We start from the raw sequence: 55,402 nt of genomic DNA on the forward strand, positions 1-55,402 counted from the left end.
TCCGCCGCCGGCTCGCTGACCCGCATTCCGCCGGCCACGTTCAGGTAGACGTCGAGCCCCGCAAACGGGATGCCGCAGCGCGATTCCAGCACCGCCAGGATCATCGCCAGCCGCCCGCTGTCCCAACCGACGACCGTGCGCCGGGCCTGCGAATGCGGGCTCGGGGCGACCAGCGCCTGGAATTCCACCAGCACCGGCCGGGTGCCCTCGATGCCTGCGAACACCACCGCGCCCGGCGCGCGGGATTCGCGATCCGACAGGAACAGCGCCGAGGGGTTGGTGACCTCGCGCAATCCGGCCCCCGTCATCTCGAAGACGCCGATCTCGTCTGCCGGACCGAAGCGGTTCTTGACCGCGCGCAAGATCCGGAACTGGTGGCCGCGCTCGCCCTCGAAATAGAGCACCGTGTCGACCATGTGCTCGACCACCCGAGGGCCCGCGATCTGGCCCTCCTTGGTGACGTGGCCCACGAGGATCACCGCCGTGCCGCGCCGCTTGGCGAAGGTCACCAGCTCGTGGGCGGCCGAGCGCACCTGGCTGACCGAGCCGGGCGCGGCCTCCACGTTGTCGGCCCACATGGTCTGAATCGAATCGATGATGGCGAGGTCCGGGCGCTCCGCGTCGAGCGTTGTCAGGATATCACGCAGGTTGGTTTCGGCCGCCAGCCGCACAGGCGCCTTGTCGAGCCCCAGCCGCTGCGCCCGCATCCGGACCTGGGCACTCGCCTCCTCGCCCGAGACATAGACACAGGAGAGCCCGGCTTCGGCGAATTTCGCCGTTGCCTGCAGCAGCAGCGTCGACTTGCCGATCCCCGGATCGCCGCCCACCAGCAGCGCCGAGGCCGGCACCAGCCCGCCGCCGAGCACCCGGTCAAGCTCTTCCATGCCCGATCCTGTGCGCGCCGGCGGCGCCTCCTCTGTCGCGAGATCCATCAGCGTCACCGCCCGGCCCTTGGCACCGCCGAGCGTCTTCTTCGCCGGCCCGGTCGTCAGCGGCGCCTCTTCCTGGATGGAGTTCCACGCGCCGCAGGCGTCGCATCGCCCCGACCAGCGGGGATGGGCGGCGCCGCATTCGGCACAGACGAAGGACGGGGCTTTGGCCATGCCTCAGGGATGCCCTACTGCTCGGCCCGCGGCAAGCGGGCGCGGCGCTCGGTCAGGTAGCCGATCACCAGCGAGGCAACGATGCAGGCGGTAAACAGATACAGCCCCCACGCCGTCTCCACCCGCCCGAGCCCCATGCCCTTGGCGATCACGATGTAGAGCGCGATCAGGAACACGTCGGCCATTGCCAGTCGCCCCAGCACCTCCAGCGCCGGCAGCAGCCGCCGCCGCGCGATCCGGAAATGCACCAGCGCCAACCCGATCGTCTTCAGATAAGGCGCGAAAAGCGCGAAGAGCGTGACCAGGAGCGCCAGCGCCACGTCGCTTTGCCACAAGGCCTGCAGCCCCGAGATCACCGAGATCTCGCTCATCCCGAAGAGCGGCAGCAAGCCGGCCCGCATCAGCGGAGCGAACCAGGCGACCGGGTAGAGCAGGAGGAGGGAGAGATTGGCGTATTTCAGGGCGTTCATGGCTTTCGCCATATACGGGTTCAGGGTCTGATTGACAGCCCTGAAGCCATCGCCCCCGCGCATTTCCGGATCCTGCCCCGGCACTACAACGTCGCGTTGATCGCCCCGCCATCGAGCAGGATGTTCTGCCCGACGATGAAGCCGGCGTGCTGCGAACACAGGAAAGCGCACATGGCTCCGAACTCCTCGGCGGTGCCGTAACGACGAGCCGGAATACTCGCCTCGCGCTGCGCCCTCGCCTCTTCGAGCGTGATTCCGGTTTGCTTGGCCACCCCTGTATCGAGGCTCACCGCGCGATCGGTGGCGTGGATGCCCGGCAGCATGTTGTTGATCGTGACCCCGTGCTGGGCGACCTGGCGCGACGTGCCGGCGACATAGCCGGTCAGGCCGGCCCGTGCCGAATTGGACAGGCCCAGCACCGGGATCGGCGCCTTGACCGAGCCGGACGTGATATTGACAACCCTGCCCCATCCGGCTTCGATCATCCCCGGGAGCTGCGCCTTCATGAGCGCGATCGGCGCCAGCATGTTGGCGTCGAGCGCCTTGATGAAGTCCTCGCGGTCCCAATCTGACCACATGCCCGGCGGCGGCCCGCCGGCGTTGGTCACCAGAATGTCGACCTGGCCCGCCGCCTCGAGCACGGCTGCGCGCCCGTCGCTCCGCGCGACATCCGCAGCGACGGCCTTGACCGACACGCCATGCGCCGCGCGGATCGCCTCCGCCGTCTCCTCCAGCGCCTCGGCGCCCCTCGCATTCAGCACCAGGTCCACGCCCGCCGCCGCCAGCGCCTCGGCGCAGCCGCGCCCGAGCCCCTTCGACGAAGCCGTCACCAAAGCCCTTTTCCCCCTGATACCCAGATCCATGCCGCTCTCCCTTGAAATCTGTCCTGCGCATGCGGCCGGCCACGCCGGTTCCGCCCGCCGAAACCTGCCCTGTGGCCGCCGCCGCCGCAAGCCCGCCCGCACCGGCGCGGGAGAGCCGGGCCGATTGACGCCTTGCGGCCCCGGCGGTATCGCAGGACACGCCCCTCACTCCGGACAGCGCGCCGATGACACCGAGCCTTGATCCCGATTACGCCTGCCACGTCCTTCCCGGCGCGTCCTTCCGGGTCATCGCCGGAGCAAACCTCGGCGATACGCTGCTGGGAACCGAGGACCTCTGCCCCGGCGACGTCTACCGCCTCGACACCGATGCGCAGGCCCTTCAACTCGCCATCTCGGACCGGCAGAGCGCCGGCGGGCGGGTTCTTTCCAGCGACATCGACGGCCAGCGTGTCGCGTCCGGCACCGAGGTCGCGCGGCCCGGCGCCGCGCTCCGGCTGGCGGCGCGGCTGACCTTTCTGGGCCGCGAAGGCCACAAGGTCGACCTGCTGCTGATCGAACTGACCGACGGCGCCGGCACAGACTGGGTCGCCCTGCCACTCGATCCGGTGGAACCGGGCCAGGGCCACACGCTGATCGGCGTCGACACCGCCCCCGCCCCGGTGCGTCTCGCCGACATCACCGCTGTCGCCTTTGGCCAGGGCACCCGGATCACTCTAGCGGACGGCCGGCAGGCCGCGGTGGAAACGCTCCGACCCGGCGACCGGCTGCTGACCCGCGATCACGGCCCCCAGCCCCTGCGCAGCGTCCTGCGGCGCACCGTGCGCACGGTCGGCCCGCATGCCCCGGTCGTGATCCCCGCCGGCACGCTCGGCAACGCGGGCGACCTGATCCTCGGCCAGCAGCAGCGGATCTTCGTCTACCAGCGCGGCGAGGACCGGCTGACGGAAACGGCGGAAATGCTGGTCAAGGCGCATTACCTCGTCGATGGCGAACGGATCTTCCTGCGGCCCGGCGGGTTCGGCGATTTCTTCGCACTGGTGCTGGACCGGCACGAGGTGATCTATGCCGAATGCATCCCGGTCGAGAGCCTCGAGATCAGCAACCGCAGCCTCGCCGCCTTGCCCGAGGATATCGCGCGCGAGGTCGGCGACGAACTGCCGGGGCTCGACCACCGCCCTCATGTCGGCACCGAGGCCAACCGCCGCGCGGCGGAACTGGCGCGCGAGAGACTGCTTCGCGAACGGCAAAACCGGCGGTGAACAAGCTTAACTTCAATAGGTTACGACGACCTCTTCGGGTGGCGTGTCAACCCGTGGTGAGTGACTGGATAACCGGATCCCACTGCGCGCGCATCGGCCGGTACGCCGCCTGCGGCTTGTCGAAGATCGAGAGCCCCTCCTCGGCCAGATCGCCATAGGCCACCCGCTCCGAGATTCGCGCCAGGGGCACCTGTCCGAGCTTTTTGAAGAACCGGTCGAGCTGATCGTTGGCGCGCCCGCGGCTCCGGACCCGGTTCGCCAGCAACTCGATCCGCACCTTGCCCTTGCGGACCCGCTTGATGTCCTGAAGATCGCGCAGGAACCGCTTTGTGCTGTCGGCGTCGAAGAACGAGGGCATCACCGGGCATATCACCGCCTTGGCTTCCGCGACCAGTTGCTCGCTGCCCTCGTCGCGCAATGCGCCCGGCGCGTCGATCACGACCCAGTCGAGTCCCTTCGGCGCCTCGCCGAGGGCCCGCGACGAGGTCCAGTCGAGATGGGTGATCTCCGTGGCGTCCTTTGGACGGCGCCTCAGCCAACGCGTAGTGGATTTCTGCAGGTCGGCATCGGCCAGCGCCACCTTCCAGCCTCCGTCCGCCAGAGCGGTCGCGAGCGTGATAGCGGCGGTCGTCTTGCCGCATCCGCCCTTTCGGTTGGCTATCAGGATGGCCTTCACTTGCTCGTCCTCCGGTACGGGGTGTCGTTCGTTTGCGGGAGTTCTCCCTACTTCCTGCACGCGCCGACATCTGACCGGCCACACGGCAGCTCCGAGGGCTGCAGGGGCACGTTTATACGAATTGACCGGGGGAACAACCGAAGGCCATGGAAAACGGGTCATTTGACCGGTTCGGGGGAGCAGACCCTATAACCCGGGTGTGAGATCCATCAACGCAAGAGGGGATTGGCCGGCTTTCAACCTGCGTTGGATGGTCGGACCGCAAAACCGGCGGCATTTGGGAACCGCGACGGCACCCCTGCCGGACGCCGAACAGACCCAGCGAAAACAGGATCGACACCATGTTGAAACAGACCGCCGCCCTCGCCCTATCCGCAGTTCTTCTGCTTCCAGTGGCCGCCGTAGCCTCCTCCGAGGTTGCGCTCTCCGACGAGATGCAGACCAGGATCACCACCATGCTGACCGAACAGGGCTACGAGGTGGGCAAGATCAAGATCGAGGACGGAATGTACGAGGCCTATGCCAAGAAAGACGGCCAGAAGCTCGAGATCTTTCTGAACGGCGATCTGGAAATCGTGAAGATCGAAAACGACTGATCGCCGACAGGGGGCGGCGTCCCCGGGCCGCCCCCGCCCTTTCCCACCGACAAATCACAGGTCAATCTCCATGACACGCCTAAAGATCTGGGACCCTTTCATCCGAATCTTTCACTGGTCGCTCGTGGTCCTGTTTGCCGCCAATGCTCTGGTCGTCGACGATGACGGGAAGCTGCATCAATGGATCGGATATGCCATTCTGGCATTGCTTGGCCTGCGCATCCTTTGGGGCGTCGCGGGCTCCGGGTATGCACGGTTCTCCAGCTTCCCACCCAGCCTCTCCGCCGCGATCGGCCAGCTTACCGACATCGCATTGCACAGAACGCCCCTGCACAGGGGACATACCCCGCTGGGCGCCTGGATGATCTACAACCTGATCCTGACGTTGCTGGTGATCTGCGTCTCGGGCTACCTGATGACCACGGACATGTTCTGGGGCGTGGAATGGCCCGAAAGCCTTCACGAGGCAGCGGTGTCCTGGGCCGAACTTTCGGTGCTTCTGCACATCGCAGCAGTGCTGTTCGAAAGCTGGCGGACGCGGATCAACCTTCCGTCGGCGATGATCACCGGATACAAGAAAATTCCGTCAGACATCGATTGAGCCCCCGTGACACGCGGACCGACCAACAGCCAACGAATGCCGTACCTGATGCTGGCATTGATCGCGACGCAGGTCTTCTGCGCCGCCTTCTTCGTGAGCGATGTCATCTCGGATCTGTCCACCCGCGAAACCGGCGGCGATCCGTCATGGCATCTGGGTGTAGAGGCGCTCGCCGCTTTCACGCTGTGCCTCGCAATACTGCTGGAGGCGCGCTACATCGGCTGGTTGCTGCGACGAAAGGCACACCTGGAGCGGAGCGCCTCGCTGGCCTCGGCTGCCATGCATGACGTGATCGAGGCGCATTTCGACGCCTGGAGGCTTACGCCCGCGGAGCGCGACGTCGCCATGCTGACCGTGAAGGGGCTGAGCAATATCGAGATCGCCGAGGTCCGCGGAAGTGCCGAGGGCACGATCAAGTCGCAGCTCAATGCGGTCTACCGCAAGTCCGGCACGACCGGGCGCGGCGAACTGTTGAGCCTGATCATCGACGGGATGATGGGGTGAAACGGTTCCAGGGCCCGGTGGCCATCGGCCGGGGTCCGGAACGACAAAGGGCAGGCGCGGATGCCTGCCCTTCAGTTGCGTGCGGTGGTCTTTCGTCCCTGCGGCGCGGGGATCGCGCCGGATACAGCGGGCATTCGGCTCACGCGCCGTAGACGGCGTTGCGGGCGATCGTGTGGGCGTTGTCACGGTCGATGCAGAGGTCGCGGGCCATCGTGTTGGACATCGTGCGCAGCTCGCGGAGGGTGCGGGCGTAGCGGGCGCGTTTGCCGAGCATCGTGCGGAAATTCTGGAACAGGGTCATCGTTGTCTCCTTGCGTCCTGATCTGTGTTTCGTCGCTTTCGACACCCCCGATATGCGCCTCTTGTTAGCGCTAAACAACGGACAGTTCAGAGACCCCGCCATGCGAATTCTGCAAGAATTGCAAGGGGGGAAGAGCCCTATGCGCAGGGTGCATGCAGGGCCTCGCGCGCTCTGCCGAAATCGTCGGAACGGCGGCGCGCCGGGTGGCCGCATCCGCCCTGGCGAAAAGGGCCGCCCGGATCGGGCGGCCCTCCCGCGATGCGGTGCCGGATGGCAATCAGACGTAGATCCCCAGATCCGCGAGATCGAGCGCGATCACGTAGGAATGGGACGCGCCGCCGAAATCGAGGTCCTCGCCATCACAGGCGCCCCAGGCGCTCGCCGTGACGAGCTCGAGTCCGCCGTCCCCATCGGGCTGCCAGGTCTCGACGTCGGTATGGACCGCGACGGCGATGATGCCATCGTCATCCGTATCGGCCGCGGCCAGCTCGCTCAGCGTGAAGTCGAACACGAGGTCGTCCGTGGCCTGCGCTTCCTTGAAGTCGAACTTGCCGACCTTCGGGTTGCCACCCTTGTTGACCGGGAAGCCGCTGACGTCACCGGTCGCGGTGTCGATATCGCCGAGGTGCAGCTTGGCCTCCGCGATGGTCCAGCCGTCCTGCCCGGTGACCGCGATCCGCAGCCCATCCGGCGTGTTGGAGAAGGTCACGTCGCCCGCGTCACCGACGAAGTCCTTGTCCCGGAACAGGTCGCAGACCACGTCGTCGGACACGTCGAACACCGCCAGCCCGCCCTGGTCACCATCGAACTGCGCCGTGACATAGGCGAAGCCGTTCTCGACCTGGACCCATCCACCGCGCGATGGGAGGAAGGCGTCCGGGAAGGCGAACTCGGTGTCGACGTTGGGATCGATCACCAGTTGCGGATCTGCCGGGTTGGTCAGGTCATAGACGTAAAGACCCGTGCAGGAGGCCATGTAGAGTTGATCTCCCACGATATCGAGACCCGGGCCACCTCCACCACCCGGAAGGCCGTAGCTTCCGGCATCCGGAATGCTGTCGAAGTCGGCGATCACAGGGTTTGCCCCGTCACTGACGTCGACCGTCAACAGCCCGCCCACGATGTTTGCCGGCGGGTAGGCTCCCCTCGCCCAGTAGGCATAGTCGCCAGAGACCTCGATCACTCCCTGCCAGTCACCATAGACGTTGGTCGGCGTGAGAAGCGACGAGACTCCAACCGGTGCCGTGGGGTCGGAGACATCGACGATCTCGAGGAACGCTCCGACATAGTTCTGGACGATCCCCACATACATGAGGTCGCCCACCACATCGACGCTGCTGCCGTGGACCACCTGTTTCGGGTTTGTGTAGTCCCCGTCACCATAGCCGGCATAGCTTGCGACCGGTCCACTCGGGAAGGTGCCGAGATCATAGACCTGCACCTCAGGCGCGGTACCGTATTGGTACCCATAGGTCACAAAGCCGAACACGCCGTCATCGGTGTCGAAGCTGCCAGCATAGGAGCCATCCTTGCTGGCACCCACGAAGGTCGGGTTCAGCGGGTCGCTGATGTCGACCTTCACAAGTCCGAAGGCGTCATAGGAGATATAGAGATCGTCTCCGAGCACATCGACGTCCACGATCTCGTTGTTGTAGCCCGCCGGATACCGGAATGTCGCCACCACGGTCGGAGCCGTGGGGTCACTTAGGTCGAAGATGTGGAGCACACCTCTCAAGTCACCGACGAATGCGTATCCGTCCGAGAGTGCAATCGGGCTTGGATAACCCGGTGCCACCGGGGTCCAGCCAATCAGTCCGAAGCTTGTCATGATTTCCCCTCCTGTTTTTGCTCCGTCGCTCCACGGCCGAATGGGCCGAAGATCGGGATCCGACACCAGGAGGCCGGAACTGGAACAGTGTTACCGAAAACGGAGGATTGATGCGTTGATTGCGATCAATTCAGGTGACGTTAGGGAAACTTTTCCGAAGCCCGGCATTCACTTCTTTCGGAGAGCCTCACGCCAGATGATCAGGATGCCCGCGGCCACGACCAGCGCGGCGCCGAGCAGCGTGAACAGCGTCGGAAGCTCGCCGAAGACGAAGAAGCCGATCAGCAGGGCGAGCAGCATGGAGGAATAGTCGAAGGGCGCGACCAGCGAGGCGTCGCCGAAACGGTAGGCCGAGGTCAGCATCCCCTGCCCGATCCCGCCCGCGATGCCGGCCATGATCAGCAGCGCCGCCTCGCGCGGTTCGGGCCAGACCCAGCCGAAGGGGATGGTCAGCAGCGACAGGAGCGTCGAGTAGACGGTGAAATAGAAGACAATGGTCGCCGGGCGCTCGGTCGATACCAGCTTGCGGATCAGGATCTGCGCCGTGGCGGCCAGAAAGGCCCCGCAGAGCGCGAGAATCGCGCCGAGCGTTTCGGCCTGCATCGCCGTCACGTCTGACAGCGCGGTCAGGCGCGGCGCAAGGATGATGAGCACCCCGACCATGCCGACCGCCACCGCCGCGATCCGGACCGGGCCGACCTTCTCGCCGAGGAACAGGATCGCGAGCGGCACCACGAAGAGCGGCGCGGAATAGTTGATCGCGGTGACCTCGGGCAGCGGCAACAGGCCGAGCGCCGCAAAACTCAGCCCCATCGCGGAGGTTCCGACCAGCCCGCGCAGCAGGTGGCCGAAGGGGTGACGCGTGCGGATGCCGTCGGCCAGCCGCCCCTCGGCCTGCAGCCAGATCAGGATGACCGGCAGGGCAAAGGCCGACCGGAAGAACACGGCCTGGCCGGGCGGCACGTGGTCCGAGGTCGCCTTGATGAAGCTCTGCATCGCAACGAAAACCGCGACGGAGCCGATCTTGAGAAGGATTGCGCGCGTGGGGTGCATGCGCGGCTGATGCGCTTCGCGGCGGGGGAATGCAAGGCGGATGCCTGCCAAATCCGCGCCCGCCGCGACAGTGCCCGCGCAGCGCCCGCCGGGAATACCTGGCAGGCTTCGGCGCGGGGCCCCTGGGACGCTGCTACTCCAGCGCTTTCGCGAAGGTCGCGGTCAGCCGCTCGTTCAGGGCATGGTGGGGTTTGGCGGAGGTCCCGTAGTGCAGCGTCGCGAGGGCCGCGATGTCATTGTAGATCACCCGCAGCGCGCCCTCGGGCCCCTCGTAGACGAGGATCTTCTGGCAGAAGGCATCCAGGCCGATTGCGGGAAAGTCCTTCATCGCGACGCCGCCGGGCGCCGGCCCTCCAAAGAGCAGGAGCGTGGCGCGCGGCAGCGTGACGCCAAGGGCCGCGGCATCGGCCGTGAAGTCGACGATGCCGAACCAGACCGTGTCGTCCTGCGCCACGATCGCCGAGCGAAGCCGCTCGATGGTCGCGTCGAAGCCGTGAGCGGAGGCGAGTTCGAGGACGCCGAAGTCGCGGGCCAGCCCCTCGACCGGCGCCGCCGACGCCTCCACATTGGCCGCCGCCAGCACTTCCGCGAGGCGCGCATCGAAGGCGGCTCCGGCATCGCTCTCTTCGAGGCCGTGACGCGCGGCGAGAAAGGCGAAGTTGGTGTAGATGACGCGGGCTGTTCCGGCGTCATCGAAGGAGAGCACGCGGAACGGCAGATCGACGCCGGCGCGGATCTCGGACTCGAGAATCGGCGTGGAAATCGCCGGATCGGAGAGGATCAGAACGCGCGACGGCCCCATCTCCGCGCCTGCACCTGCGGCGAGCCGGGCATGATCGATCTTAACGACCTCTGCCAGCCCGCCGGCGGTCGCCGCTCCCTGAACCGCCTCGAGCGCGGCATCGACGCTCGCCTGCGTGCTCTCCTGTGCGGCCACCGGCCATGCCAGCGCCAGCGTGACCAGAAGGCCGGCGAGTGGTGTTCCAATCTGCATCTCTGTCTCCTCCCGTGGGCCGCTTCACGAATGCCGCCTTGCCTGCACGGATATGCCGCGGGCAATGTGGCGCGCGCTCTCCCTGTCTTCTCTGCGAAAAAGTCTAGCGCGGAGTAATCGCCACTCAACGGGTCTGACGACGTGGCAAACGGCCTGGGTCCGCCCTGCGCCCTCCGGCCAGCCCGTCATGACGACGTATCGAGGCCCAAGCCTTGCGGAACCAATTGCCCCCCGCGCACCCCTCGCCTATATGCGCGGTCATGTTGGACACGCGCACAAACCGCCCCGAACTGCCGCCCGAGATTGCCCGCCGCCGGACATTCGCGATCATCTCGCATCCCGACGCCGGCAAGACCACGCTGACGGAAAAGTTCCTCCTGTATGGCGGCGCCATCCAGATGGCGGGACAGGTGCGCGCCAAGGGCGAGGCGCGACGGACGCGGTCGGACTTCATGCAGATGGAGAAGGACCGCGGGATCTCGGTCAGCGCCTCGGCGATGTCGTTCGATTTCAAGACGTTCCGCTTCAACCTGGTGGACACGCCGGGCCACTCGGACTTCTCCGAGGACACCTATCGCACGCTGACGGCGGTGGACGCGGCGATCATGGTGATCGACGGGGCCAAGGGCGTGGAGAGCCAGACGCAGAAGCTCTTCGAGGTCTGCCGGCTGCGCGACCTGCCGATCCTGACCTTCTGCAACAAGATGGACCGCGAGAGCCGCGACACTTTCGAGATCATCGACGAGATCCAGGAGATGCTGGCGATCGACGTGACGCCGGCTTCCTGGCCCATCGGCAAGGGGCAGGACTTCATCGGCTGCTACGACATCCTGCGCGACCGGCTGGAGCTGATGGACCGCGCCGACCGCAACAAGGTGGCCGAGAGCGTGGCCATCGAAGGGCTGAACGATCCGAAGCTGGCCGAGCTGGTGCCGGCGCACCTGCTGGAGGTGTTCCTGGAAGAACTGGAGATGGCGAAGGAGCTTCTGCCGGAGCTCGATCCGCAATCCGTTCTCGAAGGGCACATGACGCCGATCTGGTTCGGCTCCGCGATCAACTCCTTCGGGGTGAAGGAGCTGATGGAAGGCATCGGCACCTACGGCCCCGAGCCGCAGGTGCAGCGCGCCGAGCCCCGCCAGATCGCGCCCGAGGAAACCAAGGTCGCGGGCTTCGTGTTCAAGGTGCAGGCCAACATGGACCCCAAGCACCGCGACCGCGTGGCCTTTGTCCGCATGGCATCGGGCCATTTCAAGCGCGGCATGAAGCTGACCCACGTCCGCACCAAGAAGCCGATGGCGGTGAGCAACCCGGTGCTGTTCCTCGCCTCCGACCGGGAACTGGCCGAGGAGGCCTGGGCCGGCGACATCATCGGCATTCCGAACCACGGCCAGCTCCGGATCGGCGACACGCTGACCGAGGGCGAGGCGCTCAAGGTCACGGGCATCCCGAGCTTTGCGCCGGAGCTGCTGCAGAGCTGCCGGGCGGGCGACCCGATGAAGGCCAAGCACCTCGACAAGGCGCTGATGCAGTTCGCCGAGGAAGGCGCCGCCAAGGTCTTCAAGCCGTCGATTGGCTCGGGTTTCATCGTAGGCGTCGTCGGCGCGCTGCAGTTCGAGGTGCTGGCGAGCCGGATCGAGCTCGAATACGGCCTGCCGGTGCGCTTCGAGCCCTCGCAGTTCACCTCCGCCCGCTGGGTCACGGGGCCGAAGGACAAGGTCGACGCCTTCGCCAATGCCAACAAGGGTCACCTGGCCCATGACAACGACGGCGACCTCGTCTACCTGACCCGCCTGCAATGGGACATCGATCGGATCGTGCGGGATTACCCGGACGTGAAACTCTCCGCGACCAAGGAGATGATGGTCTGATACCCTGACAGCGGGACCTCCCCCCGCGGAGCCTTGCATGAGATCGCCGACGAGTCTCTCCTTGGTAAAATTCGCTTTTTGGAATACGATTATCCTGCGTAGAACGATGCCAATCAGGCATCGAGAACAGGAGGTTGTTGGCTGCTTTTGAAGAGAGGAGCCAGGGTAATCGCGGGGGATCTGTCATGGCGGAAAAGGGCGGCGGCTTTCAAAAGGGATTGCGGCTGCTTGGTCGCTGTATTCCAGGGACGAACCCGAAGACCTGGGTCTACCTCAATGTCGTGTACACGCCGCGGCGGTTTCTGAGGAACCTGTCATCCGGTTTCTAAAGAATGGACCACATCTACGAAGTGCTCCGCGCGTTCCGAGACGACTACGAGGGCAGCTTTTCTGTTCTGGAATTCGGCGTCGCGGATGGTTACGCATTCACCAAGAAACTCCATGCCGCCAGATACCTGAAGATGGAAAGCCGTGTGATGTTCCACGGCTTCGACACATTCGAGGGCCTGCCGGATATCGACCAGGGCGCAGACGGTGCGCTCATTGAAGGCGACGACTGGGTGGCCGGGACCTACAAGGGGCGATACGACGAGCTTCAAAGCTACTGCGGCGCGAAGTACGGAAACTTCGAACTCCACAAGGGGCTGTTCGAAGACACGCTGACGAAAGACTTCCTGGCAACGCTGGAGGAATACCGCCCCGCGCTCATCTGGATCGACTGCGACCTCTACTCAAGCACGATTTCGGTGTTCAAACGACTGATCCCCTGGATTCCGACTGGGACAGTCATCTATTTCGACGACATCTACTATAATTTCAGTTCGCGCTTTACCGGCGAGATGCGGGCCGTTCACGAGATCAATCGCGGCGACTTCGGCAGCGGGATCGAACTCGTCCCAGACCGGTATTTAAGCTGGAATTCCAACAGACTGTACCGCTTCATCAATCTGGATGCGAAGTTCCAACACAAGCTGAAGGAGACCCGGCGCGATGACCTGCGGCTGCGTGGCGATGACTCTCCCTTCCCCTGAGATGCCGGCAATAGCAGCCTTCCGGTTCTGGCACCGCACCGCCAGCAATTAGGCGGGGCGCTCAGGCTATGGTAGAGTTGTCTCAGTGCAAGTTCACTCATGGGGAGGAATGCGATATGGCCGAGATTCACAAGGGACAGTGTTTCTGCGGAGCTGTCGAGGTCGAGGTCAGTGGCGACCCGGCGGGAATGGGCTATTGCCATTGCGATAGCTGTCGCCACTGGTCGGCGGGCCCCGGTCAATGCTTTCACTCTCTGGGATCCGAACGCGGTTAAGGTCGTGAAAGGCGAAGAGCACATCCGGCAGTACAACAAGACAGAGAACAGTGACCGCAAGTGGTGCAACCTCTTTGGCGGGCACATCATGGCTGGGCACCCCGGGCTGAACCTGATCGACATTTACGCGGCGATCCTGCCGAGCGTCGACTTCCAGCCCGGTGTGCACGTGAACTATGCCGACACTGTCCTGCCGATGCGGGACGGCCTGCCGAAGTTCAGGGATTTCCCGGCCGATTTCGGCGGCTCGGGCGAGGTCATGGCCGAATAGCCGGGGTCGCCACGGGAGAGGTCCCCCGCCGCATCATGCAGACAGCCAGCCCGACCGGGCACCGCCCACGCCAGAACCGCGTCCTGCCGACCGGCGAGATTGTCGCCATCCCGGAGCGCGGACTGCTGATGGGCAACCGGGGAATCCTGCATGACGCGGACGGTCGGTTGGGCGTCAGCCGCTGGAAACATCCGCACTGGATCTGCTGCGTTCTGTCGTTCAAGGAGCGACGGCGCGAGGTGATGGCGCCTGGGCGGTATACCGAGCTGTTCTTTTTGGACGAGGCGGTGGCGCTGGCGGCCGGGCACCGGCCCTGCGCCGAATGCCGGCGGCAGAATTACGTGCGATTTGGCGATGCCTGGGAGCGGGCCTTCGGACGGCGAGAGCGAGCGGCTGGGATCGACCGCAGGCTGCACTCCGACCGGGTCGGCCAGGATAGAGGGCAGCGCCGGCACGCGGCGGCGCTCCATGACCTGCCCGATGGCGCAATGGTGTCGGATCGGGGCGCGGCTGCGCTTGTTCTGCAGGGGGCGCTGCGGCAGTTCTCGCCGGGCGGCTACGGCTCGCCGCAGACGAGACCGCCCGAGACCCGCGTCGAGGTTCTGACTCCGCGCGCGACGGTGGAGGTGCTCCGCGCCGGATACTACCCGCAGCTGCATCCCTCTGCATCGGTCTGAGTGTTTCCTCCCGGGCCACGGAGGAGTAGCGTTTGCCTGCCCGCTTTCCAGTGACCATTGCCGCAGTGACCCGAGAGTAATGACCGACCCTTCCGCGCCACGCCCTCAGGCCACGCCGCCGCCGCTGGAGGCGATGTTGGAGGACATTGCCGCGAGCGTCGGCAATCGCCAGGCGGTCCTGTTCGGCGAGATGCTGGACACGCTCGGGCGGCGGGGCTTCGGGCCGGTGCTGACGCTGGCTTCGGGCCTGACCCTGCTTCCGACGGGCATGGTCCCCATGGTGCCCGCGATCATGGGCGCGATCATGCTGACAACCTGCATCCAGATGCTGCGCGGGCGGCGCGAGATCTGGCTCCCGCCCTGGTTCTATCGCCGCCAGATCCCCGGACCGGTGATCCTGCATGCGCTCGACCGGGCCCGGCCGACCGCGATGCGGCTCGACCGGATGATCCGCCCGCACCTGGTGTGGCTTGCCCGGTCGCGGCTCGTCTCCTGGGCCGTGGCGCTCGTGGTGGCGGTGACCAGCCTCGCCATCATCGCGATCGGCGCCATCCCGGGCCTGCCATTCCTGCTCGCGATCCACCCGCTTCTGTTCGGCATCGGACTGACCACCGGAGACGGGCGCTTCGTGGCAGCGGGGTTCGCGCTGTTCCTGCCGGCCGCCTGGGGCGCCCTCTGGCTGGCGGGGCTGGCCTGAAGCGGCGCGCAGCAGCCCCTTGCGTCCTTGCGACGCTTGACGGGCTGACCGGCCGGACCAAGCTGAGCCTCGGGAAAACCGAATTACCGGAACGCGAATTCATCTCGAGAAAAAGGTTGGACTCCATGACATTCAGGATCGCGAAACACCTCCTGGCGGCCACGGCCATCGCCGCGTTCGGCCTGACGAGCACCGCCGACGCCTGCACCGGGATCACGCTGCATGCCATGGACGGCGCGTCGGTCTACGGGCGGACGATGGAATGGGGGGCATTCGATCTCCACTCCCGCGTGATGCTGCTGCCACGCGGCCATGCCTTCAGCTCCGATCTCGGAGAGGGTATGACCGGCAGGACCTGGACAGGTCGCTACGGGCTGGTCGCGCTGGACGGTCTGGAACGGCCGCTCGCGCTCGACGGAATGAACGAAGCCGGGCTGACGCTCGGAGCATTCTACCATCCCGGGTTCGCGGAGTACGCCCCCATCGAACCCGATCGGCAGGCCGAGGCACTGAACCCCCTCGACGTCGGCAACTTCATCCTGAGCAGTTTCGGCAGCATCGCCGAGGTGCGCGAGCGGGTGGGCGAGCTGCACGTGGTCGCGGCGGTGGAGCCGGTGCTTGGCTTTCCCGCGCCGCTGCACTTCCTGCTGACCGATCCGACCGGCGAGGCGCTGGTGATTGAGTTCCGCGGCGGTCAGGCCGTGACTTTCGAGGCGCCGCTGGGCGTTCTGACCAACGCACCGACATACGACTGGCACATGACCAACCTGCGCAACTTCGTGAATCTCTCGCCGGTGGCGCTGCCCGGGGTCAGCATCGGCGAGATCGATTTTACACCGCTCGGAGCAGGCAGCGGCATGAAGGGCCTGCCGGGCGACTTCACCCCGCCCTCCCGCTTCGTCCGGGCGGTCGCCTTCAGTGCGACGGCGCGGCCGACGGAAGACGGACCGGAAACGATCTACGAGGTGTTCCGGATCCTCGACAACTTCAACCTGCCGCTTGGCGGCGCAGAGGGTTCGGACGTGGTCGGCGAGATCGACGCGATGCGCTCGGCAACGATCTGGACCACGGCGATGGATACCAGGAACCGGGTGCTCTACTATCACACACAGCACAACCGGCGGGTCCGGATGCTCGACCTGGGCAAGATCGATTTCGAGACCCTTGCAGCCCCCGTCTTCCTGCCGCTCGACCGCGAAAGGCAGCAGGACATCGAAGAACTTACGCTGCCGAATTGATCCCGCTTGCCGAATTCGGGCCGGTGCCCCGGTGGGCGAAACGCAGCGCGAATGGCTCCGCCTGCCGGCCAAGTTGACGCTGAGTGGAACCTGAGGTACACGGACGCAGTCCGCGAGCCGCGCGGACCAGAGACGCCGGGGCGTGAGATCGTACGTCCCAACCACTAGCTGCCCTTCCCGGGCCGCCTACACTGGACGTATATGACAAAGTTTTCTGACCTCAGCCTTGACCCCAAGGTACTCAAAGCCATCGAAGAAACCGGGTACGAGACCCCTACCCCGATCCAGGCGGGCGCGATTCCACCGGCTCTGGAGGGAAAGGACGTGCTCGGCATCGCCCAGACGGGCACCGGCAAGACCGCCTCGTTCACCCTGCCGATGATCACGCTGCTGGGCCGTGGCCGGGCGCGGGCGCGGATGCCGCGCTCCCTTGTGCTGGCCCCGACGCGGGAACTGGCCGCGCAGGTCGCCGAGAACTTTGACGCCTATGCCAAATACACCCGCCTCACCAAGGCGCTGCTGATCGGCGGAGTGTCCTTCGGCGAGCAGGACAAGCTCATCGACAAGGGTGTCGACGTGCTGATCGCCACCCCGGGCCGCCTGCTCGACCATTTCGAGCGCGGCAAGCTGCTGCTGACCGGCGTTCAGGTGATGGTGGTCGACGAGGCCGACCGGATGCTCGACATGGGCTTCATCCCGGACATCGAGCGTATCTTCCAGCTCACGCCCTTCACCCGTCAGACCCTGTTCTTCTCGGCCACCATGCCGCCGGAGATCGAACGGCTGACCAGCACCTTCCTGCACGCCCCGGTGAAAATCGAGGTCGCCCGACAGGCCACCACGTCCGAGACGATCACGCAGGGGTTGGTTCAGTTCAAACCCTCCCGGCGGGACCGTACGGCCAGCGAGAAGCGCGCCATGCTGCGCTCCCTGATCGAGAGTGAGGGCGAGAAGTTCCGCAACGCGATCATCTTCTGCAACCGCAAGGTGGACGTGGATGTCGTCGCCAAGTCGCTGAAGAAGCACGGCTACAACGCCGAGCCCATTCACGGGGACCTGGACCAGTCGCACCGGACGCGGACACTGGATGGGTTCCGCGACGGATCCATCAAGCTCCTGGTGGCCTCCGACGTGGCCGCCCGCGGCCTCGACATCCCGAACGTAAGCCACGTGTTCAACTTCGACGTGCCGAATCACGCAGAGGACTATGTGCACCGGATCGGACGGACCGGCCGCGCCGGCCGCGAGGGCACGACCTTCATGATCGCCACGCCCGCCGACGACAAGTCGCTGGCCGCGATCGAGGCCATGGTGAAGCAGGAGATCCCGCGGATCGAGGCACCGGAACTGCCCGCCTCGGAGCGCCGCGCCACCGGCCGGTCGAAGGACGAGGCCGCCGAATCGACCTCGGAGCGCCCGAGACGGAGCCGCTCCGTGTCGCGGCGCAGCGACAGCCGCCGCGCCGAGTCGGCCTCGCCGGAGGTAAGCGACCGGGAGACCGCGACCGAGGCCGCGACGCCACCGGCCCAGTCCGAGACCGAGGCCAGCCCCAGCGAGCGCCGCAACACGCGCTCCCGCCGTGGCAGCGCCCGCGAGGACAAGAACGGCGTCGTCGGCATGGGCGACCACGTGCCAGATTTCATCCTGCGCTCCTTCGCCTGACACCGGCAGCGGGCTCCGGCCCATCTACCCCTTGGATTCTCTCGCCCGGCTCCGTCTGAACGACAGGTCCGGTCTTCTCGTGTGTCCCAGCACACGGTCCCGGCACGCGTCAGCGTGCCACGCCCAACGGGAGGAAGGCATCTGCGATGCCTGACGAGCGGCGGGAGCCCTGCGGCCCCGTCGCGCGTTGACAGCCCCTCCCCCCGAGGTCTAGTCCGTTGCCGCCCCGCACGCCTCCTGCGCGCCGGGCCCGCATCCCCCCCCGGCTGCCCTCAACTTCAACGGACAGCCCCAGCCACCAGAGGCTTCCCGCATGAATGTGATCGACACGCCCGCCGAACCCCGCCTGACCTCGCTCTCCCACGGCGGCGGCTGCGGCTGCAAGATCGCCCCCGCGGTGCTTTCTGAGATTCTGCGCGAGACCACCGCCATGACCCTGCCCGCCGAGATCCTCGTGGGCAACGAGACCGCCGACGACGCCGCCGTCTATCGGCTCAACGACAACCAGGCGCTGGTCGCCACGACCGATTTCTTCATGCCGATCGTCGACGACCCCTACGATTTCGGCCGCATCGCCGCCACCAACGCGATCAGCGACATCTACGCGATGGGCGCCCGGCCGATCATGGCGCTGGCGCTGGTGGGCATGCCGATCAACGTGCTCTCGAAACAGACCATCGGCCGCATCCTCGAAGGCGGGGCGAGCGCGGCCCGGGCGGCCGGCATCCCGGTGGTCGGCGGCCACTCGATCGACTCGGTGGAGGCGATCTATGGCCTCGTGGCGCTCGGTCTCGTGCATCCCGACCTCGTCAAGAAGAACGCCGGCGCACGGGCCGGCGACCGGCTGGTGCTGGGCAAACCTCTCGGAGCCGGCGTCATGTCGGCCGCGCTCAAGGCCGGCGCGCTCGATGACGCGGGCTATGCACGGATGATCGCCACCACGACGCAGCTCAATACGCCCGGCCCGGAGCTGGCCGAGATCGACGGCGTCCACGCCCTGACCGACGTGACCGGCTTCGGCCTCGGCGGCCATCTGCTGGAGATGCTCCGCGGTGGCAATTGCGGGGCGCGGCTGGACTGGAGCGCCGTACCGATGATGCCAGGCGTGCCGGAGCTGGCAGCGCAGGGCTTCATCACCGGGGCCTCGGGCCGGAACTGGGCGAGTTACGGCGCCGAGATCGCGCTCTCGGCGGAGCGGACGGAGCTGGACCGGGCGCTCCTGACCGACCCGCAGACCTCCGGCGGGCTGATGGTCTCCTGCGCGCCCGAGCGGGTCGAGACGGTGCTGGAGCTGTTCCGGCGCCACGACTTTGCCTCCGCCGCCGTGATCGGCGAGGTCGGCGAAGCGGAGGGCCAGCACCGGGTCGCCGTGATCTGAGGCACGCCCCCCCCGGACCCCGGGGATATCCATGAACAGGTGAAAGGGCGGCCCGCGCACAGCGGCGCGCTTGCGTCAGCCGGTCGGGGGGGCCAGCGCGGTGTCGATGTCGGCGAGGGTCTTGCGCTCGGCCTCCGACACCTTCTCTCCGCCGAAGCCCAGGAAGCCGCCCTCAGAGGTCGCCTCTGCCACATTGGCGGCGATGTCGCGCAGCCAGTCGCAGAAAGCCGGCGCCTCGGCGGGCGCGGTTTCGCGCAGGCTGGCCGCAGTCTCGGCAAGGCGGGCAATTGCGGCGGCGCAGGCTTCGGCCGGTTTGCGGCCCTTGGCGAGTTCCCGGGGGCCGGCCAGGGCGAGGGAGCGGCCCTCGCTGGTCTCGTAGGCCGCGGCGACCTCCGCGATCAGCGAGCCCGCGGCGGCGGCCTCCGATCCGGCCTTGAACGCATTTGCCATGGCGGCGCTTTCCTGCACCGCGCCGATCAACCCGTTGGGATCGGCCGCCGTGACCGCGAATCCCGCCAGCATTGGCCCCTGGACGACCCCGGACCATTCCGCTTCCGCAAACAATTCCCTGTAAGACATGTGCCCCTCCCGGCTGAAACCCGCGGGCCGGCGTGGCGGCCCGCTGAGCGAGCCTAGCACGGCCGGGCGCTTCTTGCAGCCGGGAGGCCGCCTTCGCCGATCAGGCGAGGCGGGAGATCACCACCGTCACTTCCGGCTTCTTGCCGATCTCCTCGACCGCGACCTGCCGCACGGCGCGGCGCAGCGCGGCGTCGAGCTTGTCGTCGTCGGTCAGCACCTTGTCATCGGCGCGGGCCAGGAACTGGCCGGTCTCCGCCTCGATGATGTCGACCAGCGGCGCTTTCGACCGGCCGGTCTCGGCGAGGCCGCGGATCTCGGCCCAGGGCTCGCCCAGCGGTTCGTCCTCCTCGTCGAGGATCACGTTGAGCATGACATGGCCGTTGAGCGCCATGCGGATCCGGTCGCGGACCACGCCGTCCAGCGCACCCACCTTGAGCGTCCCGTCGAGATAGACGCGGCCGGTTTCCACGTGTTCGCAGACCTTGGGCGCCGCGCCGGTCAGGTCGAGCATGGTGCCGTTGACCGCGACCACCGAGGCGATGCCGCGGGCGGCGCCGGCTTCGGCGTGGCGGCGCAGCATCCGGTGCTCGCCGTGCATCGGGATCAGCATCTGCGGCCGCATCAACTCGTGCAGCGCCTCGAGGTCCGGGCGGTTGGCGTGGCCGGAGACGTGGTAGAGCGACGAGCTGTCGTCGACCACGTTCACGCCCATCTCGGAGAAGGCATTGACGATCCGCAGCACGCCGCGCTCATTGCCGGGGATCGTCTTGGAGGAAAACAGGAACGTATCGCCCTCGACCAGTTCCATGCCCAAGTACTTGCCGCGCGAGAGCTGCGCGGTGGCGGCACGGCGTTCACCCTGGCTGCCGGTCACGATCAGCATCAGGTTGTCGCGTGGGATATCCTCCGCCTCCTCGTGGGAGATGACGGGCGGAAAATCGGTCAGCACGCCGGTTTCGACTGCGGCCTGCACCATGCGCAGCATCGCCCGCCCCATGAGGCAGACCGAGCGGCCCGCGTCGCGCCCGGCCTCGGCCAGCGTCTTCACCCGCGCCACGTTGGAGGCGAAGGTGGTGGCGACCACCATGCCGCTGGCCCCGGCCACCAATTCGCGGATATGCGGCCCGAGGGTTGCCTCGGAGCGGCCCGGGGTCTCGACGTGGATATTGGTGCTGTCGCAGATCAGAGCCTTCACCCCGCCCCTGGCGATCTCGTGCCAGAGCTCGGCACTGAAGGGCTCGCCAACAACCGGGGCGCCGTCGAGCTTGAAGTCGCCGGTATGGACCAGTCGGCCAGCCGGTGTGTCGATAACCAGCCCGGAGCTTTCCGGGATCGAATGCGAGACCGGCACGAAGGAGACGGTGAACGGCCCCGCCTCGACCACGTCCGGATGGGCGCCGACTATGTGGATGTGCTCGGGGTCCTGCCCGCGCTCCTCCATCTTGCGGGCGGCCAGGTGGCCGGTGAAGCGGCGGCAGTAGACCGGCACGCGAAGGTCGTCCCAGAAATGGGCGAGCGCGCCGATATGGTCCTCGTGCCCGTGGGTGATGAAGATTGCCTCGAGCCTGTCGGCACGCTCGATCAGCCAGGACATGTCCGGAAAGATCAGATCGATGCCCGGGGTGGTGTCCATGTCGGGGAAGGTCACGCCGAGGTCGACCAGGATCAGCCGCTCCTTGCCCGGCTTGCCGTAGCCGTAGACATAGGCGTTCATCCCCACTTCGCCCGCCCCGCCAAGGGGAAGGTAGACCAGCCGCTCGTTACCGCTCATTTTCTTTATATTCCTTGTTATACCGATGGATGACCGTGAGACCATGCATCGTCAAATCTTCTTCGATAACATCGAACAATACATCGCCCTGGCTGAACAGGGGCGCAAGCCCTCCGGTGCCGATGATCTTCATCGGGCGCTCGCGCTCAGCCAGGATTCGGTCGCAGATGCCGCGCACCAGGCCGACGTAGCCCCAGAAGATGCCCGACTGCATGCAGGCGACAGTGTTGGTGCCGATCACCTGTTGCGGTTTGGTGATATCGACATGCGGCAGGGCGGCGGCGGCGAGGTGCAGAGCCTCGAGCGAGAGGTTCACGCCCGGGGCGATCACGCCGCCGATGTAGGCGCCATCCTTGGAGACCACGTCGAAGGTGGTGGCGGTGCCGAAATCCACCACGACGAGGTCGCCGCCGTGCCGATCAAAGGCGCCGGCGGTGTTGACCAGCCGGTCGGGGCCGACCTGGGCCGAGCGATCGACGCGCGGCGGGTTGGGCAGCAGACAATCGGGCTTGCCGACCACGAGCGGGCGGCAGTTGAAATAGCGATCGGCCAGCACGCGCAGGTTGAAGACCACGCGCGGCACGGTCGAGGAGATGATCATCTCGTCGATCTCGATCGGCACGCCGTGGTGCTGCATCAGGGTCGAGAACCAGACGAAATACTGATCGGCGGTGCGCTGGTGCTCGGTCGCGGTGCGCAACGTGGTCAGGAATTTCGTGCCGTCCCAGACGGAGAAGACGGTGTTGGTGTTTCCGGTGTCGATGCAGAGAAGCATGGGCGGGTCTGCTCCGTTGGCTCGGGGCGGGGCCGTTTGCGGGGGTTAGAAGAAGATGTCGGCGGCGGGGATGGCGCGGCGGCCGGCGGGCGTGGCGAGGACGATGTTGCCGGTGGCGTCGACCGTCTCGAAGATGCCGGTGACGGTTTCGCTGCCGGTGCGGGCGGTGATCGTCTCGCCGAGCCGCGCGGCGCGGGCGAGCCAGGCCTCGCGGATCGGGGCGAATCCGTAGGTGGCGAGGCGTGTCTCGTGGCGGGCAAAGGCTGGGGCGAGCGCGTCGAGGAACTCCTCAGGCGTGACCCGCGCGCCGGTCTCCTCCAGCAGCGAGACAGGGCGGAGCGCGCCCGGCTCGAGCTGCGCGGCCTCCGGCGCGGTGGAGAGGTTCACGCCGACGCCGACTGACAGGAAGCTGAGGTTGGGGCCGTTGGAGGCGGATTCCAGCAGGATGCCCGCGACCTTGCCGCCGTTGAGCAGCACGTCGTTCGGCCATTTCAGGGCGAAGGGCTCGGCGCGGCCGGTGACGGCGACGAAGGCGTCGAAGAGCGCGAGCGCGGTGGTGAAGCTGCGCAGCGCGGCCTGCGAGGCGCCCTCGGCGGGGTGCATCACCAGGGTCGCGGCGAAGTTCCCGGATGGGGCGACCCAGGCGCGGCCACGACGGCCGCGTCCGACTGTTTGCTCCAGCGCGAGGATCCAGGTCGGACCGGCCAGCGTCGGCGCGCGGCGCGCGGCCTCGGCCATGGTGCTGTCGACCTGCGGCAGCACCAGGCGGTCATAGCCCGCAGGCCAGGCCTCAGTTGACGACAAGGGAGGCCGCCGCGCTGGCCGCGAGGCCGTCGATCCCGAACAGGTTGATGACGCCCACCACCATGATCGCGGCCGATACCATCAGCACGACCCATTGCACCGGGCTCATCGAACCGTCGATCTGTTCGACCTCGTCGGACCCGAAGTACATGTAGTAGACAATCCGCAGGTAGTAGAAGGCGGAGATCACCGAGCCCACCGCGCCGAGCACCGCGACCCAGACGAGATCGGCGTCGAGCGCCGCGGTCAGCACCGCGAACTTGCCGAAGAAGCCGACGAGCGGCGGCACCCCGGCGAGGCTGAACAGCAGCACCAGCATGGCGAGCGCCTTGAGCGGCTCCTTGCGGCTCAGCATCGATACACCGTCGATCCGGGTGACGTGCTGGCCCTCACGCTCCATCGACAGGATGAAGGCAAAGGTGCCGATGTTCATGGTAACGTAGATCGCCATGTAGATCAGCATCGCCGAGACCCCGCGCTCGGTGCCGGCGGCGAGGCCGAGCAGCGCGAAGCCCATGTGCGAGATCGAGGAATAGGCCATCAGCCGCTTGATGTCGCGCTGGCCGATCCCGGCGATGGCGCCGAGGAAGATCGAGAGCACCGCGACGAGCGCCACGATCTGCTGCCAGTCGGCGACCGCATCGCCGAAGGCGTCGTGCATGGCGCGGGCGAACATCGCCATCGCCGCCATCTTGGGCGCGGAGGCGAAGAAGGCGGTGACCGGGGTCGGCGAACCCTCGTAGACGTCGGGCGTCCACATGTGGAAGGGCACGGCGGAGACCTTGAAGGCGAAGCCCGAGATCATGAAGGTCAGGCCGAGCAGCAGGCCGATGCCAACGTGGCCGTCGGTCGCGGCGGCGAAGATGTCCTTGAAGACGGTCGAGCCGGCGTAGCCGTAGGTCAGCGAGGCGCCATAGAGCAGCAGGCCCGAGGAGAGCGCGCCGAGGGTGAAGTACTTCAGGCCGGCCTCGGTCGATTTCACGCTGTCGCGCCGGATCGCGGCGAGCACGTAGAGCGAGAGCGACTGCAGCTCGAGGCCCATGTAGAGCGCGATCAGGTCGCCGGCGGAGACCATGACCATCATGCCGACGGAAGCCAGCACGATCAGCACCGGGTATTCGAAATGCAGCGCGCCGCGGCGGGAAAAGAAGCCTTCGGACAGGATCAGCACGATCGCCGCCGCGAGCAGCAGCGTGACCTTGGCGAAGCGGGCGAAGGCGTCGTCGATGAACATGCCGCCAAAGGCCGCTCGGCTGACGCCCCCGGAAAGCGAGATCCAGATCGCCACCGCCACGAGCACCGCCGCGGTGATCCAGCAGACCGTCGACGCGGACTCGTCCTTGCCCGTCCAGACCGCCCCGAGCAGCGCCAGCATCGCGAAGAGCGCGAGGACGATCTCGGGCAGGATGATTGCAAGATCGGTAGACGTCATCTCAGTGGTCTCCGGTCATGGCCAGCTCGGTGGCCGGCGCGTAGTCGTTGAGGGCGGTGTCGTACTGGCCGATCAGCGCCTCGACCGAGGGGCCGATGATGTCGGTCACGAGCGAGGGATAGACGCCCAGCAGAAGGGTCATGACCACCAGCGGCGCAAAGATCGCGCGCTCGCGCGGGGTCGTGTCGGAAATGGTCTTGAGGCTTTCCTTGATCAGGTCGCCCAGCATCACGCGGCGGTAGAGCCAGAGCGCGTAGGCGGCCGAGAAGATCACCCCGGAGGTGGCGACCAGCGCCACCCAGGTGTTGACCTGGAAGATCGCCATCAGGGTCAGGAATTCGCCGACGAAGCCAGATGTGCCGGGAAGCCCGACGTTGGCCATGGTGAAGAGCATGAAGATCAGCGCGTAGACCGGCATCCGCACCGTCAGGCCACCATAGGCCGCGATGTCGCGGGTGTGCATCCGGTCATAGACCACCCCGACGATGAGGAAGAGCGCGCCGGAGACGAAGCCGTGGCTGAGCATCTGGAAGATCGCGCCGTCGAGCCCCTGCTGGTTCACCGTGAAGATGCCCATGGTGACGTAGCCCATGTGGGCGACCGAGGAATAGGCGATGAGCTTTTTCATGTCCTCCTGCGCCAGCGCCACGAGCGAGGCGTAGACGATGGCGATGGCGGAGAGCCAGAAGACGAAGGTGGACATCACCTCCGACCCCACCGGGAACATCGGCAGGGAGAAGCGCAGGAAGCCGTAGCCGCCCATCTTCAGCAGGATCGCGGCCAGCACGACCGAACCGGCGGTGGGCGCCTGGACGTGGGCGTCGGGCAACCAGGTGTGCACCGGCCACATCGGCATCTTGACCGCGAAGGAGGCGAAGAAGGCCAGGAACAGCAGCGTCTGCACGCCGCCGACGATCTGGAAGCCGAGGACCGGGAAGGTCTCGGAGGCGAAGGTGTGCTGCATCAGCGTCGGGATGTCGGTGGTGCCGGCATCGACGTACATCGCGATCATCGCCACCAGCATCAGCAGCGAGCCGAGGAAGGTGTAGAGGAAGAACTTGAAGGCCGCGTAGATACGGTCCTTGCCGCCCCAGATGCCGATGATCAGGAACATCGGGATCAGGCCGCCTTCGAAGAACAGGTAGAACAGCACCAGGTCCAGCGCGGTGAAGACGCCGAGCATCAGCGTCTCGAGCAGCAGGAAGGCGATCATGTATTCCTTCACGCGCACCTTCACGTCCCAGCAGGAGGCGATGGTGATCGGCATGAGGAAGGTGGTGAGCATCACGAAGAGGATCGAGATGCCGTCGACCCCCATCTTGTACTTGAGCCCGAGCAGCCAGTCGCGGTCTTCCACGAACTGGAAGCCGGTATTCGACGGGTCGAAGCCGAAGAGCAGGAAGAGCGAGATGAACAGCGTCGCCGTGGTGGCGATCAGCGCCAGCCACTTGGCGTTGCGCTGCGCGGCCTCGTCCTCGCCCTTGAGGAACAGCGCCAGGATCAGCGCCGCGATCAGCGGCAGGAAGGTGATGATCGAGATCAGGTTCTGCATGGTCTCAGTTCCCCGCGATCGTCATCCAGGTGACGAGGATGACGATGCCCAGCACCATGGCGAAGGCGTAGTGGAAGAGGTATCCGCTCTGGGCACGGCCCGCGAGGCGGGTGAAGAAGGGAATGACCCCCATCGCCAGCCCGTTGATGGCGCCGTCGATCGTGGCCCCGTCGCCCTTCTTCCAGAGCGTGCGGCCGAGGGCCCGCACCGGATTCACGAAGATCGCGTCGTAGATCTCGTCGAAGTACCACTTGTTGAGCAGGAACTCGTAGAGAGGCTTCTGGTTCTCGGCCAGCTTGCCCGGCAGCTCCGGCTTGCGGATGTAGAACAGGTAGGCCAGCCCGAGCCCGAGCAGCATCGCGACAAAGGGCGAGACCTTGACCCAGACCGGCGCGGCATGGGCGTCGTCGAGCACGTGGTTGTCGGGCGCGAAGTAGAGCGCCCCCTGCCCCGGCGCGCCGCCGAAGGCCGCGTGGTGCTCGCCCTCGGCGCCATGATCGTCGCCGCCTTCGGCCGCCTGGGCGGTCTCGGTGGCGTGGGCGGTTTCCGCGCCCTCACCGTGCTCGGCCTCGGCGGTGCCGTCGGCCATGTGCTCGGCATGGGTGTCTTCGGTGTGGCCCTCCATCGACGCCTCGGCATGGACCTCGCCGGCGAGCGGGATGCCGTAGAACTTCGCCACCTTGTCGGTGTGCCCGAAGAAGGAATTGTAGAAGACCATCCCCGAGAAGATCGCGCCGACGGCCAGGACGACGAGCGGAACCAGCATGACCCGCGGGCTCTCGTGGGCGTGCTCATGGGTGTGCTTGTCACCGCGCGCCTGGCCGTGGAAGGTCAGGAACATCAGCCGCCAAGAGTAGAACGAGGTCATCAGCGCCGCCACGACCAGCGCCCAGAAGGCGAAGCCCGCCGCGGTGGTGCCGCCTGCCCAGGCGCTCTCGATGATCGCGTCCTTCGACAGGAAGCCCGCGAAACCGATGTGGGTCAACGGAATGCCGACGCCGGTGATGGCCAACGTGCCGATCATCATGATCCAGTAGGTGACCGGGAACTTGTCCTTCAGGCCGCCGTAGCGGCGCATGTCCTGCTCGTGGTGCATCCCGTGGATCACCGAGCCGGCGCCGAGGAAGAGCATGGCCTTGAAGAAGGCGTGGGTCAGCAGGTGGAACATGGCGGCCGAGTACATGCCGACGCCGGCGGCGACGAACATGTAGCCGAGCTGCGAACAGGTCGAATAGGCGATGACGCGCTTGATGTCGTTCTGCACCAGGCCCACGGTCGCCGCGACGAATGCGGTGATGGCTCCAATGTAGACGATCACGGTGGCCGCGCCCGGCGCGAACTCGATCAGCGGCGACATGCGGCAGACGAGGAACACGCCCGCCGTCACCATGGTGGCTGCGTGGATCAGCGCGGAAACGGGCGTCGGGCCCTCCATCGCGTCGGGCAGCCAGGTGTGCAGAAGAAACTGCGCCGACTTGCCCATGGCGCCCACGAACAGCAGGAAGGCCAGAAGGTTTGCCGCGTTCCAGTCCTTCCAGAGGAACGTGATCGTGCTTTCGGCCAGCATCGGCGCGGCGGCGAAGACGTCGTCGAGCGCCACGCTATCCACCATGAAGAACAGGCCCGCGATGCCGAGGGCGAAGCCGAAGTCGCCGACCCGGTTGACGATGAAGGCCTTCATGGCCGCTTCGCCGGCGCTCTCCTTCTTGTAGTAGAAGCCGATGAGCAGATAGGAGGCGAGGCCCACGCCCTCCCAGCCGAAGAACATCTGCACCAGGTTGTCCGCCGTCACCAGCGCGAGCATCGCGAAGGTGAAGAGCGACAGGTAGGCGAAGAAGCGCGCCCGGTAGGGCTCGTCCTCGGGGAAGGCATGGTCATGCGCCATGTAGCCGAAGCTGTAGAGATGCACGAAGGCCGAGACGGTCGTCACCACGACGAGCATGATGGCGGTCAGGCGGTCGAGGCGGATCGACCAGTCGGCGACCAGGCTGCCACTGTCGATCCAGCGCATGATGGTGATGTGCTCGGTCACGCCGTCATGGGTGAGGAACACGATCCAGCTCAGGAAGAACGACAGAAACAGCAGCGCCGTCGCCGTCACCTGCCCGGCCTTCTCGCCGATCACGCGCCAGAAGAAGCCGCAGATGATCGCGCCGATCAGCGGGGCGAAGAGGATGATGGTTGCCATGGTCCCTTACCCCTTCATCACGTTGACGTCTTCCACCGCGATGGTGCCGCGGTTGCGGAAGAAGCAGACGAGGATGGCGAGGCCAATGGCGGCCTCGGCGGCGGCGACGGTCAGCACGAAGAGCGTGAAGACCTGGCCCGTCAGGTCGCCCAGGAAGGCCGAGAAGGCGACGAGGTTGATGTTGACCGACAGCAGGACCAGTTCGATCGACATCAGGATGACGATGACGTTCTTGCGGTTCAGGAAGATGCCGAAGATGCCGATCACGAAAAGCGTCGCCGCGACGGCCAGGTAATGTTCCAGTTCGACCATGGTCGGTCCCTCGATCCTTGTCCTCTCCCCGAAGGGCGGTCTTTTTTCACGCCTCCGGGGAGGCGGTGCGTCGTCTTGCGGCCTTGGCCGGGCGCGGGGCCCGGGCGCGGCCTATTCGGTCAGCCCCTGCCCCGGCTTGATGTCCTTGAGCTCCATCGACTTGGCAGGGTCGCGGTACATCTGGGCCAGCACGTCCTGGCGCTTGATGTCCTTGCGATGCCGCAGCGTGAGCACGATGGCGCCGATCATGGCGACCAGCAGGATCAGGCCCGCGAGCTGGAACAGGATGAAATACTTGTCGTAAAGCAGCAGGCCGATGGCGGCGGTGTTGTGCGCGCCGGAGCCCTCTGGCGTGCCCACGGGAGTATCGTGCAGGGCCACGCCGCCGCCGAGTTCCCAGGTGCCGAAGGCCATGGCGAGCTGCATGATCAGCACCAGCGCGATCACCAGTGCCAGCGGCAGGTAGCTCGCCATCTCCGCGCGCAGTTCCGCGAAATCGACGTCGAGCATCATCACCACGAAGAGGAACAGCACCGCGACCGCGCCGACGTAGACGATGATCAGCAGCATGGCGACGAATTCCGCGCCCAGCAGCACCATCAGCCCCGCACCGGACAGGAAGGACAGTATGAGCCACAGCACCGAGTGCACCGGGCTTTTCGAGACCACGGTGAAGACGCCTCCGGTGAGCAGCGTGAACGAGAACAGGTAGAAAACGAATTGGACGACGGTCACTGTCTCAGCCTTCCCCTTGCTCGGCGATCACGCCCTGTGCGAGCTGCATCGCCTTTGTCATCGCGGGCACGCCCCCGAAGACAGACATCTGGCCGATCACCTCGGCGATTTCCTGCGGCGTTGCGCCGGCTTCCAGCGCGTGGCGCACGGTCATCTTGATCTGCTGGTCGACCTGCGACCCCTGCGCGACCATCGCCCCGAGCGTGACGAAGAGCCGGGTCTTGGCATCCAGCCCGCCGGGGTTGAAGGTCTTGCCGAAGGTCATCTCCATGAATTCCTTCGGCATCGTTGGCATCATCCCGGCGAAATCGGGCACCTGGAACTGCTCCAGCGCCGGGTTCAGCGCCTTCGCCATCTCCTGGCTCTGCTCGATCATCGACTGGAAGAGCTTTGTGAAATCGTTCATCGGTATGGCGCGTCCAGTTCGATGCTGCGGGCGATCTCCGCCTCCCAACGCTCGCCGTTATCGAGAAGCTTCTCCTTGTTGTAGAACAGCTCCTCGCGGGTCTCGGTGGCGAACTCGAAGTTCGGACCCTCGACGATGGCATCGACCGGGCAGGCCTCCTGGCAGAAGCCGCAGTAGATGCACTTGGTCATGTCGATGTCGTATCGCGTGGTGCGCCGCGAACCGTCCTCGCGCGGCTCTGCGTCGATCACGATGGCCTGGGCCGGGCAGATCGCCTCGCAGAGCTTGCAGGCAATGCAGCGTTCCTCGCCATTGGGATACCGGCGCAGCGCGTGCTCGCCGCGGAAACGCGGAGAGAGCGGGCCCTTCTCGTGCGGGTAGTTCACCGTGGCCTTGGGCGCGAAGAAGTATTTCAGCCCGAGCTGAAAGCCCTTCAGCATGTCCATCAGCAGGAAGTACTTGGTGGCGCGGGTCCAGTCGATAGCGGTCATGGGATCAGCCTCCAATCGCCCAGCGGGCCCAGAAGCCGCCAAGCACCTCGAATTTCGCCAGGAAGGCCACGATCACCACCCAGCCCAGCGACATCGGCAGGAACACCTTCCAGCCGATACGCATCAGCTGGTCGTAGCGGTAACGCGGCACGATCGCCTTCACCATCGCGAAGATGAAGAAGAAGAAGCACATCTTGGCGATCATCCAGAGCACGCCATCAGGTAGCCCGGGGATCGGCGACAGCCAGCCACCGAAGAACAGCAGCGTGACCAGCGCGCACATCAGCACGATCGCGATCAGTTCACCCATCATGTAGAGCAGGAAGGGCGTGGAGGAATATTCCACCTGGTAGCCGGCGACGAGCTCCGATTCCGCTTCCGGAAGGTCGAACGGCGGCCGGTTCGTTTCGGCCAGCGCCGAGATGAAGAACAGGAACACCATCGGGAAGTGCGGCAGCCAGTACCAGTTGAAGAAGCCGAAGGAGCCGTCCTGCGCGCGCACGATCTCGGTGAAGTTCATCGATCCGGTGGAGATGATGACGCCCACGATGATCAGGCCGATGGAGACCTCGTAAGAGATCATCTGCGCGGCCGAGCGCAGCGAGCCGAGGAACGGGTATTTCGAGTTCGAGGCCCAGCCGCCCATGATCACGCCGTAGACCTCAAGCGAGGACATGGCGAAGACATAGAGGATGGCGACGTTCAGGTTGGCGATGGCCCAGCCGTCGCCGAAGGGGATAACCGCCCAGGCAATCAGCGCCAGCACGAAGGAGATCATCGGCGCCAGGAAATAGACCGGCTTGTCCGCCCCTGCGGGGACGATGATTTCCTTGGCGACGTATTTCAGGAAGTCGGCAAAGCTCTGCAGAAGGCCGAAGGCGCCGACGACGTTCGGGCCCTTGCGCATCTGCACCGCCGCCCAGACCTTGCGGTCGGCATACATCAGGAAGGCGAGCGAGACGAAAAGAATGGTCACGAACAACAGGATCTGCGCTGTCACCAGCACGACGATCCCCAGATTCGTTTGCAGAAAATCAGCCATTTTGCCTCATCTTCCTCAGACCGTGGGTATGCCCCGGGAGGCACAGTCCTCGACGGTCACTTCCGCGTCGATGGTCTGCACCCCGTCCGGGAGCGCTGGCGAGATCGTGTAAACCGCATCCGCACGCCAAACACCAGCCTCTTGTGCAATTCGTGTGCGGACATGCCGCGCGAATCCGTAGCCCCGGATCAGCGTGTACTGGGCCGCGGCGCAACGGGCGTAGTCGGTCACGTCGGCATTCCCGCGCGCGCCCTCCATCTCGACGATGAACCCCACGAGGTTCTCGTCCAGAAGGCGTGTCTCGATGCCGCGATAGACCGGCGCGAAGGGCTCGGTCGTGTCGACTGCCCCCTCGCTTCCGCCACAACCCGCCAGGGCAGCGGCCAAGGCCGCAGCGCCTGCTGCCCGCCTCCCCATGGGATCACTCCGCCGCCAGCGGTGCAGCGGCGCGCGCCTTCGCCTGCGCGGAAAGCTCGGCCATGAGCTGGCTCGCGCGGGCGATCGGGTTGGTAAGGTAATAGTCCCGGACCGGCAGGCGGAAGGACGCCTCGTCCATCTTGCCGGGTTCGGGGCGCTCGCCGGTATTCTCCGGCAGCTCGTCGACCTTGCCCAGATGCGGCACCGCCTTGACCAACGTCTGGCGGAGCTGGATCAGGCTGTCCCAGGGCTGGCTGGCGCCCAGCTCGGCCGACAACGCCCGCAGGATGGCCCAGTTTTCCTTGGCCTCGCCCGGCGGGAAGCTGGCGCGCAGGGCAAGCTGCGGACGGCCCTCGGTGTTGACGAAAAGCCCCTGCTCCTCGACCCAGGCGGCGGCCGGCAGGATCACATCGGCGCGGTGCGCGCCCCGGTCGCCATGGCTGCCCTGGTAAATGACGAAGGGCCCGTCGGCGATCTCGACCTCGTCGGCGCCGAGGTTGTAGACCACCTCCGCCCCGTCGATCGCGGCCGCCATGCCGCCCTCGGTCACGGCGCCCACATCCATCGCACCGACGCGCGAGGCGGCGGTGTGCAGGACCAGCACCTTCGAGCCCGCGGCCTCGGCCATCTTCAGCGCCGTGGCCAGCACTTCCGCGCCATCGGCCTCGTTCAGCGCGCCCTGCCCGATGATCATCACGCCGGGTACGCCCTGCTTGTCCGAATGATCCATCGCGGCGAGTTCCGCCAGCGCGGCGCGGTCGGCGCCGATGTGGCTGTAATCGTAGGTCAGGTCGACCGGCTGGCCGATCAGCGCCACCTTGGCGCCGGCCAGCCAGGCCTTGCGGATGCGCGCGTTGAGCACCGGCGCCTCGTTGCGCGGGTCGGTGCCGATCAGCAGGATCATCTCGGCGGTGTCGATATCCTCGATCGCGGCGTCGCCGACATAGCCGAGCCGGTTGCCGGCGGGCAGCTTCGCACCGTCGGTGCGGCATTCGACAGACCCGCCCTGCCCCTCGACCAGTTGCTTGAGCGCGAAGGCCGCCTCGACCGGGGCGAGATCGCCCACCAGACCGGCCAGTTTCTTGCCCTTCATCGCGGCGGCGGCGGCGGAAAGCGCCTCGGACCAGCTCGCCGGCTTCAGCTTGCCGTCGACGCGGACATAGGGCCGGTCCAGCCGCTGGCGGCGCAGCCCGTCCCAGACGAAGCGCGACTTGTCGGCCAGCCATTCCTCGTTCACGCCGTCGTTGTTGCGCGGCAGGATCCGCATCACTTCGCGGCCCTTGGTGTCGACCCGGGTGTTGGAGCCGAGCGCGTCCATCACGTCGATGGTCTCGGTCTTGGTCAGCTCCCAGGGCCGCGCGGTGAAGGCATAGGGCTTCGAGACCAGCGCGCCGACCGGGCAGAGATCGATGATGTTGCCCTGCAGGTTCGAATCGAGCGTCTCGCCCAGATAGGACGTGATCTCCGCATCCTCGCCGCGGCCAGTCTGGCCCATCTGGCTGATGCCAGCGACCTCGGTGGTGAATCGCACGCAGCGGGTGCAGGAGATGCAGCGGGTCATGTGGGTCTCGACCAGCGGGCCGAGATCCAGATCCTCGGTGGCGCGCTTGGGTTCGCGGAAGCGCGAGAAATCGACGCCATACGCCATCGCCTGGTCCTGCAGGTCGCATTCGCCGCCCTGGTCGCAGATCGGGCAGTCGAGCGGGTGGTTGATGAGCAGGAACTCCATCACCCCCTCGCGGGCCTTCTTGACCATCGGGCTGTTGGTACGCACCTGAGGCGGCTCGCCGTCGCGGCCGGGGCGCAGATCCTTGACCTGCATGGCGCAGGAGGCTGCGGGTTTCGGCGGGCCGCCGACCACTTCGACCAGGCACATCCGGCAGTTGCCGGCAATCGACAGACGCTCATGGTAACAGAATCGCGGAACCTCGATTCCCGCCTGTTCACAGGCCTGGATCAAGGTCATCGAGGGGTCGCACTCGACCTCCTGTCCGTCGATGATGATGGTGCGTAGGTCACTCATGCGCTGCCTCCAGCTCCGTCGAAGGATCGCCCCGCAGGGCCACCGGAGGCACGGCGCCGCGCCCGGATCCGGTTTCGGAACCTATCTAGCGATTTCCGATGGCAAGTCCAATCAACGATTTCGCCGCAATATGAATGCCCCTCCCCCCGCCGTTCGCGTTCGGGAGCCCGACATTTCCGCCGTCTGACGCACGTCGTGCTGCCTGCCCGGCGTCAGCGATTCTGCTTCGGTACTGCCATGGGTATTTGGGCCAAGAAGAGGGCCCGACGGGTTCTTCCTGGTCCAAATGCCCGGACTCAGCGGCTATCACATGGGCCGCGTTCCGAGCGGCGCGCGCAAAGTCCTTATCGGGCGCGCAGCAGCAGGCCGATCTGGGATTTCTCCGCGATCTCGCGCTCGGCGACCCGGCAGACGCTGTCGGGGTCGCTCTCCACCCCGCCTTTCGCCCGCACATAGGCCCGCGCCTGGGCCTTTACCCGCTCCCTCTCGGCCTTCTCCTTCACGTATTGATGGACCTCCTCGCGGGGGTAGCCGAGTGAGACAGCGTGGCGCTCGAGCTGGCGGATCAGCTCATAGCCGCGCCCGTAGCGGGCCGAGACGCTGGGGCAATGCAGGCTGATGCCATAGGCCGCCGTCAGATCGGTGAGCGCCCGGTCGATGCGGGCGTTCTCCCGCAGCGCCCGGTTGGTTTCGGCCTGCCCGGCCAGAGAGTGGCTGGCTGTGACCAGAAGCATGAAGGCCGCAACAAGGGCCGTTCCTATCGTGAGGTATCTGAACATCTCTGCCTCGTCCTTTCTGCCTTGGGACCCGCGATTTGCTCGCGTCTTCAAGGTTCAAGCTGGGGTGAGGCCGCCGGGCTATTCAATAGCGGAGGGATGCGGACGGATAGCGATGGGCGGCGCGGCGCCCTTTCGCGGCAGAACCGGCGGCCGGCCGCCGGTGCGCGGAACCTGCCTGCTTCGTCGACATAAAAAGCCCGTGAGGCGGGCTCACGGGCTGCGGGATTGGGAGGGACCCTGGCGGATCATAGCAGCGCGGCGAAGGTCAGCCAGACACCGATCATCAGAATCAAGATCAGCGCCACAGGCGCCAGCCAACGGACCCAGAACGGAATCCGGTCGGCCATCGGATCGCCGGTGAACCGCCGGCCGCAATCGTCGCAACGAATGCTGCCGAAGGTCGGGGGATGCCGATGCTGGCAATAGGGGCACGTCCCGGAGTTCGGCGTGCGGCTGATCATTCTGCCGCGATGCCCGGCTTGTTTCGGATGCGGTATTCGATCTCGTCGCGGAAGTGGCGGATCAAGCCCTGGATCGGCCATGCGGCGGCGTCGCCGAGGGCGCAGATCGTGTGGCCCTCGACCTGCTTGGTGACGTCGAGCAGCATGTCGATCTCCTCGACCTCCGCCTCGCCGCGCACGAGGCGATCCATTACGCGCATCATCCAGCCGGTGCCTTCGCGGCAGGGCGTGCACTGGCCGCAGCTCTCGTGCTTGTAGAACTTCGAAAGACGCCAGATCGCCTTCACCACGTCAGTGGACTGGTCCATCACGATTACGGCGGCGGTGCCGAGGCCCGAGCGCTGCTCGCGCAGCCAGTCGAAATCCATGATCGCTTCGCGGGCGATGTCGGCCGGAAGCAGCGGCACCGAGGAGCCGCCCGGGATCACCGCCTTGAGGTTGCCCCAGCCGCCGCGGATGCCGCCGCAATGCTTGTCGATCAGTTCCTGGAACGGGATCGACATGGATTCCTCAACGACGCAGGGCCGGTTCACGTGGCCGGAGATCGCGAAAAGCTTGGTGCCGGCGTTGTTCGGTCGGCCGAAGGAGGCGAACCAGTCGGCGCCGCGTCGAAGGATGGTGGGCACGACGGCGATGGATTCGACGTTGTTGACCGTGGTCGGGCAGCCGTAAAGGCCCGCACCGGCCGGGAACGGCGGCTTCATCCGCGGCATTCCCTTCTTGCCCTCGAGGCTTTCCAGCAGCGCAGTTTCCTCGCCGCAGATGTAGGCGCCGGCGCCGTGGTGGACGAAGAGGTCGAAATCCCAGCCCGAGCCGGCGGCGTTCTTGCCAAGAAGGCCCGCGTCATAGGCCTCGTCGATCGCCGCCTGCAGCGCCTCGCGCTCGCGGATGAACTCGCCGCGGATATAGATATAGGCCTCGTGCGCGCCCATCGCGAAGGAGGCGATCAGGCAGCCCTCGATCAGCGTATGCGGATCGTTGCGCATGATCTCGCGGTCCTTGCAGGTGCCCGGCTCGGATTCGTCGGCGTTCACCACCAGATAGGCGGGGCGACCGTCGCTTTCCTTGGGCATGAAGGACCACTTGAGCCCGGTCGGGAAGCCCGCGCCGCCGCGTCCGCGCAGACCGGAGGCCTTCATATCCTCGACGATCTTGTCGCGGCCGCGCTTGATGATGTCCGCGGTGCCATCCCAATGGCCGCGGGCGCGGGCTCCGGCCAGGGTGCGCTCCTTCAGGCCGTAGATGTTGGTGAAGATCCTGTCCTTGTCCTGCAGCATCTCTAATCCTCTCATCCCTGATCGCCGGAGCGGCCGCGCCACATCCGAAGTGCCGCCACGAGCGCCCAGAAAAAGGCTGCCAGCGAGGCGAAATAGAACAACATTTCATAACGTGCCGGCAAGCCCGTAAGCTGTACCAGCACCGGCGCGAAGATGGCGAGAAGGCCGGCGGCGGCGATCACCAGCGCCACGATCCGCCCCTGTCGGGCGAAGGCGCTGTCGTTTTCGTGCTTGCCGGTCATCTGCCTGCCCCGCGCCTCAGTAGACGTCGCCGTCCTCGACGCGCTCCGAGAACTCGGTCGTGCCACCGGAGGCCAGAAGCTTCGCCTGCCCGACCCAGTCGTCACGGGTCACCCGGCCCTTGAAGCCTTCAAGGTTCTGGTCGACCCAGGCGATCTCGTCCTCGCTCCAGCCGGCGATCTGGTCAAAGTGGTAGAAGCCGAGCGAGTGGCAAAGCTCCTCGAGCTTGGGACCGATCCCCTTGATCTTCTTGAGGTCGTCCGCCGTGCCGTCGCGAGGCGCGTCGAGGCTCTGCGGCCGGGTGCCTTCGGTGGCCGGGGTCTCGGCTGCGGGGGCCGGCTTGGCCTTGGCTTTCTTCTTTGCAGGTTTCTTCGCGAGCTTGACCTCGGCCTCGGGCTTCGCCTTGGACTCGGCCGGGGCCTCCTGTTCGGTGATGCCGGTCTCGTCCACCGGCACATCCTCGGCCGGACGCGGTTCGGACGCCGTTTCAGGCGCCGCGACAGGCACCGAGCGCGCGCCCTGATCGGTCCAGGGCTTCAGCAGCGGTACCTCGGTGCCGTCGATGCGCTTGATCGTGTCGCCGATGGCCATGGCCCGGGCGGCGGAGGCGTTGAGCGGGTCGGCGTTCTCGTTGCCCTCAGTCAGTGCGGTCGGCCCGCCGAGCGGCTCGGCGGCATAGCGGCCGTTCTGCGGCCCCGGCGTCGGCACCCGACCGGCGGACAGCTCGTCGAGGATCCAGCCGAGCTTCTCGGACGTCAGGTCCTCGTAGAAATCCTTGCCGATCTGGATCATCGGCGCGTTGGTGCAGGCCCCGAGGCACTCGACCTCTTCCCAGGAGAACTTGCCGTCAGCCGAGATCTCGTGCGGGCGGTCGGCGATCTTCTCGCGGCAGACGGAGATCAGGTCCTCGGCGCCGCAGATCATGCAGGACGTGGTGCCGCATATCTGGACATGCGCCACCTTTCCAACGGGTTGCAGCTGAAACATGAAGTAGAACGTCGCCACTTCGAGCGCTCGGATGTGGGCCATGCCAAGCATGTCGGCCACATATTCGATCGCCGGCCGCGACAGCCAGCCCTCCTGCTCCTGCGCGCGCCACAGCAGCGGGATGATGGCGCTGGCCTGCCGGCCCTCGGGAAACTTGGTAATCTGCGCCTCGGCCCATTCCTGGTTGGCGGGGGTGAAGGCGAAGCTCTCGGGCTGATCGTGATAGAGACGGCGTAGCATCAGCTTGTCCTTTGCGCGACGGTCTTGCAGCCCTCGTTGACGAGGTACTGTGCACCGACGAAGTCACTGAGCGCGGCAAAGATATCCTTTACCTGCGCATCGGTTTCGGCCTGTCCGGCCAGATTGGGGTTCAGGGTCAGCAGCCGCTCGCCGAGACCGGCGATCTGCTGGGCGAGAAAGGCGCGGTGCCGGTCGAGCGGGCCGAGGACGGAGGCCTTCATCAGCCCGTTCTCCAGGTGGGCCAGCAAGGGCGGCACACTGGTCTGGAAGCGCACCATCTCGTCGCGGCTGTCGGCCATCACCATCGGCGGCCAGACATCGGCGTGGCTGCCCTCCCGCGCCAGCTGTCGCAGCTCCGTGTCGAGGCGGCTGGCGGCGTCGAACGTGTCGAAACAGATGTCGAGCTGCTGTTCCAGCATCCGCGCGGAGGACGCGTCGACCACCTGCACCCGGGCGTACCAGGCCTGGATCGCCACGAAGATCGCGGCAGCCACGGTCGAGACGGCGATCCAGAAGGTCGCCGAGCCAAGCCATGAGTTGCTGCCGGTGTCTCCGAACATCCGTCTCCGATCCTACCGGTCCACTTCGCCGAACACGATGTCTAGCGTGCCCACGATGGCGGCCATGTCGGCGAGCTGGTGGCCGCGGCCGATGTGGTCGATCGCCTGCAGGTGAGTGTAGCCCGGCGCCCGCAGCTTGACCCGGTAGGGCTTGTTGGTCCCGTCGGACACGATGTAGACGCCGAACTCGCCCTTCGGCGCCTCGACGGCGGCATAGAACTCGCCGGCCGGCACCTTGAAGCCCTCGGTGTAGAGCTTGAAGTGATGGATCAGCGCCTCCATCGAGGTCTTCATCTCGCCGCGCTTGGGCGGGGTCAGCTTGCCGCGGGCCAGCACGTCCCCCTGCCCCTCCGGCGCGCGCAGCTTGGCGATCGCCTGCTGGCAGATCTTCACCGACTGGCGCATCTCTTCCATGCGGATGAGGTAGCGGTCGTAGCAGCAGCCGTTCTTGCCCACTGGGATCTGGAACTCGAACTCGTCGTAGCATTCATAGGGCTGCGCGCGGCGCAGGTCCCAGGCGAAGCCGGCGGAGCGGGCCATCGGGCCGGTCATGCCCCAGTCGAGCACGTCCTGCTTGGTGACGACGGCGATGTCGACGTTGCGCTGCTTGAAGATCCGGTTCTCGGTCAGCAGATCGTCGAGGTCGTCGAGCACCTTGGGAAAGCGCTCGCACCAGGCCTCGATGTCGTCCAGCAGGTCCGGCGTCACGTCCTGGTGGACGCCGCCCGGGCGGAAGTAGTTGCAGTGCATCCGCGCACCCGAGGCCCGTTCGAAGAACACGAAGAGCTCCTCCCTGCCGGGTTCGAAGCCCCAGAGCGGCGGGGTCAGCGCGCCCACGTCCATCGCCTGAGTGGTCACGTTCATCACGTGGTTGCCGATCCGGGTCAGCTCGCCGAACAGCACCCGCAGCAGGCTGGCGCGCCGGGGCGGCGTCACGCCGGTCATCTTCTCGATGGCGAGGCAGTAGGCGTGTTCCTGGTTCATCGGCGAGGAGTAGTCCAGCCGGTCCAGGTAGGGCGCGTTCTGCAGGTAGGTGCGGCTCTCCATCAGCTTCTCGGTGCCGCGGTGGAGCAGGCCGATATGCGGGTCCGCGCGCTCGACGATCTCGCCGTCGAGCTCCAGCACCATGCGCAGAACGCCGTGGGCCGCCGGGTGCTGGGGCCCGAAGTTGATGTTGAAGTTGCGGATCTTCTGTTCGCCGGTCAGCGCGTCCGTCGATCCGTCATCGTATCTGTTCACCCGGGTATCGCCGTCCATAGCTCCGCCCCCTATTGCTGCGCCTGCGCGGCCTTCGCGGCCACCTTGGCGTTGAAATTGTTCCAGCGCGTCACCGCCCGCTTGTGGCGGCCCGCGCCGATCATGTCCTGCCCGTCATGGCCGCGCACCCGGAAGGTGATGAAGCGGCCGTCGATCTCCTCGACCTCGGTGTCGACGGTGACCGTCAGACCCGGCGGCGTCGGCGAAACGTGCGAAAGCTCGAATCCGATTCCAAGCGACCCCTCGCCCTCTTCGTAATAGGGCGCCAACTGCTCCACGCAGGCCCATTCGAAGAGACCGATCATGTAGGCGCTGGCCAGAACCTCGGGCATGTCGTCCATGATCCGGGCATCGGGAAACAGCCGGCAGACGACCTCCTCGGGCTGGATCACGCGGCTGAACTGCGCCGTGTCGCCTATGGAGAGCCCGGGCTTCACTCAGGCGTTCCCGGATTTTTCGTCGCCGGGCAGGATGTACTTCGCACCCTCCCAGGGCGAGAGATAGTCGTACTGCCGGTAGTCGTGCACCAGCTTCACCGGTTCGTAGACCACACGCTTCTGCACCTCGTCATAGCGCAGCTCGACATAGCCCGAAGTCGGGAAGTCCTTTCGCAGCGGGTGGCCGCGGAAGCCGTAGTCGGTCAGGATGCGGCGCAGGTCGGGGTGGCCGGAGAACAGCACCCCGAACATGTCGAAGACCTCGCGCTCGTACCAGTTGGCGTTCGGGAACAGCTCGGTGATCGAGGCGATGCTCTCGTCTTCCCGCACCGCGGCGTGGATACGCACGCGCTGGTTCTGGTGCATCGACAGCAGGTGGTAGACGATCGTGAACCGCTTTTCCCGTTCCGGGTGGTCGACGGCGGTGATGTCGATCAGCTGGGTGAAACGGCAGCTGCCATCGGCCTTGAGGAACTCGATCAGCCCGGCAATCGACGCGGGCGCGGCCTCGATCGTCAGCTCGCCGAGCGTCACGTGCCAGCTGACGACGCAATCGGTGCGGCGGCTGGCGATGTGATCTCCAAGAACCTTGAGTGCTTCGTCGCTCATGTCGGCGGTGTCCTTGTCGTCGGTGCGCATTGCTGCGCGTCTTTCCTGCGTTCGGGCCTGCAACCGGCCGGTGCGATCAGCGGGTGATAGTGCCCAGGCGGCGGATCTTGCGTTGCATCTGGAGGATGCCATAGAGCAGCGCCTCCGCCGTCGGCGGGCAGCCGGGCACATACACGTCCACCGGCACGATCCGGTCGACCCCACGCACCACCGAGTAGCTGTAGTGGTAATAGCCACCGCCATTGGCGCAGGAGCCCATCGAGAGCACGTAGCGCGGCTCGGGCATCTGGTCGTAAACCTTGCGCAACGCGGGCGCCATCTTGTTGGTCAGCGTGCCGGCCACGATCATCAGGTCGGACTGGCGCGGCGAGGCGCGCGGCGCGGTGCCGAAACGTTCGAGGTCATAGCGCGGCATCGAGACGTGGATCATCTCGATGGCACAGCAGGCCAGCCCGAAGGTCATCCAGTGCAGCGAGCCGGTGCGCGCCCAGTTGATGACATCGGCGGTCGAGGTGACGAGAAATCCCTTGTCGGAGACTTCCTTGGCCAAAGCGCGGGTGGCGACTTCCTTGTCGGCGCCGGCGTCGTTGAGGGACGTGCTCACTCCCATTCCAGGGCTCCCTTTTTCCATTCGTAGGCGAATCCGACGGTCAGAACGGCCAAGAAGACCATCATCGACCAGAAGGCCGCCATCGAGATCTCGCCGAAGGAGACTGCCCAGGGGAACAGGAAGGCCACTTCGAGATCGAAGATGATGAACAGGATCGAGACGAGGTAGAAGCGGATGTCGAATTTCATCCGCGCGTCGTCGAAGGCGTTGAAGCCGCATTCATAGGCCGAGGTCTTCTCCGGGTCCGGTGCAGCCGGGGCCACGAGCCAGGCCGCGACGACGAAAATCACGCCGAAGATAATGGCGATGGCCAGGAAAATGAGAACGGGAAGGTATTCTCTGAGAAGTTCGTCCACGCTTGGCTCCTTGGCTGCCTGCGCATGATGTAATGCGCCGGGTGTCTCGGGCTAGTTTGCGGTTTACGCGCGCCCCTTGGCCGGGTCAACTGGCGCCTTGGCAATGGCGGACAGGTAAAGCGTCGCTCCAAGGGGGCGTTGAGCACGCCCCGGGAGGTCAGGTCGCCCCGTCTCCCTTCCAGCGCGGGCTGCGTTTCTCGAAGAAGGCGGCGATCCCCTCGGCGGCCTCCTCGCTCTCCCAGCGTCGGCCGAGCGCCGCGACGGTCTCGGCGATCACGGCATCGTCGATGGGCGGACCGAGCCTGCGCAGCAGCGCCTTGGCCTCGGCGACTGCGCCGGGCGCCACCTGGAGATAGGGCGCGACCTCCGCCTCGACGGCGGCATCGAGTTGGTCGGCGGGGACCGCGCGGGCCAGCAGCCCGAGCGACACCGCCTCCGCCGCATCGAAGAGCCGCGCCGACATGAACACCCGCCGCGCCATCGCCTCGCCCATCCGGGCCACGACGTAAGGGCCGATCGTCGCCGGAATCAGCCCCAGCCGGGTCTCGGTGAAGCCGAACCGGGCGCTGTCCGAAACGACGGCCACATCGCAGACCGAGATCAGCCCGAGCCCGCCGCCGAAAGCATTGCCCTGGACCCGGCCGATCACCGGCTTGGGGCATCTGTTCAGCACCCGCAGCATCCGGGCGAGCCGGCCGGCCTCGCGGGCTCGACCGGCGCTGTCGGTGTCCCGCTGGGCCTGCATCCAGCCGAGATCGGCGCCGGCACAGAATGAACGCCCCTCTCCGCCCAGCACGATCACCCGGACCGCCGGGTCCGCGCCAAGCCCCTCGGCGGCCTCGGTCAGCTCATCCATCATGCGTGCCGACATCGCGTTGTGCTTGTCCGCCCGCGCCAGGGTGAGCCGCGCGACGCCGCGCGCATCCACTTTCGTCTCGATCGTCTCCATTTTCGCTCCCCTTTCGTCGCACGGGGCCGGATGCCGGGCTCTCCCGTCCCCTCGGCTTGCGGCAAAGCCGCTACGCTCGGGGTTGGGCCGGGCAGCGCCTGAGGCGCTGCGGTCCCGCCTCACACCGGTCGCCCGCGCATCCCCTTCGCCATCTCCGCCGCCCTCGCCACAATGTTAGGATCGAGCCCGGTGCGATAACCGAGCGCCTCGAGACGCGCCAGAACGGCCTCGGTCGCCACGTTGCCCGCCGCGCCCGGCGCATAGGGGCAACCGCCAAGGCCGCCGACCGAGGCATCGAAGACGCGCAGGCCGCGCTCCAGCGATACCTCGATATTGGCGAGGGCCCGCCCGGCGGTGTCGTGGTAATGCCCGGCCAGCCGGTCGGCCGGCGCCTCGCCCAGCACCGCGTCGAGCATCGCGCCGATGCGTTCCGGCGTCGCCTGTCCGAGCGTATCCCCGAGCGAGACCTCGTAGACCCCGAGCGCCGCCAACCGCCGCACGACCGCCGCCACCCGGTCCGGCGCGACAGGCCCATCGAAGGGGCAGTCGGTGACGCAGGAGACATAGCCCCGCACCGGCAGGTCCGACGCCTCGGCGCCTGCGATGACCGGGCCCAGCCGGTCGAAGCTCTCGTCGATGGAGCAGTTTAGGTTGGCCCGGCTGAACCCCTCCGAGGCGCTGACGAAAACCGCCACCTCGTCCGCCCGCGCCGCGATCGCCCGCTCCAGCCCGCGCGCGTTGGGCACCAGCGCCGCGTAGGAGACGCCTGCCTTGCGCGAGATCCGAGCCAGTACCTCGTCGGAGCCCGCCATCTGCGGAACCCATTTCGGACTGACGAAGCTCGCCACCTCGATCCGCCGGAACCCCGCCTGGCTCAGCAGGTCGATCAGCGCCACCTTCTCAGCCAGGGGAATCGCACGCGCCTCGTTCTGCAAACCGTCCCGCGGCCCGACCTCAAAAACCTCCACGAACGCGTTCATCGCCGCCTCCCTCCTTCGAGCCTCCGCCGCGCGCGCGAAGCGCGCGCCACGCCCATACCCCGAGCAAGTGCGCCAGCACGCCGCCGAGGGGGCGGGAGCGCCCCGCCTCATGGCTCCCACGCGGCGTAGAAATCCTGCGCATAGAGCCGGTCCTCTCCCGGCGTCGGCAGGGCAGCCCGGAAGGCCGGCCGCGCCTCGCAGCGCCAGACCCAGTCCTGCAGGGCCTCGAACGGCTCGACCCTTGCGAAATGCCGGGCCATGTAGACTGCCTGCCCGACCGCCACGTCCGCCGCCGAGAACCCGCCGTCGAGCAGCCATTCCCGCCCGTCGAGCCGCCGCTCCAGTGCGGCGTAGCACTTGCCGAGCCGCGCCGCCTCCAGCTTCATCACCACCGGGCTGCGCATCGCATCCTCGTAGAGCGCGACATGCTGCTGGGTCAGTGCCGCCGAATGCTGGCTCACCGTCTCCGCGAAATGCAGCCAGATCAGCCAGTCCACCCGCTCCGGATCCTCGGTCGCCCGGCCCAGCCCGGCCTCGGGGAACCGTTCGCACAGGATCTCGATCATCGCGCCGCTTTCCCAGATCTTCCGCCCGTCGAGCTCCAGCGCCGGCACCCGGCCGGCAGGATTCAGCTCGAGGAAGTCGGGCGCGCGCAGATTGCGGCCGAAGGCGTGGGTGACGACCTCGAAAGGGCAGCCGATCTCGTGCAGCAGCCACAGCACCCGCATCGAGCGCGTCTCCGGGCAATGGTGCAGGCGGATCATTTCGTCCCCTCCCCGTCCTCGTCGGCCAGCCGGATCAGCGGCGCATGGGCGGCGACCTGTGTGCCCGGCCCGGCCAACACCTCGGCCACCACGCCGTCGCGCGCCGCCAGCAGCGCATGTTCCATCTTCATCGCCTCCAGCACCGCCAGCCGGTCGCCGGCCCGGACCGCCTGCCCCGGCACGACCAGCACCTCGCGCAGCAGCCCCGGCATCGGCGCCTCCACCAGGTTGCCGGCCGGCCCCGCGTCTCCCTGCTGCGCCAGCGGATCGGGGATCGCGAATTCCCAGGGCTGCCCGGCAAAGACCACCACCGCCCCGTCCAGCAGCCGCGCCGGGCCGGGTTCGCGGGCCTCGCCGATCACCCAGCCGCCGGTCCGCCGGCGACAGCGCAGGACCTCCCCATCGAGGGTCGCATCCACCACGCCACCGCCACGGCAGGCGAGGTGCACCACCTGCGTCTCCCCGGAGCGCTCGAGGACGACGCGGCGCTCCAGCGGCGCCCAGAGCGTGAAGCCCTCCAGCGCCTCCGCCCCGTCGTCGAGTCCGGCCGCCGCCAGCGCCGCGCGCAGCACCACGGCGGCGGGCGGCTCCTCCGGCCCGACGAGATGCGCCAGATCCCGCTCGATCAGCCCGGTATCCACGTCTCCCGCGGCGAAACCGGCGTGGCGCGAGAGGGCCTCGAGGAAGGCGATGTTGGTCACGGTGCCGCCGACCTCGGTCTCCGCCAGGGCACGGGTCAGCCGCGCCAGCGCCACCGACCGGGACGGCCCATGCGTCACCACCTTGGCGATCATCGGATCGTACCAGGGGCTGATCTCGTCCCCCTCGCGCACGCCGCTGTCGCTGCGCGCCCCGGGGCTGAACCGGAGGTGCCGCAGGATGCCGGTTGCCGGAAGGAAGCCCGCCGGCACGTCCTCGGCATAGAGCCGCGCCTCGAAGGCATGGCCCGCGAGGCGGATCTCCTCCTGCGCCAGCGGCAAAGGCTCGCCCGAGGCCACGCGGAGCTGCCATTCCACCAGGTCGAGCCCGGTCACCGCCTCGGTCACCGGATGCTCGACCTGGAGGCGCGTGTTCATCTCCATGAACCAGAACCCGTCCGGCCGCGGCGGCCCGCTGCCGTCGACGATGAACTCCACCGTCCCCGCGCCGACATAGCCGATCGCCTGCGCCGCCCGCACGGCCGCCGCTCCCATCGCTTGCCGAGTCTCGAGCGTCATCCCCGGCGCCGGGGCCTCCTCGATCACCTTCTGGTGCCGACGCTGCAGCGAGCAATCCCGCTCGAACAGGTGGACCGCGCCGCCGTGACGGTCCCCGAAGACCTGCACCTCGATGTGCCGCGGCCGCAGGACGTATTTCTCGATCAGCACCGCCGCATTGCCGAACGCCGTCCGCGCCTCGGCCTGCGCGGACGCCAGGGCGGCCGCGAAATCCTCCGGCCGGTCGACCTTGCGCATCCCCTTGCCACCGCCGCCGGCCACCGCCTTGATCAGCACCGGGTAGCCGATCCGCTCCGCCTCCCCGGCCAGCAGATCGGGGGCCTGCTCGCTGCCGTGATAGCCCGGCACGACCGGCACACCGGCCTCCGCCATCAGCCGCTTGGCCGCATCCTTCAGCCCCATCGCCCGGATCGCCGCGGCGGGCGGCCCGACGAAGATCAGCCCGGCCGCCTCCACCGCCTCGACGAAATCCGGGTTCTCGGACAGGAACCCGTAGCCCGGATGGATCGCCTCCGCTCCCGTCGACCGCGCCGCCGCGATCACCGCCGCCCCGTCGAGATAGCTCTCGGCCGGCGCCGCCCCGCCGATATGAACGGCCTCGTCCGCCATCTCCACGTGCAGCGCGCCCGCGTCTGCGTCGGAATAGACGGCCACCGTCGAGATCCCCATCCCCTGCGCGGTCCGGATCACCCGACAGGCGATCTCGCCGCGGTTCGCAATCAGCAGCTTGCGGATCATCTCGCCTCCCGCCGGGCGATAAAACCCGGCCTCCCCTTCTTCTGTCCCGAAATATCCCGGGGAGCGCGAGGGGCTGGCCCCTCGCTCCCGCCACCGGCCACGCTCACATCCGGAACACGCCGAAGCGTGTCTCCTCCACCGGCGCATTCAACGCCGCGCGCAGCGAAAGCCCCAGAACCTCGCGGCTCTTGCGCGGGTCGATCACCCCGTCGTCCCAAAGCCGGGCGCTGGCATAGAGCGGGTGGGCCTGGCGCTCGAACATCTCCTCGGTGGGCCGTCGGAACGCGGCCTCCTCTTCGGCCGACCACGCCCCGCCCGATTTCTCTATCGCCGCGCGCCGGACCTGGGCCAGGACCCCGGCCGCCTGCGCGCCGCCCATCACCGAGATCCGGCTGTTCGGCCATGTCCAGAGGAACCGGGGCTGGTAGGCCCGCCCCGCCATCCCGTAATTCCCGGCCCCGAAGGAGCCCCCGACAAGCAGGGTGATCTTGGGCACCGAGGTCGTCGCCACCGCCGTCACCATCTTGGCGCCATGCCGCGCGATCCCCTCGTTCTCGTATTTCCGCCCCACCATGAAGCCGGTGATGTTCTGCAGGAAGACCAGCGGAACGCGGCGCTGCGAGCAGAGCTCGACGAAATGCGCGCCCTTCTGCGCGGCCTCGGAGAACAGCACGCCGTTGTTGGCGACGATGCCCACGGGGCAGCCGTGGACATGGGCGAAGCCGGTCACCAGCGTCTCGCCGAACCGCGCCTTGAACTCGTCGAAGCGCGAACCGTCGACGAGACGGGCGATCACCTCGCGGATGTCGTAGGGGGTGCGCAGGTCGGCCGGCACCACCCCGAGGATCTCTTCGGGGTCATGGGCCGGCGGCTCCGGGCTTGCCCAGTTGGCAGAGACGTCCGGGGCCGGCCCGAGCGAGCCCACCGCCCGGCGCGCCAGCGCCAGCGCATGGGCGTCGTCTTCGGCGAGGTAGTCGGCCACGCCGGAGAGCCGCGTGTGCACGTCCCCGCCTCCGAGGTCCTCGGCGCTCACCACCTCGCCCGTCGCCGCCTTCACCAGCGGCGGACCGGCGAGGAAGATCGTCCCCTGATCGCGCACGATGATCGTGACATCCGACATTGCCGGCACATAGGCGCCGCCCGCCGTGCAGGAGCCCATCACGACCGCGATCTGGGCAATCCCTTGCGCCGACATCCGCGCCTGGTTGTAGAAGATCCGGCCGAAATGGTCGCGGTCGGGAAAGACCTCGTCCTGCATCGGCAGGTTCGCGCCCCCGGAATCCACCAGGTAGACGCAGGGCAGATGGCATTCGGCGGCGATCTCCTGCGCGCGCAGGTGCTTCTTGACCGTCATCGGGTAATAGGTGCCGCCCTTCACGGTGGCGTCGTTGCACACCACCATGACCTCGCGTCCCATGACCCGGCCGATCCCGGCCACGACACCGGCACAAGGCGCCGCGCCGTCGTACATGCCATGCGCCGCCGTGGCGCCGATCTCCAGAAACGGCGCGCCGGGGTCGAGCAGGTTGGCCACCCGCTCGCGCGGCAGCATCTTGCCCCGCGCGAGGTGCCTCTTCCGGGCGCCGGCGCCGCCGCCGGACGCGGCGACTGCGGCGGCCTCGGCGACCTGCTCCAGCGCGGCGAGATGGGCGGCACGATTGGCGGAGTAACCCTCCCCGCTGGTGAGCACCGACGAGCGCAGACGCATCAATAGCCTCCCCGAACGGCGGTATGCGCCTGGCCGGCGCAAAGCGGGGCCAGGCGACATGCGGCACGGTGCGGCCGCGCGAAGTGGAACGAATATCCTCGCATCATGCCTCTCCGGCCCCGCCGAGGCTCCGGTCCTCCAGCAGCCGCCGCTCCATCAGCCACCGCATCCGGTAGCCATAGCGCGCGGCCCGGCTCACATCGGTCTGGAAGCTCGCGTTGACCACCGCAGCCACCGCGCCGCCGACAATCGGCACCACCTGTCCGGCCTTGCGGCTGGCGAGGGTGACGCCAAGCTGCCGGGCGATCCGCTCGATGACCTTCTCGGACACCCAGCCGCCGCCCTTCTCCAGCACCATCCGCCCCTCGGGGCTGGCGAGGAAGGCCGCCATGTCTGAAAGCGCCGCCAGCGTCTCGCCGCGCCCCTTGTTCGCCGTCTCCGTCGCGACCTGGAGCACCATCAGCCGATAGGCCCGCTCCTCGTCGCTGTCGCCGTTGAAGCCGTAGGCCGCCCCCGTCGCCCGCACGTTGCGGGCCGCCATGGCGATCGTTGCCGGGATGTCGGCGGTCATGCCGACCGCGCCGAACCAGCCCGCCGCCCCGCCCGAGGCGGCGTTGGAACTTGCCGCCCAGGCCTGCACCCGCCGCGCCGCCGCCTCGCAGGCGGCCAGATCCTCCACCGAGTGGCGGGTCATCTCGGCCGGAACGGTGTAGCCCACCATCCGGTCGGCGATCCGCAGGCCCTGCTGCACCAGCCGCGGCGGCACCATCCGGGCCACCAGCCCGCCCACGGGCGCGGTGAACCGCTCCGCCCCCCGGCCCATGCGGGTCGGCTTGCGTTCCTCGAAGGCGCGCTGGCGCTCGAGCGCCTCGCGCAGGATGTCGGCCGCTAGGTGTAGGCGACGCTCGTTCGGCGGGGTCATGGTCTGGCTCCTTCGGCCGCGATGCGGCGCAGCTCGCGCCGGATAATCTTTCCGCTGATGGTCATCGGCAGGCTCTCCACGAAATGCAGGATACGCGGATATTCATGCGCGGCGAGCCGCGTCTTCACATGCGCCTGAAGGGCGGCGCGGGTCTCGGCGTCAGGCGCGTGGCCCGGGCGCAGGATCACGAAGGCGGTCACCGCCTCGGTGCGCTCCGGATCCGGCGTTCCGACCACGCCGCAACTCGCCACGGCGGGATGGGTCAGCAGGCAATCCTCGACCTCGCCGGGCCCGATCCGGTAGCCCGAGGAGGTGATCACGTCGTCGTCGCGCCCCTTGAACCGCAGGAAAGCGCCCTCGCGGATGCCCCTGTCGCCGGTCAGCATCCAGTCGCCGCGAAACTTGGCTGCGGTCGCCTCCGGGTTGCGCCAGTATTCCAGCATCATCGACGCCGATCCCCGCCGCACGGCGATCTCGCCCTCGCCTCCGGTGGGCGCTCCGTCCGGCCCGATGACGTCGACCGTGTGCCCCGGCACCGGCTGCCCCATCGCGCCCGGCACCGGATCGAACAGCGCGCCGCAGGCGCTGACGATCATGTTGCACTCGGTCTGGCCGTAGAATTCGTTGATCGTGAGACCAAAGGCCCGCCGGCCCCAGTCGAGCATCTCCGCCCCCAGCGGCTCTCCCCCCGAGGCGACCGACCGCAGCCCCGGGATCGACACGTCCGCCGCCTTGAGCGCCCGCAGCGCCGTGGGCGGGAAGAAGACATTGCGCACCCCGGTCTGCGCCACGATCCGCGCGCACTCTTCGGCCGTGAAGCGCGGCAGCCGCGCCGCGACGACCGGCACACCATGCCAGAGACCGGGCATCAGCACGTCGAACAGCCCGCCGATCCAGGCCCAGTCGGCCGGCGTCCAGAGCACGTCGCCCGGCTGCGGCAGCAGGTCGTGCGACAACTCTACCCCCGGCAGGTGGCCGCGCAGCACCCTGTGGGCATGCAGCGCGCCCTTCGGGTTTCCGGTCGTCCCCGAGGTGTAGATCATCACCGCGGAGTCTTCCGCCCCGGTGTCGGCGGTGGCGAAAGGCGGGCCGTCGAGCGCGAGCCCCTCCGGCGTGACGAGCGCCACATCCGCCCCCAGCGCCAGCGCGAGATCTCCCCCGAGCCGCTCCGCGCCCCCCGCATCCGTCACGATCGCCCGCGCCTCGGCGTAGCCCAGCCGCATCGCCAGCGCCTCCGGTCCAAACAGCGTGAAGAGCGGGATCGAGATCGCGCCGATCTTCCAAACAGCGACATGCGCCGCCGCCGTCCAGGGCGTCTGGCTAAGAAACACGCCGACCCTGTCGCCCGGGCCAATCCCGGACTCGACCAACCGATGCGCCAAGGCATCCGCCATCGCCCGAAGGTCCCCGAATGTCGTCCGGCGCAGGCCGCCGTCAGAGAGCGGCTCGATCAGCGCCACCCGCTCAGGCTCCGCTTCGGCCCAGCGGTCGCAGACCTCCCGGGCCAAGTTGAGCCGCTCCGGGATCTGCCAACCGTCCCCAGCAGCCAGCGATCGGTATGTCGGTTCCGACATCATCGGGCACTCGCGGGCGCAGCCCGCGCCGCTGCGCCAGGCGCAGCGGCTACCGCGCGAGGATGTCCCGTCCCGCGCAAATCCCCCCGCCACGGGCCCGACGCCGGTTCCGATGCAGCGGCATATTCGCAATCCCGCCCAAGTCTCACAGGTTCGGATCCTCCTTGATCACGCGCATTTTCATGCGCGGTAGGTGACTTGCGGCGAGTTGGTTTCCAACAGATTGCCGAGGATCGACGTCCCGCCGGCCAACTCCGCGTCGAACGCCTTCCGAAGCATCTGTGTCGGGAACTCCGTACGCGGCAGGCTTGGCGCTCCCGCCCGGAATGGTCCCTCGCTTTCCACCACTCACCCCATCGCTGTCATCATCTCGCGCCCGATCAGCATCCTCCGGATCTCCGAGGTTCCGGCGCCGATCTCCATCAGCTTGGCATCCCGGAACAACCGGCTCACTGGCGCGTCGTTCATGAACCCCGCCCCGCCCATCGCCTGCACCGCCTGATGGGCCTGCGTCATCGCGGCCTCGGAGGAATAGAGCACGCAGGCGGCTGCATCGGCACGCGTGACCTCGCCCCGGTCACAGGCCTTGGCGACCTCGTAGACATAGGCACGCGCCGTGTTCATTGCAGCATACATGTCGGCGATCTTGGCCTGCATAAGCTGGAAGCTCCCGATCGGCCGGCCGAACTGCTTGCGGTCCTTCATGTAGGGCATGATCTCGTCGAGGCAGGCCGCGATGATGCCGGTGCCGATGCCGGCCAGCACCACGCGTTCGTAGTCGAGCCCCGACATCAGCACGCGCACGCCCTTGCCCTCCTCGCCCAGCACGTTCTCGAACGGCACCTCCACGTCCTGGAACACCAGCTCCGCCGTGTTCGAGCCGCGCATCCCGAGCTTGTCGAAATGCTTGCTGGTGGAGAACCCCTTCATGGTCTTCTCGACAATGAAGGCGGTGATGCCGCGACTGCCGGCGTCCGGGTCCGTCTTGGCGTAGACGACCAGCGTGTCGGCATCGGGCCCGTTGGTGATCCAGTATTTGGTGCCGTTCAGCAGGTAGTGGCCGTTGCGCTTCTCGGCGCGCAGCTTCATCGACACCACGTCCGAACCCGCGCCGGCTTCGGACATCGCAAGCGCGCCCACGTGCTCGCCCGAGATCAATTTCGGCAGGTATGTCCGCTTCTGGTCTTCGGTGCCGTTCAGCTTGATCTGGTTGACGCAGAGGTTGGAATGCGCGCCGTAGCTGAGCGACACCGAGGCCGAGGCGCGCGCGATCTCCTCAACGGCGATGGTATGGGAAAGATAGGACATGCCAGCCCCGCCGTATTCCTCCGGCACCGTGATTCCGAGCAACCCTAGATCGCCCATCTCGCGCCAGAGCTCGGCCGGGAATTCGTTGCCCGCATCGATCTCGGCGGCCATCGGCTTGACCCGCTCCTGCGCCCAGCGATGCACCATGTCACGCAGCGCCGCGGCCTCCTCGCCGATGTCGAAGCTCATCGTCGCGTTGAACATCGCCACAGGGCCTCCCCTCCCCGTTATTGAACGACTGTTCAAATATTAGACACGAGTCGCGTCAGCGGTCAATCGGGCTGATGCGGTCGGTACGTGGCGACCGCGCCTTAACCCGTGCGGGTCCAATATCCACAAATTGAATGAATGCCACAGAAATGCCCCCATTTCGGGCAAGCCTCGACAGGATGGTCTTGGGGGCGGACCTGGTGCGAAGGGAGAGTGCCATGAAACTTCTCAAGTTGACGCTGGTCGCGGGCCTCGTCCTGACCTTGCCGGTCGCCCTCGGGGGGCAGGCATATGTCGACTTTGGCGACCACGGGGCCGCCTATGCGAAAAATGGTGACAAAGGGGACAAGGGCGACAAGGGCGACCGGGGTGAAAAGGGGAACAACGGCCGGGGATCGGACAAGAGCAAGTCCGGCAAGGACAAGTCCGACAAGACGTCTCGCGGATCGAAGGGCGCATCGGGCAAATCCGACCGTTCCGGCGCATCGAAATCCCAGAAGGGCAACAACCCCTTCGCGAAGCTGAAAGAGACGTTCAGCAAGGGATCATCCGGAACGTCGAAGTCCAAGGCTCCCGTGAAAACGGCGAAGAGCCCTTCGCTCAAGACGTCCGGGAAACCGTCGCCGACGCTTGTCACCCATTCCCCGAAACCGGAGAAACGGCCGAGATTCTCGCCGGAGAAAGCAGTCGCCGGCGGCGCGCTGACCTCGCAGCTCAAAAGCCTGAACTCTCTCAACCGCAACATCAACGGCCTGATGAACAGCTCCGATCCGAAGATGGCGCCGTTCCGGGATTTTGTGATGGCGAGTGCCGCCAGCGAGGCCGCGAAAGAGGCGCTGGAGAAAGCGCAGCGCAGCCTCGTCGAGACCCGGACCGCCTATGACCGAATTGCCGCTGACCTTGCCCTCCCCGAAGATCCCGACGCCGCGTTGACGGATCTGGATCAGCGGCTACGCGACCACGCGGCACTCGAGCCCGAGGAACCGGTAAAAACGCCAGAGAATGCAGACACCTACGATGATCTGCTTCAGGAATGGGAAACCGCGCACAAGGCCTGGGAGGAAGACGGAGCCGCACTGACCGAGGCCCGCGACACCGCCGAAGCCCTGTCCCGCGAGACCGACGCGGTGGCCGGGGCCGAGAAGGTCGCGGAAGAGGCGGCCGAGGCCGTCTCCAAGGAGGTGATGCGCCAGGCCATGGTCGACTCGCTGAATGCCACCGGCAACGGCCCGGTCACCGAAGAAGACGTCACGCCGGAGATGGAGGATTGGGTGGCCGCACAGCTTGGCGTCGGAAAGGCGGACGGGCTGATCGACGACTACATCGCGCGCCAGCCGGACGAGATGTCGGAGACGGACACGCCAGAGACCACGGAAACGGAGGACAGCGTGGAGACCGAGGCTCCGGAGGCAGAGCCCGAGGAAAAGGCGGAGGATGAATCGACCACAGCCTCCGACGAGGACGGCGAAACGCCGGAGATCCTCGCGGCCTCGGCAACCCAGTGACGCCCCGCAGGGCAAGATCTTAACGCTGGCGGTTCCATCCGCCAGCGTTCCCCGTTTCTGGGAGCCCGCCTATTCCACTGTGACCGACTTCGCCAGGTTCCTCGGCTGGTCCACATCCGTGCCCTTGGCGATGGCCGCGTGGTAGGCAAGGAGCTGCGCCGGCAGTGCATAGAGGATCGGGGCGAGAAGCGGGTCGACCTCCGGCATGAGGATCGTCTTCCAGCAGCCGTCGCCGGCCGCCCGCGCGCCCTTCACATCGGTGATCAGCAGGACCTTGCCACCCCGCGCCATCACCTCCTGCATGTTCGACACCGTCTTGTCGAAGAGGTGGTCGGAGGGCGCCATGACGATTACCGGCACCGTCTTGTCGACCAGTGCGATCGGCCCGTGCTTGAGTTCGCCCGACGCATAACCTTCGGCATGTATGTAGCTGATTTCCTTCAACTTGAGCGCACCCTCCATCGCCAGCGGGAACATCGCACCGCGGCCAAGGAACAGAACGTCGCGCGCCTCGGAAACGGACTTGGCAACGGCGGCGATCTCGTCCGAGCTGGCCATGGCGATGTTCATCAGACCGGGGATCTGCCGCAGCGCCGCGATCCGCGCCTCCAGTTCCTCGGCATCGAGGCGCCCGCGGTCATGGGCGGCCATGAGCGCCAGCAGGAACAGCACGGTGAGCTGGCAGGTGAAGGCCTTGGTCGAGGCCACGCCGATCTCGGCGCCCGCCCGGATCGGCAGGACCAGATCGCTTTCGCGGGCGATCGAGCTTTCGGAAACGTTGACCACCGAGACGACACGCGCGGCCTTGCCCTCGCAGTAGCGCAGCGCCGCGAGCGTGTCCGCGGTTTCGCCCGACTGGCTGACGAACAGCGCCAGGGTCCGGGGCGGGATCGGCGGCTCGCGGTAGCGGAACTCGCTGGCTATATCCACCTCGACCGAGATCCCGGCCAGAGATTCGAACCAGTATTTCGCAACCACGCAGGCGTAGTTGGCGGTGCCGCAGGCGACCATCACCATCCTGTCGAACTCGGTGAAATCGAGCCCCGGCGCCGGCATCTCCATTCCCTCGCCGCGCAGGTAATGCGACAGCGCATCGCCGAGCACGATCGGCTGCTCGGCGATCTCCTTGGCCATGAAGTGCCTGTGCCCGCCCTTTTCGACCTGGCTGAGGTCGATGTTCACCGTCTTGACCGGACGGTTGACCAGCGTGCCTGCGGCATCCCGGATCTCGACCGAGTTCCGGGTCAGGCAGGCCCAATCGCCCTCCTCGAGATAGGTGATGCGGTTGGTCATCGGCGCCAGCGCCATGGCATCGGAGCCGACGAAGACCTCGCCGTCACCGTGGCCGATGGCCAGCGGCGATCCCTTGCGGGCGACGATCATCAGATCGTCCTGCCCGTCAAAGAGCAGCGCCAGCGCGAACGCCCCCTCGAGCCGGGCGATCGCGGCCGCCGCCGCGTCCCGGTGGTTCATGCCCTTCGCTAGCATGTACCGGATCAGAAGCGCGATGGTTTCCGTGTCCGTCTCGGTCTCGAAATGCAGTCCGGCGTCGGCCAGTTCGGCCCTGAGTTCGCGGAAATTCTCGATGATGCCGTTGTGGACGACTGCCACAGGCCCTGCGCGATGCGGGTGGGCGTTGGCGACGCTCGGCGCACCGTGGGTGGCCCAGCGCGTGTGGCCGATACCGGCCTTGCCAGCCAGCGGTTCGTGCACCAGCAGATCCGAGAGGTTCACGAGCTTGCCCACGGCGCGGCGGCGGTCGAGCACGCCATCATTGACCGTCGCGATTCCTGCGCTGTCGTAACCGCGGTACTCCAGCCGTTTCAGCGCCTCGACCAGCAGGGGCGCCGCTTCGTGCCGCCCCAGAACTCCGACGATCCC

At 66.9% G+C, this 55,402-nt stretch carries 56 protein-coding genes (2 of these 56 running past the window's edge); 14 read left to right on the plus strand and 42 right to left on the minus strand.

The window, feature by feature from the left end; all coding sequences use genetic code 11:
- The 3 genes from radA to ACFQ2S_RS02420 form a co-directional block, all read right to left on the minus strand.
- Positions 1-1,103: the 5' portion of a DNA repair protein RadA gene (gene radA, locus ACFQ2S_RS02410; protein ID WP_386072408.1), read on the minus strand. It extends 262 nt beyond the left edge of the window; only the first 1,103 of its 1,365 coding nucleotides appear in the window; it begins with the start codon at positions 1,101-1,103; its stop codon lies off the left edge, out of view.
- A 14-nt stretch (positions 1,104-1,117) separates the two neighbouring features.
- Entirely contained in the window at positions 1,118-1,573 is a 456-nt protein-coding gene (locus ACFQ2S_RS02415) for a paraquat-inducible protein A (protein WP_386072411.1), read from the minus strand.
- An 83-nt stretch (positions 1,574-1,656) separates the two neighbouring features.
- Positions 1,657-2,436, minus strand: coding sequence for an SDR family oxidoreductase (locus ACFQ2S_RS02420; protein WP_386072413.1), 780 nt, complete (start codon positions 2,434-2,436; stop codon positions 1,657-1,659).
- 185 nt (positions 2,437-2,621) lie between these two features.
- On the opposite strand from ACFQ2S_RS02420, the gene ACFQ2S_RS02425 reads away from it, so the two are divergent.
- Positions 2,622-3,656 carry a Hint domain-containing protein gene (locus tag ACFQ2S_RS02425; RefSeq protein WP_386072414.1) on the plus strand — a complete coding sequence of 345 codons (1,035 nt, stop codon included), beginning with the start codon at positions 2,622-2,624 and terminating at the stop codon, positions 3,654-3,656.
- A 46-nt stretch (positions 3,657-3,702) separates the two neighbouring features.
- Here ACFQ2S_RS02425 and ACFQ2S_RS02430 read toward each other — a convergent pair whose 3' ends face one another.
- Positions 3,703-4,332, minus strand: coding sequence for a ParA family protein (locus ACFQ2S_RS02430; RefSeq protein WP_386072416.1), 630 nt, complete (start codon positions 4,330-4,332; stop codon positions 3,703-3,705).
- Between the two features lie 341 nt (positions 4,333-4,673).
- Here ACFQ2S_RS02430 and ACFQ2S_RS02435 point away from each other — a divergent pair, with 341 nt between their 5' ends.
- The 3 genes from ACFQ2S_RS02435 (at position 4,674) to ACFQ2S_RS02445 (ending at position 6,033) form a co-directional block, all read left to right on the plus strand.
- Positions 4,674-4,928, plus strand: coding sequence for a PepSY domain-containing protein (locus ACFQ2S_RS02435; RefSeq protein WP_386072417.1), 255 nt, complete (start codon positions 4,674-4,676; stop codon positions 4,926-4,928).
- A 70-nt stretch (positions 4,929-4,998) separates the two neighbouring features.
- Positions 4,999-5,529, plus strand: a complete 531-nt coding sequence (locus ACFQ2S_RS02440; protein ID WP_386072419.1) for a cytochrome b/b6 domain-containing protein — start codon at positions 4,999-5,001, stop codon at positions 5,527-5,529.
- A gap of 36 nt (positions 5,530-5,565) precedes the next feature.
- A complete protein-coding gene (locus ACFQ2S_RS02445) occupies positions 5,566-6,033 on the plus strand; it encodes a helix-turn-helix transcriptional regulator (protein WP_386072421.1) in 468 nt (155 codons plus the stop codon).
- 139 nt (positions 6,034-6,172) lie between these two features.
- Here ACFQ2S_RS02445 and ACFQ2S_RS02450 read toward each other — a convergent pair whose 3' ends face one another.
- The 4 genes from ACFQ2S_RS02450 to ACFQ2S_RS02465 all read right to left on the minus strand — a co-directional run bounded on the left by ACFQ2S_RS02450 (position 6,173) and on the right by ACFQ2S_RS02465 (position 10,209).
- Positions 6,173-6,334 carry a hypothetical protein gene (locus ACFQ2S_RS02450; RefSeq protein WP_386072424.1) on the minus strand — a complete coding sequence of 54 codons (162 nt, stop codon included), beginning with the start codon at positions 6,332-6,334 and terminating at the stop codon, positions 6,173-6,175.
- 277 nt (positions 6,335-6,611) lie between these two features.
- Positions 6,612-8,162 carry an LVIVD repeat-containing protein gene (locus tag ACFQ2S_RS02455; protein WP_386072426.1) on the minus strand — a complete coding sequence of 517 codons (1,551 nt, stop codon included), beginning with the start codon at positions 8,160-8,162 and terminating at the stop codon, positions 6,612-6,614.
- 168 nt (positions 8,163-8,330) lie between these two features.
- The gene (locus ACFQ2S_RS02460) at positions 8,331-9,215 is read right to left on the minus strand and encodes a DMT family transporter (RefSeq protein ID WP_386072429.1); all 885 of its coding nucleotides are present in this window, start codon (positions 9,213-9,215) and stop codon (positions 8,331-8,333) included.
- 133 nt (positions 9,216-9,348) lie between these two features.
- Positions 9,349-10,209, minus strand: coding sequence for a DUF302 domain-containing protein (locus tag ACFQ2S_RS02465; protein ID WP_386072431.1), 861 nt, complete (start codon positions 10,207-10,209; stop codon positions 9,349-9,351).
- 260 nt (positions 10,210-10,469) lie between these two features.
- Here ACFQ2S_RS02465 and ACFQ2S_RS02470 point away from each other — a divergent pair, with 260 nt between their 5' ends.
- The 9 genes from ACFQ2S_RS02470 to selD all read left to right on the plus strand — a co-directional run bounded on the left by ACFQ2S_RS02470 (position 10,470) and on the right by selD (position 19,306).
- Positions 10,470-12,077, plus strand: coding sequence for a peptide chain release factor 3 (locus tag ACFQ2S_RS02470; RefSeq protein ID WP_386072433.1), 1,608 nt, complete (start codon positions 10,470-10,472; stop codon positions 12,075-12,077).
- A gap of 332 nt (positions 12,078-12,409) precedes the next feature.
- Complete coding sequence (locus tag ACFQ2S_RS02475; RefSeq protein ID WP_386072435.1) at positions 12,410-13,108, plus strand: TylF/MycF/NovP-related O-methyltransferase; 699 nt, start codon at positions 12,410-12,412, stop codon at positions 13,106-13,108.
- 116 nt (positions 13,109-13,224) lie between these two features.
- Positions 13,225-13,383 (plus strand): GFA family protein, encoded by a 159-nt coding sequence (locus ACFQ2S_RS24785; protein WP_449369408.1) that lies wholly within the window; start codon positions 13,225-13,227, stop codon positions 13,381-13,383.
- A 4-nt stretch (positions 13,384-13,387) separates the two neighbouring features.
- Positions 13,388-13,654 carry a hypothetical protein gene (locus ACFQ2S_RS02480; RefSeq protein WP_386072438.1) on the plus strand — a complete coding sequence of 89 codons (267 nt, stop codon included), beginning with the start codon at positions 13,388-13,390 and terminating at the stop codon, positions 13,652-13,654.
- Positions 13,655-13,689: 35 nt separating this feature from the next.
- Entirely contained in the window at positions 13,690-14,331 is a 642-nt protein-coding gene (locus ACFQ2S_RS02485) for a hypothetical protein (protein ID WP_386072441.1), read from the plus strand.
- A 79-nt stretch (positions 14,332-14,410) separates the two neighbouring features.
- The gene (locus ACFQ2S_RS02490; RefSeq protein WP_386072443.1) at positions 14,411-15,028 is read left to right on the plus strand and encodes an exopolysaccharide biosynthesis protein; all 618 of its coding nucleotides are present in this window, start codon (positions 14,411-14,413) and stop codon (positions 15,026-15,028) included.
- 125 nt (positions 15,029-15,153) lie between these two features.
- Positions 15,154-16,266: a linear amide C-N hydrolase gene (locus tag ACFQ2S_RS02495; protein ID WP_386072444.1), complete on the plus strand. Its 1,113-nt coding sequence runs from the start codon at positions 15,154-15,156 to the stop codon at positions 16,264-16,266.
- Between the two features lie 201 nt (positions 16,267-16,467).
- On the plus strand, positions 16,468-17,928 hold the full coding sequence (locus tag ACFQ2S_RS02500) for a DEAD/DEAH box helicase (protein ID WP_386072446.1): 1,461 nt from the start codon (positions 16,468-16,470) through the stop codon (positions 17,926-17,928).
- Positions 17,929-18,247: 319 nt separating this feature from the next.
- A complete protein-coding gene (gene selD, locus ACFQ2S_RS02505; RefSeq protein WP_386072794.1) occupies positions 18,248-19,306 on the plus strand; it encodes a selenide, water dikinase SelD in 1,059 nt (352 codons plus the stop codon).
- 75 nt (positions 19,307-19,381) lie between these two features.
- Here selD and ACFQ2S_RS02510 read toward each other — a convergent pair whose 3' ends face one another.
- The 33 genes from ACFQ2S_RS02510 to ACFQ2S_RS02670 all read right to left on the minus strand — a co-directional run bounded on the left by ACFQ2S_RS02510 (position 19,382) and on the right by ACFQ2S_RS02670 (position 52,010).
- Positions 19,382-19,885, minus strand: a complete 504-nt coding sequence (locus tag ACFQ2S_RS02510) for a hypothetical protein (protein ID WP_386072448.1) — start codon at positions 19,883-19,885, stop codon at positions 19,382-19,384.
- 100 nt (positions 19,886-19,985) lie between these two features.
- Positions 19,986-21,656 (minus strand): ribonuclease J, encoded by a 1,671-nt coding sequence (locus tag ACFQ2S_RS02515; RefSeq protein WP_386072450.1) that lies wholly within the window; start codon positions 21,654-21,656, stop codon positions 19,986-19,988.
- On the minus strand, positions 21,646-22,431 hold the full coding sequence (locus ACFQ2S_RS02520; RefSeq protein ID WP_386072452.1) for a type III pantothenate kinase: 786 nt from the start codon (positions 22,429-22,431) through the stop codon (positions 21,646-21,648). Before ACFQ2S_RS02520 ends, ACFQ2S_RS02515 begins: the two co-directional genes overlap by 11 nt.
- Before the next feature lie 45 nt (positions 22,432-22,476).
- Entirely contained in the window at positions 22,477-23,235 is a 759-nt protein-coding gene (locus tag ACFQ2S_RS02525) for a biotin--[acetyl-CoA-carboxylase] ligase (RefSeq protein ID WP_386072454.1), read from the minus strand.
- A complete protein-coding gene (gene nuoN / locus ACFQ2S_RS02530) occupies positions 23,222-24,667 on the minus strand; it encodes an NADH-quinone oxidoreductase subunit NuoN (protein WP_386072457.1) in 1,446 nt (481 codons plus the stop codon). Before nuoN ends, ACFQ2S_RS02525 begins: the two co-directional genes overlap by 14 nt.
- Before the next feature lies 1 nt (position 24,668).
- A complete protein-coding gene (locus ACFQ2S_RS02535; protein ID WP_089233005.1) occupies positions 24,669-26,219 on the minus strand; it encodes an NADH-quinone oxidoreductase subunit M in 1,551 nt (516 codons plus the stop codon).
- Positions 26,220-26,223: 4 nt separating this feature from the next.
- Complete coding sequence (nuoL, locus tag ACFQ2S_RS02540; protein ID WP_386072460.1) at positions 26,224-28,407, minus strand: NADH-quinone oxidoreductase subunit L; 2,184 nt, start codon at positions 28,405-28,407, stop codon at positions 26,224-26,226.
- A gap of 6 nt (positions 28,408-28,413) precedes the next feature.
- The gene (gene nuoK, locus ACFQ2S_RS02545) at positions 28,414-28,719 is read right to left on the minus strand and encodes an NADH-quinone oxidoreductase subunit NuoK (RefSeq protein ID WP_089233003.1); all 306 of its coding nucleotides are present in this window, start codon (positions 28,717-28,719) and stop codon (positions 28,414-28,416) included.
- 111 nt (positions 28,720-28,830) lie between these two features.
- Positions 28,831-29,454 carry an NADH-quinone oxidoreductase subunit J gene (locus ACFQ2S_RS02550; RefSeq protein WP_386072462.1) on the minus strand — a complete coding sequence of 208 codons (624 nt, stop codon included), beginning with the start codon at positions 29,452-29,454 and terminating at the stop codon, positions 28,831-28,833.
- Positions 29,455-29,458: 4 nt separating this feature from the next.
- Entirely contained in the window at positions 29,459-29,860 is a 402-nt protein-coding gene (locus ACFQ2S_RS02555) for a carboxymuconolactone decarboxylase family protein (RefSeq protein WP_386072464.1), read from the minus strand.
- Positions 29,857-30,351: an NADH-quinone oxidoreductase subunit NuoI gene (gene nuoI, locus ACFQ2S_RS02560; protein WP_089233000.1), complete on the minus strand. Its 495-nt coding sequence runs from the start codon at positions 30,349-30,351 to the stop codon at positions 29,857-29,859. The genes ACFQ2S_RS02555 and nuoI overlap by 4 nt, the downstream gene beginning before the upstream one ends.
- Before the next feature lie 4 nt (positions 30,352-30,355).
- Positions 30,356-31,393 carry an NADH-quinone oxidoreductase subunit NuoH gene (gene nuoH / locus ACFQ2S_RS02565; RefSeq protein WP_386072465.1) on the minus strand — a complete coding sequence of 346 codons (1,038 nt, stop codon included), beginning with the start codon at positions 31,391-31,393 and terminating at the stop codon, positions 30,356-30,358.
- 15 nt (positions 31,394-31,408) lie between these two features.
- Positions 31,409-31,810 carry a hypothetical protein gene (locus ACFQ2S_RS02570; protein WP_386072467.1) on the minus strand — a complete coding sequence of 134 codons (402 nt, stop codon included), beginning with the start codon at positions 31,808-31,810 and terminating at the stop codon, positions 31,409-31,411.
- 4 nt (positions 31,811-31,814) lie between these two features.
- On the minus strand, positions 31,815-33,833 hold the full coding sequence (nuoG, locus tag ACFQ2S_RS02575; RefSeq protein ID WP_386072469.1) for an NADH-quinone oxidoreductase subunit NuoG: 2,019 nt from the start codon (positions 33,831-33,833) through the stop codon (positions 31,815-31,817).
- A 344-nt stretch (positions 33,834-34,177) separates the two neighbouring features.
- Positions 34,178-34,612: a DUF5333 domain-containing protein gene (locus tag ACFQ2S_RS02580; protein ID WP_386072471.1), complete on the minus strand. Its 435-nt coding sequence runs from the start codon at positions 34,610-34,612 to the stop codon at positions 34,178-34,180.
- 245 nt (positions 34,613-34,857) lie between these two features.
- Positions 34,858-35,073: a hypothetical protein gene (locus ACFQ2S_RS02585; protein ID WP_386072472.1), complete on the minus strand. Its 216-nt coding sequence runs from the start codon at positions 35,071-35,073 to the stop codon at positions 34,858-34,860.
- Positions 35,070-36,350: an NADH-quinone oxidoreductase subunit NuoF gene (nuoF, locus tag ACFQ2S_RS02590; protein WP_386072473.1), complete on the minus strand. Its 1,281-nt coding sequence runs from the start codon at positions 36,348-36,350 to the stop codon at positions 35,070-35,072. Before nuoF ends, ACFQ2S_RS02585 begins: the two co-directional genes overlap by 4 nt.
- An 11-nt stretch (positions 36,351-36,361) precedes the next feature.
- Entirely contained in the window at positions 36,362-36,592 is a 231-nt protein-coding gene (locus ACFQ2S_RS02595) for a DUF5337 domain-containing protein (protein WP_386072475.1), read from the minus strand.
- Between the two features lie 16 nt (positions 36,593-36,608).
- Complete coding sequence (locus ACFQ2S_RS02600; RefSeq protein WP_386072477.1) at positions 36,609-37,817, minus strand: NADH-quinone oxidoreductase subunit E; 1,209 nt, start codon at positions 37,815-37,817, stop codon at positions 36,609-36,611.
- Positions 37,817-38,377: a hypothetical protein gene (locus ACFQ2S_RS02605; RefSeq protein WP_386072479.1), complete on the minus strand. Its 561-nt coding sequence runs from the start codon at positions 38,375-38,377 to the stop codon at positions 37,817-37,819. Before ACFQ2S_RS02605 ends, ACFQ2S_RS02600 begins: the two co-directional genes overlap by 1 nt.
- Before the next feature lie 12 nt (positions 38,378-38,389).
- The gene (locus ACFQ2S_RS02610; protein WP_386072480.1) at positions 38,390-39,634 is read right to left on the minus strand and encodes an NADH-quinone oxidoreductase subunit D; all 1,245 of its coding nucleotides are present in this window, start codon (positions 39,632-39,634) and stop codon (positions 38,390-38,392) included.
- Positions 39,635-39,645: 11 nt separating this feature from the next.
- Positions 39,646-40,071 (minus strand): thioesterase family protein, encoded by a 426-nt coding sequence (locus ACFQ2S_RS02615; protein ID WP_386072481.1) that lies wholly within the window; start codon positions 40,069-40,071, stop codon positions 39,646-39,648.
- A complete protein-coding gene (locus tag ACFQ2S_RS02620; RefSeq protein ID WP_386072483.1) occupies positions 40,072-40,710 on the minus strand; it encodes an NADH-quinone oxidoreductase subunit C in 639 nt (212 codons plus the stop codon).
- Positions 40,711-40,756: 46 nt separating this feature from the next.
- Positions 40,757-41,290: a NuoB/complex I 20 kDa subunit family protein gene (locus ACFQ2S_RS02625; RefSeq protein ID WP_089232988.1), complete on the minus strand. Its 534-nt coding sequence runs from the start codon at positions 41,288-41,290 to the stop codon at positions 40,757-40,759.
- Positions 41,281-41,646 carry an NADH-quinone oxidoreductase subunit A gene (locus ACFQ2S_RS02630; protein WP_386072487.1) on the minus strand — a complete coding sequence of 122 codons (366 nt, stop codon included), beginning with the start codon at positions 41,644-41,646 and terminating at the stop codon, positions 41,281-41,283. Before ACFQ2S_RS02630 ends, ACFQ2S_RS02625 begins: the two co-directional genes overlap by 10 nt.
- 157 nt (positions 41,647-41,803) lie before the next feature.
- Complete coding sequence (locus ACFQ2S_RS02635) at positions 41,804-42,595, minus strand: crotonase/enoyl-CoA hydratase family protein (RefSeq protein ID WP_386072489.1); 792 nt, start codon at positions 42,593-42,595, stop codon at positions 41,804-41,806.
- Between the two features lie 119 nt (positions 42,596-42,714).
- A complete protein-coding gene (locus ACFQ2S_RS02640) occupies positions 42,715-43,575 on the minus strand; it encodes a hydroxymethylglutaryl-CoA lyase (protein ID WP_386072491.1) in 861 nt (286 codons plus the stop codon).
- 107 nt (positions 43,576-43,682) lie between these two features.
- Entirely contained in the window at positions 43,683-44,339 is a 657-nt protein-coding gene (locus tag ACFQ2S_RS02645; RefSeq protein WP_386072492.1) for a glutathione S-transferase family protein, read from the minus strand.
- Positions 44,336-46,294, minus strand: coding sequence for an ATP-binding protein (locus ACFQ2S_RS02650; RefSeq protein WP_386072495.1), 1,959 nt, complete (start codon positions 46,292-46,294; stop codon positions 44,336-44,338). The genes ACFQ2S_RS02645 and ACFQ2S_RS02650 overlap by 4 nt, the downstream gene beginning before the upstream one ends.
- 103 nt (positions 46,295-46,397) lie before the next feature.
- Entirely contained in the window at positions 46,398-48,002 is a 1,605-nt protein-coding gene (locus tag ACFQ2S_RS02655; protein ID WP_386072497.1) for a carboxyl transferase domain-containing protein, read from the minus strand.
- 103 nt (positions 48,003-48,105) lie between these two features.
- Positions 48,106-48,924 (minus strand): EcsC family protein, encoded by an 819-nt coding sequence (locus ACFQ2S_RS02660; RefSeq protein WP_386072499.1) that lies wholly within the window; start codon positions 48,922-48,924, stop codon positions 48,106-48,108.
- Positions 48,921-50,501, minus strand: coding sequence for an AMP-binding protein (locus ACFQ2S_RS02665; protein WP_386072501.1), 1,581 nt, complete (start codon positions 50,499-50,501; stop codon positions 48,921-48,923). The genes ACFQ2S_RS02660 and ACFQ2S_RS02665 overlap by 4 nt, the downstream gene beginning before the upstream one ends.
- 345 nt (positions 50,502-50,846) lie before the next feature.
- Positions 50,847-52,010 carry an isovaleryl-CoA dehydrogenase gene (locus tag ACFQ2S_RS02670; protein WP_386072795.1) on the minus strand — a complete coding sequence of 388 codons (1,164 nt, stop codon included), beginning with the start codon at positions 52,008-52,010 and terminating at the stop codon, positions 50,847-50,849.
- A gap of 224 nt (positions 52,011-52,234) precedes the next feature.
- Between ACFQ2S_RS02670 and ACFQ2S_RS02675 the strand changes: the two genes are divergently transcribed.
- On the plus strand, positions 52,235-53,521 hold the full coding sequence (locus tag ACFQ2S_RS02675; protein ID WP_386072503.1) for a hypothetical protein: 1,287 nt from the start codon (positions 52,235-52,237) through the stop codon (positions 53,519-53,521).
- Positions 53,522-53,590: 69 nt separating this feature from the next.
- On the opposite strand, the gene glmS is transcribed toward ACFQ2S_RS02675, so the two are convergent.
- Positions 53,591-55,402, minus strand: partial view of a glutamine--fructose-6-phosphate transaminase (isomerizing) gene (gene glmS, locus ACFQ2S_RS02680; RefSeq protein WP_386072505.1) — the 3' portion only. Its footprint extends 6 nt past the window's final position; the window shows 1,812 of its 1,818 coding nt (coding positions 7-1,818); its start codon lies off the right edge, out of view; its stop codon occupies positions 53,591-53,593.

It is taken from the genome of Tropicimonas aquimaris, from assembly GCF_042676185.1.
In the GTDB taxonomy this organism is placed as follows: Bacteria; Pseudomonadota; Alphaproteobacteria; order Rhodobacterales; family Rhodobacteraceae; genus Tropicimonas; species Tropicimonas aquimaris.

Excerpts from the sequence above, each read along its gene's own strand:
- ACFQ2S_RS02640 (WP_386072491.1), bottom strand. The coding sequence starts at position 43,575 with ATGAACGCGTTCGTGGAGGTTTTTGAGGTCGGGCCGCGGGACGGTTTG.
- nuoK (WP_089233003.1), bottom strand. The coding sequence starts at position 28,719 with ATGGTCGAACTGGAACATTACCTGGCCGTCGCGGCGACGCTTTTCGTG.
- ACFQ2S_RS02475 (WP_386072435.1), top strand. The coding sequence starts at position 12,410 with ATGGACCACATCTACGAAGTGCTCCGCGCGTTCCGAGACGACTACGAG.
- ACFQ2S_RS02495 (WP_386072444.1), top strand. The coding sequence starts at position 15,154 with ATGACATTCAGGATCGCGAAACACCTCCTGGCGGCCACGGCCATCGCC.
- nuoF (WP_386072473.1), bottom strand. The coding sequence starts at position 36,350 with ATGCTGCAGGACAAGGACAGGATCTTCACCAACATCTACGGCCTGAAG.
- ACFQ2S_RS02645 (WP_386072492.1), bottom strand. The coding sequence starts at position 44,339 with ATGATCCGCCTGCACCATTGCCCGGAGACGCGCTCGATGCGGGTGCTG.
- ACFQ2S_RS02580 (WP_386072471.1), bottom strand. The coding sequence starts at position 34,612 with ATGTTCAGATACCTCACGATAGGAACGGCCCTTGTTGCGGCCTTCATG.
- ACFQ2S_RS02605 (WP_386072479.1), bottom strand. The coding sequence starts at position 38,377 with ATGTTCGGAGACACCGGCAGCAACTCATGGCTTGGCTCGGCGACCTTC.
- ACFQ2S_RS02435 (WP_386072417.1), top strand. The coding sequence starts at position 4,674 with ATGTTGAAACAGACCGCCGCCCTCGCCCTATCCGCAGTTCTTCTGCTT.
- ACFQ2S_RS02470 (WP_386072433.1), top strand. The coding sequence starts at position 10,470 with ATGTTGGACACGCGCACAAACCGCCCCGAACTGCCGCCCGAGATTGCC.
- ACFQ2S_RS02660 (WP_386072499.1), bottom strand. The coding sequence starts at position 48,924 with ATGACCCCGCCGAACGAGCGTCGCCTACACCTAGCGGCCGACATCCTG.
- ACFQ2S_RS02450 (WP_386072424.1), bottom strand. The coding sequence starts at position 6,334 with ATGACCCTGTTCCAGAATTTCCGCACGATGCTCGGCAAACGCGCCCGC.
- ACFQ2S_RS02570 (WP_386072467.1), bottom strand. The coding sequence starts at position 31,810 with ATGGGGAGGCGGGCAGCAGGCGCTGCGGCCTTGGCCGCTGCCCTGGCG.
- ACFQ2S_RS02585 (WP_386072472.1), bottom strand. The coding sequence starts at position 35,073 with ATGATCAGCCGCACGCCGAACTCCGGGACGTGCCCCTATTGCCAGCAT.
- nuoN (WP_386072457.1), bottom strand. The coding sequence starts at position 24,667 with ATGACGTCTACCGATCTTGCAATCATCCTGCCCGAGATCGTCCTCGCG.
- ACFQ2S_RS02520 (WP_386072452.1), bottom strand. The coding sequence starts at position 22,431 with ATGCTTCTCTGCATCGACACCGGAAACACCAACACCGTCTTCTCCGTC.
- ACFQ2S_RS02555 (WP_386072464.1), bottom strand. The coding sequence starts at position 29,860 with ATGAACGATTTCACAAAGCTCTTCCAGTCGATGATCGAGCAGAGCCAG.
- ACFQ2S_RS02670 (WP_386072795.1), bottom strand. The coding sequence starts at position 52,010 with ATGTTCAACGCGACGATGAGCTTCGACATCGGCGAGGAGGCCGCGGCG.
- ACFQ2S_RS02515 (WP_386072450.1), bottom strand. The coding sequence starts at position 21,656 with ATGAGCGGTAACGAGCGGCTGGTCTACCTTCCCCTTGGCGGGGCGGGC.
- ACFQ2S_RS02595 (WP_386072475.1), bottom strand. The coding sequence starts at position 36,592 with ATGACCGGCAAGCACGAAAACGACAGCGCCTTCGCCCGACAGGGGCGG.
- ACFQ2S_RS24785 (WP_449369408.1), top strand. The coding sequence starts at position 13,225 with ATGGCCGAGATTCACAAGGGACAGTGTTTCTGCGGAGCTGTCGAGGTC.
- ACFQ2S_RS02635 (WP_386072489.1), bottom strand. The coding sequence starts at position 42,595 with ATGGAGACGATCGAGACGAAAGTGGATGCGCGCGGCGTCGCGCGGCTC.
- ACFQ2S_RS02625 (WP_089232988.1), bottom strand. The coding sequence starts at position 41,290 with ATGGGAGTGAGCACGTCCCTCAACGACGCCGGCGCCGACAAGGAAGTC.
- ACFQ2S_RS02425 (WP_386072414.1), top strand. The coding sequence starts at position 2,622 with ATGACACCGAGCCTTGATCCCGATTACGCCTGCCACGTCCTTCCCGGC.
- ACFQ2S_RS02465 (WP_386072431.1), bottom strand. The coding sequence starts at position 10,209 with ATGCAGATTGGAACACCACTCGCCGGCCTTCTGGTCACGCTGGCGCTG.
- ACFQ2S_RS02675 (WP_386072503.1), top strand. The coding sequence starts at position 52,235 with ATGAAACTTCTCAAGTTGACGCTGGTCGCGGGCCTCGTCCTGACCTTG.
- nuoI (WP_089233000.1), bottom strand. The coding sequence starts at position 30,351 with ATGACCGCTATCGACTGGACCCGCGCCACCAAGTACTTCCTGCTGATG.
- ACFQ2S_RS02510 (WP_386072448.1), bottom strand. The coding sequence starts at position 19,885 with ATGTCTTACAGGGAATTGTTTGCGGAAGCGGAATGGTCCGGGGTCGTC.
- ACFQ2S_RS02445 (WP_386072421.1), top strand. The coding sequence starts at position 5,566 with ATGCCGTACCTGATGCTGGCATTGATCGCGACGCAGGTCTTCTGCGCC.
- ACFQ2S_RS02535 (WP_089233005.1), bottom strand. The coding sequence starts at position 26,219 with ATGCAGAACCTGATCTCGATCATCACCTTCCTGCCGCTGATCGCGGCG.
- nuoG (WP_386072469.1), bottom strand. The coding sequence starts at position 33,833 with ATGAGTGACCTACGCACCATCATCATCGACGGACAGGAGGTCGAGTGC.
- ACFQ2S_RS02610 (WP_386072480.1), bottom strand. The coding sequence starts at position 39,634 with ATGGACGGCGATACCCGGGTGAACAGATACGATGACGGATCGACGGAC.
- ACFQ2S_RS02650 (WP_386072495.1), bottom strand. The coding sequence starts at position 46,294 with ATGATCCGCAAGCTGCTGATTGCGAACCGCGGCGAGATCGCCTGTCGG.
- ACFQ2S_RS02490 (WP_386072443.1), top strand. The coding sequence starts at position 14,411 with ATGACCGACCCTTCCGCGCCACGCCCTCAGGCCACGCCGCCGCCGCTG.
- ACFQ2S_RS02620 (WP_386072483.1), bottom strand. The coding sequence starts at position 40,710 with ATGCGCACCGACGACAAGGACACCGCCGACATGAGCGACGAAGCACTC.
- nuoH (WP_386072465.1), bottom strand. The coding sequence starts at position 31,393 with ATGGCTGATTTTCTGCAAACGAATCTGGGGATCGTCGTGCTGGTGACA.
- ACFQ2S_RS02415 (WP_386072411.1), bottom strand. The coding sequence starts at position 1,573 with ATGAACGCCCTGAAATACGCCAATCTCTCCCTCCTCCTGCTCTACCCG.
- ACFQ2S_RS02420 (WP_386072413.1), bottom strand. The coding sequence starts at position 2,436 with ATGGATCTGGGTATCAGGGGGAAAAGGGCTTTGGTGACGGCTTCGTCG.
- nuoL (WP_386072460.1), bottom strand. The coding sequence starts at position 28,407 with ATGGCAACCATCATCCTCTTCGCCCCGCTGATCGGCGCGATCATCTGC.
- ACFQ2S_RS02500 (WP_386072446.1), top strand. The coding sequence starts at position 16,468 with ATGACAAAGTTTTCTGACCTCAGCCTTGACCCCAAGGTACTCAAAGCC.
- ACFQ2S_RS02485 (WP_386072441.1), top strand. The coding sequence starts at position 13,690 with ATGCAGACAGCCAGCCCGACCGGGCACCGCCCACGCCAGAACCGCGTC.
- ACFQ2S_RS02655 (WP_386072497.1), bottom strand. The coding sequence starts at position 48,002 with ATGCGTCTGCGCTCGTCGGTGCTCACCAGCGGGGAGGGTTACTCCGCC.
- ACFQ2S_RS02455 (WP_386072426.1), bottom strand. The coding sequence starts at position 8,162 with ATGACAAGCTTCGGACTGATTGGCTGGACCCCGGTGGCACCGGGTTAT.
- ACFQ2S_RS02665 (WP_386072501.1), bottom strand. The coding sequence starts at position 50,501 with ATGATGTCGGAACCGACATACCGATCGCTGGCTGCTGGGGACGGTTGG.
- ACFQ2S_RS02460 (WP_386072429.1), bottom strand. The coding sequence starts at position 9,215 with ATGCACCCCACGCGCGCAATCCTTCTCAAGATCGGCTCCGTCGCGGTT.
- ACFQ2S_RS02440 (WP_386072419.1), top strand. The coding sequence starts at position 4,999 with ATGACACGCCTAAAGATCTGGGACCCTTTCATCCGAATCTTTCACTGG.
- ACFQ2S_RS02600 (WP_386072477.1), bottom strand. The coding sequence starts at position 37,817 with ATGCTACGCCGTCTCTATCACGATCAGCCCGAGAGCTTCGCCTTCACC.